Origin of the sequence: Pseudoalteromonas rubra (assembly GCF_000238295.3) — a bacterium.
In the GTDB taxonomy this organism is placed as follows: Bacteria; Pseudomonadota; Gammaproteobacteria; order Enterobacterales; family Alteromonadaceae; genus Pseudoalteromonas; species Pseudoalteromonas rubra.
The window spans coordinates 115,343-173,013 of record NZ_AHCD03000034.1; the positions used below are offsets into that span (position 1 = coordinate 115,343).

At 47.9% G+C, this 57,671-nt stretch carries 54 protein-coding genes and 1 pseudogene (2 of these 55 running past the window's edge); 16 read left to right on the forward strand and 39 right to left on the reverse strand.

The features are described from left to right. Both PRUB_RS09770 and PRUB_RS09775 read right to left on the reverse strand, forming a co-directional pair. Nucleotides 1–883: the beginning of a diguanylate cyclase gene (locus PRUB_RS09770; protein WP_010385864.1), read on the reverse strand. It extends 1,049 nt beyond the left edge of the window; the window shows 883 of its 1,932 coding nt (coding positions 1–883); the start codon lies at nucleotides 881–883; its stop codon lies off the left edge, out of view. A 205-nt stretch (nucleotides 884–1,088) separates the two neighbouring features. Next, entirely contained in the window at nucleotides 1,089–2,132 is a 1,044-nt protein-coding gene (locus PRUB_RS09775; protein WP_010385862.1) for a type III polyketide synthase, read from the reverse strand. A gap of 249 nt (nucleotides 2,133–2,381) precedes the next feature. Here PRUB_RS09775 and PRUB_RS09780 point away from each other — a divergent pair, with 249 nt between their 5' ends. Further along, nucleotides 2,382–2,543, forward strand: a complete 162-nt coding sequence (locus tag PRUB_RS09780) for a hypothetical protein (protein WP_155946282.1) — start codon at nucleotides 2,382–2,384, stop codon at nucleotides 2,541–2,543. Nucleotides 2,544–2,603: 60 nt separating this feature from the next. On the opposite strand, the gene PRUB_RS09785 is transcribed toward PRUB_RS09780, so the two are convergent. The 7 genes from PRUB_RS09785 to PRUB_RS09815 form a co-directional block, all read right to left on the reverse strand. Next, nucleotides 2,604–3,878, reverse strand: coding sequence for a S41 family peptidase (locus PRUB_RS09785; protein ID WP_010385860.1), 1,275 nt, complete (start codon nucleotides 3,876–3,878; stop codon nucleotides 2,604–2,606). After that, nucleotides 3,875–4,825 (reverse strand): GlxA family transcriptional regulator, encoded by a 951-nt coding sequence (locus tag PRUB_RS09790; RefSeq protein WP_010385858.1) that lies wholly within the window; start codon nucleotides 4,823–4,825, stop codon nucleotides 3,875–3,877. The genes PRUB_RS09785 and PRUB_RS09790 overlap by 4 nt, the downstream gene beginning before the upstream one ends. Nucleotides 4,826–4,981: 156 nt before the next feature. Next, nucleotides 4,982–5,728: a substrate-binding periplasmic protein gene (locus PRUB_RS09795; RefSeq protein ID WP_010385856.1), complete on the reverse strand. Its 747-nt coding sequence runs from the start codon at nucleotides 5,726–5,728 to the stop codon at nucleotides 4,982–4,984. 187 nt (nucleotides 5,729–5,915) lie between these two features. Beyond that, entirely contained in the window at nucleotides 5,916–6,278 is a 363-nt protein-coding gene (locus PRUB_RS09800; protein WP_010385854.1) for a hypothetical protein, read from the reverse strand. A gap of 390 nt (nucleotides 6,279–6,668) precedes the next feature. Next, the gene (locus PRUB_RS09805; RefSeq protein ID WP_010385851.1) at nucleotides 6,669–6,890 is read right to left on the reverse strand and encodes a hypothetical protein; all 222 of its coding nucleotides are present in this window, start codon (nucleotides 6,888–6,890) and stop codon (nucleotides 6,669–6,671) included. Between the two features lie 192 nt (nucleotides 6,891–7,082). Next, nucleotides 7,083–9,524 carry a YbcC family protein gene (locus PRUB_RS09810; RefSeq protein ID WP_010385849.1) on the reverse strand — a complete coding sequence of 814 codons (2,442 nt, stop codon included), beginning with the start codon at nucleotides 9,522–9,524 and terminating at the stop codon, nucleotides 7,083–7,085. 1 nt (nucleotide 9,525) lies between these two features. Then, complete coding sequence (locus PRUB_RS09815; protein WP_010385847.1) at nucleotides 9,526–11,100, reverse strand: NADH-quinone oxidoreductase subunit L; 1,575 nt, start codon at nucleotides 11,098–11,100, stop codon at nucleotides 9,526–9,528. Nucleotides 11,101–11,202: 102 nt separating this feature from the next. Here PRUB_RS09815 and PRUB_RS09820 point away from each other — a divergent pair, with 102 nt between their 5' ends. The 4 genes from PRUB_RS09820 (at nucleotide 11,203) to PRUB_RS09835 (ending at nucleotide 15,401) form a co-directional block, all read left to right on the forward strand. Further along, nucleotides 11,203–12,078 (forward strand): LysR family transcriptional regulator, encoded by an 876-nt coding sequence (locus tag PRUB_RS09820; RefSeq protein WP_010385845.1) that lies wholly within the window; start codon nucleotides 11,203–11,205, stop codon nucleotides 12,076–12,078. A 69-nt stretch (nucleotides 12,079–12,147) separates the two neighbouring features. Next, nucleotides 12,148–13,620 carry a dGTPase gene (gene dgt, locus PRUB_RS09825; RefSeq protein WP_010385843.1) on the forward strand — a complete coding sequence of 491 codons (1,473 nt, stop codon included), beginning with the start codon at nucleotides 12,148–12,150 and terminating at the stop codon, nucleotides 13,618–13,620. Nucleotides 13,621–13,898: 278 nt separating this feature from the next. Next, the gene (locus tag PRUB_RS09830) at nucleotides 13,899–14,108 is read left to right on the forward strand and encodes a cold-shock protein (protein ID WP_010385841.1); all 210 of its coding nucleotides are present in this window, start codon (nucleotides 13,899–13,901) and stop codon (nucleotides 14,106–14,108) included. 156 nt (nucleotides 14,109–14,264) lie between these two features. Then, nucleotides 14,265–15,401, forward strand: coding sequence for a hypothetical protein (locus PRUB_RS09835; protein WP_010385839.1), 1,137 nt, complete (start codon nucleotides 14,265–14,267; stop codon nucleotides 15,399–15,401). Nucleotides 15,402–15,587: 186 nt separating this feature from the next. Here PRUB_RS09835 and PRUB_RS09840 read toward each other — a convergent pair whose 3' ends face one another. From PRUB_RS09840 to PRUB_RS09870, 7 genes are all read right to left on the reverse strand, one after another. After that, entirely contained in the window at nucleotides 15,588–16,085 is a 498-nt protein-coding gene (locus PRUB_RS09840) for a GNAT family N-acetyltransferase (protein ID WP_010385837.1), read from the reverse strand. A gap of 145 nt (nucleotides 16,086–16,230) precedes the next feature. Continuing rightward, nucleotides 16,231–17,589 (reverse strand): DUF3526 domain-containing protein, encoded by a 1,359-nt coding sequence (locus tag PRUB_RS09845; protein WP_010385835.1) that lies wholly within the window; start codon nucleotides 17,587–17,589, stop codon nucleotides 16,231–16,233. Then, nucleotides 17,576–19,015 (reverse strand): ABC transporter permease, encoded by a 1,440-nt coding sequence (locus PRUB_RS09850; RefSeq protein ID WP_010385833.1) that lies wholly within the window; start codon nucleotides 19,013–19,015, stop codon nucleotides 17,576–17,578. The genes PRUB_RS09845 and PRUB_RS09850 overlap by 14 nt, the downstream gene beginning before the upstream one ends. 39 nt (nucleotides 19,016–19,054) lie before the next feature. Further along, a complete protein-coding gene (locus PRUB_RS09855; protein WP_010385832.1) occupies nucleotides 19,055–19,777 on the reverse strand; it encodes an ABC transporter ATP-binding protein in 723 nt (240 codons plus the stop codon). A gap of 163 nt (nucleotides 19,778–19,940) precedes the next feature. Then, nucleotides 19,941–20,393, reverse strand: coding sequence for a hypothetical protein (locus tag PRUB_RS09860; RefSeq protein ID WP_010385831.1), 453 nt, complete (start codon nucleotides 20,391–20,393; stop codon nucleotides 19,941–19,943). A 9-nt stretch (nucleotides 20,394–20,402) separates the two neighbouring features. After that, nucleotides 20,403–21,668, reverse strand: a complete 1,266-nt coding sequence (locus PRUB_RS09865) for an MFS transporter (protein WP_155946283.1) — start codon at nucleotides 21,666–21,668, stop codon at nucleotides 20,403–20,405. 5 nt (nucleotides 21,669–21,673) lie between these two features. Beyond that, nucleotides 21,674–22,495, reverse strand: coding sequence for a nicotianamine synthase family protein (locus PRUB_RS09870; protein ID WP_010385829.1), 822 nt, complete (start codon nucleotides 22,493–22,495; stop codon nucleotides 21,674–21,676). A 166-nt stretch (nucleotides 22,496–22,661) separates the two neighbouring features. Between PRUB_RS09870 and PRUB_RS09875 the strand changes: the two genes are divergently transcribed. Both PRUB_RS09875 and PRUB_RS09880 read left to right on the forward strand, forming a co-directional pair. Then, complete coding sequence (locus PRUB_RS09875; protein WP_010385828.1) at nucleotides 22,662–23,834, forward strand: efflux RND transporter periplasmic adaptor subunit; 1,173 nt, start codon at nucleotides 22,662–22,664, stop codon at nucleotides 23,832–23,834. After that, entirely contained in the window at nucleotides 23,831–26,935 is a 3,105-nt protein-coding gene (locus PRUB_RS09880; protein WP_010385827.1) for an efflux RND transporter permease subunit, read from the forward strand. Before PRUB_RS09875 ends, PRUB_RS09880 begins: the two co-directional genes overlap by 4 nt. 135 nt (nucleotides 26,936–27,070) lie before the next feature. Here the strand turns inward: PRUB_RS09880 and PRUB_RS09885 are convergent, their stop codons facing one another. From PRUB_RS09885 to PRUB_RS09905, 5 genes are all read right to left on the reverse strand, one after another. After that, nucleotides 27,071–29,194, reverse strand: coding sequence for a TonB-dependent siderophore receptor (locus tag PRUB_RS09885; protein ID WP_010385825.1), 2,124 nt, complete (start codon nucleotides 29,192–29,194; stop codon nucleotides 27,071–27,073). Between the two features lie 194 nt (nucleotides 29,195–29,388). Further along, nucleotides 29,389–30,615 carry an NAD(P)/FAD-dependent oxidoreductase gene (locus tag PRUB_RS09890; protein WP_010385823.1) on the reverse strand — a complete coding sequence of 409 codons (1,227 nt, stop codon included), beginning with the start codon at nucleotides 30,613–30,615 and terminating at the stop codon, nucleotides 29,389–29,391. A 5-nt stretch (nucleotides 30,616–30,620) separates the two neighbouring features. Next, complete coding sequence (locus PRUB_RS09895; protein WP_010385821.1) at nucleotides 30,621–32,009, reverse strand: FAD/NAD(P)-dependent oxidoreductase; 1,389 nt, start codon at nucleotides 32,007–32,009, stop codon at nucleotides 30,621–30,623. After that, nucleotides 32,002–32,322, reverse strand: coding sequence for a 2Fe-2S iron-sulfur cluster-binding protein (locus PRUB_RS09900; protein ID WP_010385820.1), 321 nt, complete (start codon nucleotides 32,320–32,322; stop codon nucleotides 32,002–32,004). The genes PRUB_RS09895 and PRUB_RS09900 overlap by 8 nt, the downstream gene beginning before the upstream one ends. Nucleotides 32,323–32,660: 338 nt before the next feature. After that, nucleotides 32,661–33,020, reverse strand: a complete 360-nt coding sequence (locus tag PRUB_RS09905; protein WP_010385819.1) for a winged helix-turn-helix transcriptional regulator — start codon at nucleotides 33,018–33,020, stop codon at nucleotides 32,661–32,663. A gap of 108 nt (nucleotides 33,021–33,128) precedes the next feature. Between PRUB_RS09905 and PRUB_RS09910 the strand changes: the two genes are divergently transcribed. From PRUB_RS09910 to PRUB_RS09925, 4 genes are read left to right on the forward strand one after another with little or no spacing between them, the layout of a single operon-like run. After that, nucleotides 33,129–33,710 carry an NAD(P)H-dependent oxidoreductase gene (locus PRUB_RS09910; RefSeq protein WP_010385818.1) on the forward strand — a complete coding sequence of 194 codons (582 nt, stop codon included), beginning with the start codon at nucleotides 33,129–33,131 and terminating at the stop codon, nucleotides 33,708–33,710. A gap of 9 nt (nucleotides 33,711–33,719) precedes the next feature. Further along, on the forward strand, nucleotides 33,720–34,268 hold the full coding sequence (locus PRUB_RS09915; RefSeq protein WP_010385817.1) for a redoxin domain-containing protein: 549 nt from the start codon (nucleotides 33,720–33,722) through the stop codon (nucleotides 34,266–34,268). Between the two features lie 24 nt (nucleotides 34,269–34,292). Beyond that, on the forward strand, nucleotides 34,293–34,850 hold the full coding sequence (locus PRUB_RS09920) for a carboxymuconolactone decarboxylase family protein (RefSeq protein ID WP_010385816.1): 558 nt from the start codon (nucleotides 34,293–34,295) through the stop codon (nucleotides 34,848–34,850). A 15-nt stretch (nucleotides 34,851–34,865) separates the two neighbouring features. Further along, nucleotides 34,866–35,741, forward strand: coding sequence for a phosphotransferase family protein (locus PRUB_RS09925; protein ID WP_010385815.1), 876 nt, complete (start codon nucleotides 34,866–34,868; stop codon nucleotides 35,739–35,741). 28 nt (nucleotides 35,742–35,769) lie between these two features. Here PRUB_RS09925 and PRUB_RS09930 read toward each other — a convergent pair whose 3' ends face one another. The 9 genes from PRUB_RS09930 to PRUB_RS09970 all read right to left on the reverse strand — a co-directional run bounded on the left by PRUB_RS09930 (nucleotide 35,770) and on the right by PRUB_RS09970 (nucleotide 44,508). Further along, entirely contained in the window at nucleotides 35,770–36,174 is a 405-nt protein-coding gene (locus tag PRUB_RS09930; protein WP_021032789.1) for a GFA family protein, read from the reverse strand. A gap of 145 nt (nucleotides 36,175–36,319) precedes the next feature. Next, nucleotides 36,320–36,673: a DUF1428 domain-containing protein gene (locus PRUB_RS09935; protein WP_010385811.1), complete on the reverse strand. Its 354-nt coding sequence runs from the start codon at nucleotides 36,671–36,673 to the stop codon at nucleotides 36,320–36,322. A 172-nt stretch (nucleotides 36,674–36,845) separates the two neighbouring features. Next, a complete protein-coding gene (locus PRUB_RS09940) occupies nucleotides 36,846–37,295 on the reverse strand; it encodes a biotin/lipoyl-containing protein (protein WP_010385809.1) in 450 nt (149 codons plus the stop codon). Between the two features lie 42 nt (nucleotides 37,296–37,337). Next, on the reverse strand, nucleotides 37,338–37,976 hold the full coding sequence (locus PRUB_RS09945) for a hypothetical protein (protein WP_155946284.1): 639 nt from the start codon (nucleotides 37,974–37,976) through the stop codon (nucleotides 37,338–37,340). 365 nt (nucleotides 37,977–38,341) lie between these two features. Further along, a complete protein-coding gene (locus PRUB_RS09950; RefSeq protein WP_010385807.1) occupies nucleotides 38,342–38,899 on the reverse strand; it encodes a hypothetical protein in 558 nt (185 codons plus the stop codon). A 9-nt stretch (nucleotides 38,900–38,908) separates the two neighbouring features. Then, nucleotides 38,909–40,975, reverse strand: coding sequence for an LruC domain-containing protein (locus PRUB_RS09955; RefSeq protein ID WP_010385806.1), 2,067 nt, complete (start codon nucleotides 40,973–40,975; stop codon nucleotides 38,909–38,911). A 237-nt stretch (nucleotides 40,976–41,212) separates the two neighbouring features. Continuing rightward, a complete protein-coding gene (locus PRUB_RS09960; RefSeq protein ID WP_010385805.1) occupies nucleotides 41,213–41,938 on the reverse strand; it encodes a sterol desaturase family protein in 726 nt (241 codons plus the stop codon). Nucleotides 41,939–42,054: 116 nt separating this feature from the next. After that, complete coding sequence (locus tag PRUB_RS09965) at nucleotides 42,055–42,504, reverse strand: hypothetical protein (protein ID WP_010385804.1); 450 nt, start codon at nucleotides 42,502–42,504, stop codon at nucleotides 42,055–42,057. 201 nt (nucleotides 42,505–42,705) lie between these two features. After that, entirely contained in the window at nucleotides 42,706–44,508 is a 1,803-nt protein-coding gene (locus tag PRUB_RS09970) for a haloalkane dehalogenase (RefSeq protein WP_052026414.1), read from the reverse strand. Nucleotides 44,509–44,748: 240 nt separating this feature from the next. Here PRUB_RS09970 and PRUB_RS09975 point away from each other — a divergent pair, with 240 nt between their 5' ends. Further along, complete coding sequence (locus PRUB_RS09975) at nucleotides 44,749–45,795, forward strand: sensor histidine kinase (RefSeq protein WP_010385802.1); 1,047 nt, start codon at nucleotides 44,749–44,751, stop codon at nucleotides 45,793–45,795. Between the two features lie 16 nt (nucleotides 45,796–45,811). Next, nucleotides 45,812–46,564: a LytR/AlgR family response regulator transcription factor gene (locus PRUB_RS09980; RefSeq protein ID WP_040644758.1), complete on the forward strand. Its 753-nt coding sequence runs from the start codon at nucleotides 45,812–45,814 to the stop codon at nucleotides 46,562–46,564. A gap of 197 nt (nucleotides 46,565–46,761) precedes the next feature. On the opposite strand, the gene PRUB_RS09985 is transcribed toward PRUB_RS09980, so the two are convergent. The 4 genes from PRUB_RS09985 to PRUB_RS10000 all read right to left on the reverse strand — a co-directional run bounded on the left by PRUB_RS09985 (nucleotide 46,762) and on the right by PRUB_RS10000 (nucleotide 48,865). After that, nucleotides 46,762–47,127, reverse strand: coding sequence for a hypothetical protein (locus PRUB_RS09985; protein WP_010385800.1), 366 nt, complete (start codon nucleotides 47,125–47,127; stop codon nucleotides 46,762–46,764). 202 nt (nucleotides 47,128–47,329) lie between these two features. After that, the gene (locus PRUB_RS09990; protein ID WP_155946285.1) at nucleotides 47,330–47,572 is read right to left on the reverse strand and encodes a hypothetical protein; all 243 of its coding nucleotides are present in this window, start codon (nucleotides 47,570–47,572) and stop codon (nucleotides 47,330–47,332) included. A 78-nt stretch (nucleotides 47,573–47,650) separates the two neighbouring features. Continuing rightward, nucleotides 47,651–48,139 (reverse strand): hypothetical protein, encoded by a 489-nt coding sequence (locus PRUB_RS09995; RefSeq protein ID WP_010385798.1) that lies wholly within the window; start codon nucleotides 48,137–48,139, stop codon nucleotides 47,651–47,653. Nucleotides 48,140–48,430: 291 nt separating this feature from the next. Next, nucleotides 48,431–48,865, reverse strand: coding sequence for a hypothetical protein (locus tag PRUB_RS10000; protein WP_010385797.1), 435 nt, complete (start codon nucleotides 48,863–48,865; stop codon nucleotides 48,431–48,433). Between the two features lie 350 nt (nucleotides 48,866–49,215). Here PRUB_RS10000 and PRUB_RS10005 point away from each other — a divergent pair. After that, a pseudogene (locus PRUB_RS10005) lies at nucleotides 49,216–49,485 on the forward strand (transposase); the annotation flags it as partial. 88 nt (nucleotides 49,486–49,573) lie between these two features. Continuing rightward, nucleotides 49,574–50,545, forward strand: a complete 972-nt coding sequence (locus tag PRUB_RS10010) for a transposase (RefSeq protein WP_198452343.1) — start codon at nucleotides 49,574–49,576, stop codon at nucleotides 50,543–50,545. A gap of 741 nt (nucleotides 50,546–51,286) precedes the next feature. Here the strand turns inward: PRUB_RS10010 and PRUB_RS10015 are convergent. Next, nucleotides 51,287–51,796 carry a hypothetical protein gene (locus tag PRUB_RS10015; protein WP_010385791.1) on the reverse strand — a complete coding sequence of 170 codons (510 nt, stop codon included), beginning with the start codon at nucleotides 51,794–51,796 and terminating at the stop codon, nucleotides 51,287–51,289. 154 nt (nucleotides 51,797–51,950) lie between these two features. Continuing rightward, nucleotides 51,951–52,862 carry a sphingomyelin phosphodiesterase gene (locus tag PRUB_RS10020; RefSeq protein ID WP_010385790.1) on the reverse strand — a complete coding sequence of 304 codons (912 nt, stop codon included), beginning with the start codon at nucleotides 52,860–52,862 and terminating at the stop codon, nucleotides 51,951–51,953. Nucleotides 52,863–53,214: 352 nt separating this feature from the next. Here PRUB_RS10020 and PRUB_RS10025 point away from each other — a divergent pair, with 352 nt between their 5' ends. Then, entirely contained in the window at nucleotides 53,215–54,111 is an 897-nt protein-coding gene (locus tag PRUB_RS10025; protein ID WP_010385789.1) for a hypothetical protein, read from the forward strand. Between the two features lie 239 nt (nucleotides 54,112–54,350). Here the strand turns inward: PRUB_RS10025 and PRUB_RS10030 are convergent, their stop codons facing one another. The 3 genes in view from PRUB_RS10030 to PRUB_RS10040 are tightly spaced (each overlapping or abutting the next) and all read right to left on the reverse strand, a layout consistent with a single transcriptional unit that may run on beyond the window. Further along, entirely contained in the window at nucleotides 54,351–56,075 is a 1,725-nt protein-coding gene (locus PRUB_RS10030; RefSeq protein ID WP_010385785.1) for a two-component system response regulator, read from the reverse strand. Further along, the gene (locus tag PRUB_RS10035) at nucleotides 56,072–56,503 is read right to left on the reverse strand and encodes a response regulator (RefSeq protein ID WP_010385783.1); all 432 of its coding nucleotides are present in this window, start codon (nucleotides 56,501–56,503) and stop codon (nucleotides 56,072–56,074) included. The genes PRUB_RS10030 and PRUB_RS10035 overlap by 4 nt, the downstream gene beginning before the upstream one ends. Then, a protein-coding gene (locus PRUB_RS10040) for a response regulator (protein ID WP_010385781.1) crosses the window boundary here: on the reverse strand, nucleotides 56,500–57,671 show its 3' portion. The gene runs 748 nt beyond the window's last position; the window shows 1,172 of its 1,920 coding nt (coding positions 749–1,920); the start codon falls outside the window, past its right edge; the stop codon is at nucleotides 56,500–56,502. The genes PRUB_RS10035 and PRUB_RS10040 overlap by 4 nt, the downstream gene beginning before the upstream one ends.

A 57,671-nucleotide genomic window follows, 5' to 3' on the forward strand; every position in this document is an offset into this window, starting at 1 on the left:
TCTTAAACGCGACAACGCGATAAAAATCGCTCACATCCTCATCCAGATAACTGAGTGCCTGCTCGAATTTTTCCCTGGACTGGACGGCTTGATCTGCACGGTTATGGGCAAAAGATTGGTTAAATAAAATTAGCGACATGTACTCTGGCGTAGCATCGGCATACTGGCGGTAGAGCGTTTCAGCCTGGCTCAGATATTTTAACGCGTTGTCCCACTGCTCCAGATGCACGTACAGCAGACCGAGGTTATTGTGCAACAGCGCACGCAGCCGGTGTTCGGGTAACGGTTCAAGCTGTTTAATCCCTTTAAGAAAGTACTGCTGCGCTTTGACCAGTTCATTGGTCGAGTTAAACACCACGCCAGCGGTATTATAGACCTCCTTTAACAGGAACCCGATCTGGTGTTGCTGAGCAACCACCACAGCCCTCAAGATAGCAGAACGCGCGGCTGTAAGATCACCGATACGCAAGGCCGTTTTTGCCTGCGCCTGGGCCACCCAGGCTTCCAGCCAATAGAGCTGATGCTGGTTCGCCAGATCTGTCAGTTGCTGGTTTAATCTGTCCCGCTCGGGATCATCACGGGTTGCACGTCTATGGATCCACAACACATACACGTGCTCAATGGGCGCCAGGTCTCGCGCATTTTGGTGCCAGCGCGTCAGTTGTGTTAAAGCCGCTTGCGGGGAGTCTGAAGCCAGCTCATAAATGTCGAGCAGCGGGTGTGCAGATTGCACTTGCTTTAGCTGAGCCTCGGGGGGTAATACTGACGGCATCAGGGCTGGTCGTTTTGTGGCGGCACTGTGAAACCAAAACGTGTCCAGTGTTGCCACGATTAACACCGAAATAAAGAAAACGCTCAGCGCAAGAAAGGCTTTTTTGTACATGACCCGGGTCATTAAAGGATAATTGCTAAATTATACAATAAAGTCACAGTCTTGCCTGAAATTGTGCATACCCAACTTGTCACAGTTCAGCATCAAAATCATCGCCCAGGGTAGCAATGAATGATGAAAGTTGACTCGCGCTGATGCGTCAATTCGATCAGCGGCAAGTCAATTCTTTTAAATTAAGTTAAACCCGAATCGCGTTTTAATGCCATACACCAATGCTCATTTCCGAGGTAAAACCTGGGCCAAACGCAGCAAGCAGACTGGCATCACCACACCTGGCTGAATCAAAGGTACGCTTTAGTACATCAATCACCGCAACACTCGAGGTGTTACCCGTTTCAGCCAGACAATCGCGAGAGCGTGATACCATATCGGGTTCAAGCGACAAACACCTTACCAGCTCATCAAGAATACGCTTACCACCGGTGTGAAAAATCGTGCTGTCTACCTGGTTTGCATTACGCGATAAACTGCGCTGACAAAACGATTGCAAATATGGCGCAACGTGTGGGATCGAATGCATCACCTCTTTATCTAAAGAAAATTTAAAGCCCTGATGCGTGATGTCATATTCAATATAAGGGATGGTATCTTTAATCGTCACACTCTGGTTGTTAATAAGCTTAAGGCCAGATACCAGGCTGTCGCCCCGCATTACCACCGCGGCTGCACCATCGGCAAATAAAGCGTCACTGATAAAGTCCTGCAACCGATTGGCTTCTTTATGAAAGCACAATGAGGATGTTTCAACACAGACGATCAGCACATTGCTGTTTTTTCGGCTCTGACAATATTCGAACGCCCGCCCGATTGCCGACGCACCAGCCACACACCCCAATTGTGCAACCGGGATTTGTTTGGTTTCGTTACGTAAACCCAGCCGGTTGATCAGGTGGGCTGTTAAAGAGGGCATCATAAAACCGGTGCAGGAAGTGGCAATCACCATATCTATATCCTCAGGTGCAACCTGAGCATTTTCCATCGCCTCAATAGCTACCGTTTCAGCCATTTCAATGGCGGCCTCTTTATAGCGTGCAGCTCGCGCGCCAAAATCCTGAAGTTTCACAATCTCTGTCAGGGGCAAAATCAAATGTCGATTCTTTACCTCTGTATTTTGGATCATCTCAAAAGCCCGTTGCTTATATGGGCTGTCTGGGTGGCAAATCTCAATTACGGTCATGATGTCATCTGCATTGACAAGGTGTTCAGGGTAAAAAGTCGCAGGTTTGCATAATGTGGTCATGTTGTATCTCCTTTTGAATTCTTACAAAAAGACCTGACCACCGCGAAAAACTTTCACAAAAATAAAAAATAAAATTAACAACGGGGAGTTTGAAACATTTATTTATCTTACATAAAATCAGTACACTAGAGCAAAAACCGCAACAAAAGGTTAATTAAGAATTAATAAAAAGGAAGTGTATTCAGATCGGTAACACTGTACATTAACTGCGCGTTCAATCTGGTGAACGTAACAACTAAAGGAATGAACATGAAACTGACGCTAAAAAAGACATCAATCAAACATCTCTCGACAAACGCCAGACAAATACATCAGGCAGACACACCGCAAGTCGCCGGTGGCACCTGGAGTCCAACAGTGCTGTATGCCTGTGCGACATCTTTATGTTACAGCCGCTTCGTATGCTCATAATCAAGTAACACGTTGAGCAAATGTGCTCTGCCGCACCTGAGTACGCGACAGAGCTTTGCTTTATTCAGCTGAGGCTGAAACGGTGTTACCCGTAATCTGCATGCCACTCAATCGAACCAGCAACTTACTCAGTACCGTATCCTTACCGCGCCGATAATCATCCCAGCTCGGTTCAATATGAATATCAGGATACACAGCGTCACTTTGTTCTGCGATAAATGGATAGTAGCGCTTAGATAAGGTGAAACGACGGCCAGAGTTAGGCATTAAAAACTGACTATTTTCCGCAAAATGATTTGGATCGCCTCCGGTTGGGGTACCAACTACCTGAGCGTTCAAAATTTGTCTGAACTGGGCCGTATTCGACATTGCAGCAGAAAATGTCACACTATCCGTCAGCACATAAACACCCCGCATCCAGTCAACCTGGTCCAGAGGCAGTAAACAGGCAGACAGTGCCAGACCCGAGTAAAAATTCCCGCCACTGTTGCCCCTGAAATCAATGATCAGATACCGTGAGCCAGCCGACTCAAGTGTTGATTGCAGTGCATCACAACGCGACATCACTTGCTCAGGAGTCGGGTAAGACGAAAAGTCAAAATACGCCGCTTTTTGATTCTCTAACAGACTCAATGTGATCCCTGGCATCCCGATATCTTGCACAGTCAACTTAGGTTCCACACGTGAATAAGCAGAGCCAAGCTTGCCAAACTCCCGCATACTGACCGGAGAAATCTGTAAGGTTTTTTCGTTCGTGCCAGCGATAAAGTGAAAAGAGGTTGGTAAACCCTGCTTAACTATACCAAGACCCAGCAACAGCTTATGTAAAGACAGGTAATATGCAAAACTGCTTTGCTCGCTGAACCGATTGTCCACACCAGGGAGCACAGGTGCAAGTTGAGTGTACAGCTCAGCAACGCTCAGACCATTGATTGAATGAAGCTGAGTACCGATTAACTCACGATACTCAGAAGTCGCATCTACCACTTTCAAAGTATCGCCAAAAAACTTAAAGCGAAACGGAAAGTGTTGATGCGGCCCCGACATCATCAAATAGTTACTGTGACCATCCCCTATCGCCCGGCTTATTGCCATTAAACGGGTTTCAACCTGGGCTTCGCTCAGTTCGGGCAGAGCCGTTTTAAGCGTTTCGACCTTGTGCTTAAAATCCACCTCCGTGAGCGTATGAAATGGATGAATATGCCGGGCTCTTACCTGATGTGCATAAAAATCAATGTCAGTGATCCAGGCCTGTTGCTCTGCCTCATTAAGCGGAGTCGCAGCAACATGCGTCACACAGCAACCCAGCAATAGTGCTTTAACCGTGTCATTCATCGATTAATTCCCTTAGTGTATTGCGACGGAGATACGCCAAACTGTCTGATAAATGCGCGTCTGAAGCTGTCATAGTTATTAAACCCCAGCTTACCGGCCACATGCCGCAGACTGATGTTTTCTTCTGATAACAGATCACGGGCATGGTTGAGCTTAAGCACTTTAAAATAATGACTCGGTGTGCAGTTCAGGTGCTGCTTAAACAAACGGGTAAGCTGTCGCTCGCTGAGATGACAAAACTCCGCCATCCTTGCAACAGAAACGGATTGGTTAAGCTGCGTCGTCAACCATTCCATAAGCGGAGAGAGCTTCAAACTGTCACCCGATTGCAATGCCAGCGCATCTGAATACTGGCGCTGATTCCCTGAGCGCTGCAAATACACCACCAGGTCTTTGGCAACTTGTGCAGCAACACTGTTACCGTGATCCTCACGAACAATGGCAAGTGCTAAATCGACCCCGGACAACACACCGGCTGATGACCAGATGTGTTTATCCTGTATGTAGAGTGGCTCTGGTGAAATGGTACAGTGACTATGCAGCCGGGCCAGGCTATCACAATGCCGCCAGTGCGTGGTTAACGTTAAGGCCTTTTGCGGAAAAAGCCGGGCGAGCACAAATGCACCGGTACATATACTGAAAACGCGCTGAGCTCTGCCCGCCAGTTCAGACAGTCTCTCAACCTGCCTGGCATTGAGCGATAACGTGCGCATGCCATTGCCCCCACATATGATCAAGTCGTCTACTGCAAACTCGTCTTCCAGACCATAATCAGCCTGAACTTGCTGACCATAAACCGTTGTTACAGGTCCAGCCTCTAAACTCAATAACTTACACTCATACGCATGAGACACATGGGAATTGGTCTCCATAAACGCATCTAAAGGCCCAAATAAATCCAGTGCCTGAAATCCGTCAGCGATAAAATATACTTGTTTTCTTGTCATGCTTTACTCCTTCGGCACATATCATAGCTCACCCTGACACGTCGCTTATTGCATTTTAACGACAAAAAAAGACATCTTGAATGGTGAAATCGCAAGATAAGACCCGGTGTGGCTTTATCTGGCAGCTGCGTTCATAGAAAAAGGGGGTTTGGAGGTTTACTGAAGAAATTCGTACTTGTTCAACAACGTTTGATAAGCAGCGCTACGTTTAAACTGCACCATTTTAAGATTAAAGGCCTCTTTAAGATCTGAGTCCCGAAAAGCGATACGATACGGCGATGCAGGAAACAGATGATGAACCGATACATTGGGCATCTGATCCTGACCAACAACCGCTTTGCTGAGGTGATTGAATATATTGACATCCATAACCACGACATCCACTTTCCCCTGCAACAGCAATTCTACCTGTTTTTGCTGATCGGGTAGCTCAATGTACAAAGGACTGCTGGCGGTCGCCAGTCGATACTCCATGCCCAGTACCAAAGAAGCATTCTGAAAGCCAATCACAGCGTAATTTTCTAAAGCGCTGATATTGGGTATTATTAACTTCCGGCTTTTTAAACTGATGGCAGTATTGTGGTAGGTGATATAAGGCTCGGATAATACCGCACCGGCCAGGTCCATGCGCCGGTTCATGGTCAGTGCTGCGTCTACTTTGTGTGTTTTCAACAGTGAATCTGAGCGACCAAAGGGAACATACACAAACCGCAGGTCATGACCCAGCAAGGCAAAAATGGCCTTTACCATATCCAGTTCGAAGCCAGTATCCCCCTGTTCAACCACATACGGGGGTTTAGTCCAGCCAACGGAAACATCTAATACGTCAGCTACGGCAAGTTTGCCGAACGACAGCGCGGATATCAAAATGCTACAAATAATAAACCACTGCGATGAGTTCATTGCACCTACCAACTTCCTTCTATACCTATTATTTTAGAGGGGTTTGCACACGCTGCAATACCTTATCGAAAGAAGATTTTTATTTAGGGCAAGGACGCAGAGATGACGCGGTTTGTAAGAAAGGAAGTGATGTAAAAACTCAATACAGGGCCGGCTGTGCAGCCCTGAAATACAATACGGCGCCAGTTTAGATATTATTAAACAAGCTGGTCGCCCATGCTTTTTCCCATGAACCATCCTGGAACAGGATAATAGCAGTGGCTGCGTGTACCGTGTTTGCAGAAGTTTGTACCGTACATGATGTGCTGCTAGACACACCACAGCTGGCAGCAGCGCCATCCCAAACGACATTACTTACTGCTTTGTCCGATACAATTTTATAGGTTGTGCTGGCAGTTTCTGAGCCAAACTCAACCGTATAACAGGTGTAACCGCCGTACTCACGGTTATACTGCGCTTCACCAATTTCGCAATCCATAGAGGCAGCCATCGCCTGAGCACCAATGAATGTCGAAGCAACTACAAGTCCTGCTTTAATTAATTTGTTCATTTTAAAACCTTATCCTTAGATTATTAATAAAATCCCGTGTTGGGAACACTGCGGCAGTGACCTATACCCACCTGAAACCCACTTTATTCTGACATAATAACGTCGTTCATAGAGGAGATCGCAAGTGCCTTTTATAGGCACAACTCAGCCGCACACACAATACGATATTTCTTGGCTACGCTTCTGTTAAATAAATGATAATTGAAGTGACAAAATGTTTCGATTGAATAAGGGTCACTGTAGTTTGAATGAGTAGGGCTGTCTTTCTGGCCAGCGCCTGGTGAGATAACTGAGGACGGTTAAATGGTGGATTCAAGGCTGAACAGAGAAACCCTGTCAGCCTTATCCGAGCTTAAATAAGATGCTTAATTCCTGCACTTCTATCGCAGCTTACACCTCACTGGTTGGTGTGCCTTTAGATAACACGGCTTTTAATTGTTGTGCCAATGCCCGACGTTTCTCTATATCAAGGGTCTGGTTGTCAGAACTAAGTTGCTCAGCAGCTTCAAGTACCAAAGGCTCCAGTTCAGCCATTTTATCGCTAAGCGCTTTGAGTTTTAGCTGTGTTTCTGACCAGTGCCCGGCCTGAATTTTAACGATATCTCCCGACATGCTCACTCCCAAATTATGTGCTGATGACGCTCGCATTCATTCCCTCAGCCCATGCTGAAATTAACACAGGTACTCTTAACTCTGGCAGACTCAGGCAAATATACCAAGGCGATTGACAATAAAAAAAGCGGCAACCCGGAGGTTGCCGCTTCGTGCCCCACAGCTTTGTTCTGGTATCATGCATACCAGAAATCAAAGACACTGTACTATTTTCTGTTCTTCACTTTGCCTGTCTGCGGGTGCAGGCACAGGCCACCAGCGCTGCTGGTAAAAACGACTTATCTCGCCCGACGGTTGCCACTGAAATACGTACAACCACTCGTTATCGATCAACTGCTGCACCACTTCATGACATGAAGCAATGTCTTTAATTGCCGATTTAGGCGCCGCCACATAGACGGACAATCGCTGAACCTGATGCATCCAGTCGTGCCCGTTATGTAACGACTGCATTGCAAGGCCTGTCCTGAGATCTCCGCCATTCCCCTCAAAGACACCAATATTACCGCCAACCGCGTTATGTAATACCTTATTGCCACTACCAAAATGCAAATTATCTGTGGTCGAGGCGTTGTACTGCATGTTGATCCAATGGGTCACCAGCATAGGTGCGGTCATGATGGTTTCGAGCACCTTAAAATCAGTATCATGCTGCCATTGATAATCATGTAAGAAACTGCGCCCCTGCAGATCTAATCCCCGGGTCCAGTCGCGTGGGGCGACAATAAATGCTGCATTATTGGCCAGTCCCCACTCCGGGCGCGTCTGAGACCAATCCAGACTACGGGCTATCAAAGCCTGATCCAGAGCTTCCCGATCAAAATCAGCCAGCTGTGCATCAAGCTTTGCCGCGCGCTCTTTTTGTGCCACAGCCGTTGCGCGCGACAGCCAGGACTCTATCTGAGCATCGGGTTTTTCGCCATAACAGCGAATGTGATCTGTGGTGGTATTGTGCAGCGCTGCCACAAACCGGGTCTGCGTAGGGATCTCAACCCCAAGTTCAGTTAATTCAGCCCGTACCGCCTTATCATTCAGCAACCAGGCCAGTACTTTGACGTTGACTTCACCACTTTGACCACCACATGCGCCACACCCAAGTCCCGCTTCTTGCAAGTTGTTGGTCGACTGACTACCATGACCAACTAACAGCACGGTTGGTGCGAAGTGTTCAAATCCCATCGCATGCAATACACCGGCGGCCAGCCCGGCCTTTTGCTGCGCGCTTAACTCCTCGCCATTTTGCGTCAACGACCAGCTCTGACTGTTTGATAACTTATCGACAGGATGCACTTGCTCAGAGGCAAAAAACGCTTTTTTCAGTAATTTAAATGTATCTATCCACCCAGCCGACTCCACCATAGAAAATGACGCGGTGGCCGACTTCGAAAATGCCTGCCAACGGGCGCCGGCGTTTAGAGCGGCGGCACCATGCTTGTCGGTTTGCGCATGAGAGGCCACCAGACTGGGCATTAATAAGCCCGGGCACTGAGGACGGCTCACATCAGCCTGTTGCGGCTGGTATGAAATTGGCAAGCCAAAAAAGCCCGCAAACCCCATAGTCTGTATGGTATCGCTTTGCGCTTCCAATGCCCGACGATAGATTTCCGAGCGTACATCAATACAGAATGCGACCTGGCACTGGATGGCTTGAGCCGATAAATTGCCCGGGCGGCTCAACACGCCATGTAGCTGCTGCTGGTAACTCAGCTCAGCCGCCCTGGCCCAGATCCACAGCGGTTTTTGCTGTGTTTGATGTTGCGCTGGCAAATCCGTCAGCCGGGCAATAGATTGCTTCCATGCATGCGCTAAAGTCGCAAAAAAACCAGGAAATTGTGTCTTTTGATAACGCCACAACACCAGCTCCCAGGCCATCCGAATTGCCAGCAGCGCCAGGGTCTGATCTTGTGGCGCATTGCTGAGTTCACCTTGCCAACGTAAGTAGGCGACCCAGGCTCCCCATCCACTGATATCCAGCAACATGGCATGGGCATACAATTCGACCTGATCGTCTTCTATGCCAAAGGTGTCCAGCGCCTGGGCTATCAGCGTCTGCGGGTCATCTGGTAGCTGCGCAAAATAGCGGTGCAGGTCGGGCTCATCCAGCACAATGCTGAGTCCCCTATCACGCTGACTCACCGCCAGCCAGTGGGCATAAAGTTCAGGCTGCGCGCCGCTATGCAGCATCGGCTGTGCCTGCTGAAAATGTGCAGCACAAAACTGGCTGATCTGATGTATGATTTCGTCACGCCAGGCCATTTTATGACGCGCTCTGTGTTCGTCCAGCAGCGCTGACAAAGGCTGCCACGGCGCATGCTCCGGTGTGCGCTCTAGCGTCTGGACCAGCTCACCCAGACTGATCCCAAGTCCGGACTCCGCCAGTGCCGTTTGCAGGGCCTGCTCAGTGATCAGGCCACGTCGATACCAATCCAGATAGTCACTGGCTGGCATCAACATCGAAATACCGCCCAGCGCACTGAGCCGCGCACTGACCTGCTCAATTGGCTCATCACGCATTGGCCAGTATGGACTGACCGCAATCATCTGGTCCAGCGGCCAGCTGGGTGCAAGCTTCAGACAAGCGGTTTGAATCGCGCTAAGTTGTGGTTGGGTGAGTGTGCGAATATCTCTTGCCATCTTAAGACTCCTGAATTAATCCATACGGGCGCTTGGCCGCGCGCTGCACTTTAACCGGTGCAGGTAACTTCACAGGCCAGATTTTTAGTGTCAGACGGGTCCACCACTCATCCAGATATAAACCGGCAAACAGCACCACTGATACCCTTTGCACCCGAGGATCCGCTGCTCTGTAGGTCAACAACCAGTTCAACGCAAACAAGCTGACAAACAACATCATCACCACACTATCGGCTGCACTCATGGGAGCTTCGTGTAGAAAGACCTCAGCAAACACAGTGTGAGCCAACAGAGTTTTCATTGCAGCATAGCTGGCCAACAGCACGACACAGACTGCCAGCACACCTGCCCAGGGAAGGCTATGATGCGCACTGCTGCGCTGCGCCAGAAGCAGCGTAAATGACATTGCCAGCAGGGCCCACATACTCAGCGCCGTACCCTGCCCCACGAACCAATATGTCACGGCAACCAAGCTCACGCTCAGCAGCGCCGCACCCAGCCAGCGTGTGCGCGACGGCGTAACAGGGGCCGCCAGACGGGCTTGCAGGTTATCCCGAACCGCATGCCCGGAGTTAAGAAAAGCATGCGCTTTGTACACTGAATGAGCTAATAAATGTAGCAATGCCAATTCATATAACCCCAGCGCACATTCAACCAACATCAAACCCATTTGTGCACTGGTCGACCAGGCAAGCCGCACTTTAACGCTTACCCGGGTTGTCATGATCAGCGCCGCCAGCACCGTTGTCAGACCGCCTGTCAGTAACAGCAACCACTGGGCGGCTGCAACCTGCATCACCACAGGCGCAAACACTATCATTAAAAAACCACCCAGATTGATAACACCCGCATGTAATAAAGCACTGACTGGCGTAGGGGCTTCTACCACCTGCATGAGCCAGCCGTGCACCGGCAGCTGCGCACATTTCATCAGTGCGACTATTACCAGCATGACTGCGGCAATCTGGGTGTAAACACTGACTTCAGGGTTGGGACCCTGATAATGTGCCAGAATCTCGGTCAGCAAAAAGGTACCGTGCGCCTGGTACAAGCACAGCACGGCAATCAGCAACGCCAGCTCAGCCAGACGGGCCAGAATGAACTTTTTATGTGCTCCCAGTGCAGCTCGGGGGCGCTCGGGATAGAAAAGTAATAACTGGTGAAGCGCCAGACTAATCACAGTCCAGCCCAGCAGCAGCAAGAGTAGATGATTACTCATCACCACCAGAGAGACAGCCGCAAGCGTGCCCAGTAGCCAACGCCAGTAAACGCCCAGACGCGGCTCACCGGCCATGTAATTGAGAGAAAAGCGCATCAGAATAATGGCCATAAACACCACCAGGGCAGACATGATCAGGCCCAGCGGCGTCACATACACCCACTGTGTAAACCTACTTTCAGGGAGAAAAGGGGTCTCAACACCCTGCCCGGCAATGGCCATAATCAATAAAACCAGTAACCAACCAGACAATACATTGACAAACGGCCTGCTGATGCGAATAGCACGGCCGCAATACCAGGCACTGAGCGCAAAACTGAGCGTGATGGCGAGCATCATCATTAACGATATTGACATAATTATCCCACTCCATTCAGAACAGGCACAGTATGTCAGGCGTTGAAAGATATAAAAAATATATATATTCTAACTAAACCATATATTTTATATAACATTCATATGAGCCGGCTTAACTATCATCACCTCTATTATTTCTGGCGTGTTGCCAAAGCAGGTAGCCTGACGCAGGTCGCTCAGGATGTGCACATCTCGCAATCCGCCCTGTCAATTCAGATCAAACGGCTTGAGCATACGATGGGTGTCTCATTATTTGAAAAACAAGGACGTAAGCTGATCCTGACTGATGCCGGGAAGCAGGTGTTGGTTTATGCCGACGATATCTTTTACAAAGGTGAAGAGCTCGAATCCTTTTTACTCAAAGGTGTGGCCACCGAGCGGCAACACCTGTCGATTGGCGTGCAAACTACCCTGTCGCGAAATTTCATTGAAAGCTTTATCAGCCCTTTGCTGTATGACCCGTATATCAGCTTTACCCTCACCACCCGCGACATGGATACCCTGTTACAAGGATTAAGCAACCATGAACTGGATCTGGTGCTGACCAACCGTCTCGCCAGCCAGAATGAAACCCGCTGGCATACGCAACTGGTGTCGCGCCAGCAGGTTGCCATTGTCGGCCCGAAGGGCGCCGGCATTAAAAGTGACTTTCCACAAGGCTATGACAAAGTGCGCTGGGTACTGCCCGGGCCAACCACAGAGATCCGCTCTGCCTTCAATGCCTTATGCGCCGCTCATCAATACACGCCGGATATTCAGGCCGAGGTAGATGATATGGCGATGTTGCGCCTGCTGGCCAGAGACAGTGGCGCGCTTGCAGTGTTGCCCCCCGTAGTCGTGAAAGATGAAATAGCCCAGGGGGTGCTGGAGCAGTATCACAGTCAGCTGCCCATTTTTGAGCACTTTTACGCCATTACGACATCCCGTAAATTTGTCCCACAGGCCCTGCTAGACTTGCTTAAGAAACCCTTAGCATAAAACTCTAAGGTGTTGCTTTGTGGATAAAAAACAGACAACATAGGGATATGAATTAAATCATAAGGAAACATGGTGACGACCTTCAACTGTAAGATCCGCGCGGATCGCCCCTACGAGTTTTCAAGCAAGCTAAGCAAACAATTTGAAAGTGACCGAAACCGCATTATTACGTCGGCTGCAATCCGCCGGTTACAACAAAAAACCCAGGTTTTTCCGCTAGAGCGGAACGCTGCGGTACGCTCCAGATTGACGCACTCATTAGAAGTACAGCAGGCCGGGCGCTACATCTGTCAGCTGATCTGTGAGCTGCTCAATAAGCAAGATAGCAGTCTGCTTCCTGATAGCGATCATGAGCGCATGCTGGAGTCCATTGTCGAAATGGCCTGCCTGATGCACGACATAGGTAACCCACCGTTTGGTCACTTTGGCGAGGCAGCGCTGAGCGACTGGCTGGGACAGCATATTGCCGGTATCTACAAAAAACTCAGTGGTAAGGCAATGAGCCCCGACGTACTCAGAGACTTAACTCACTTTGAGGGCAACGCGCAAGGGATCCGCCTGGTGCACACACTGTTGAACCTGAACCTGACCTATTCACAAGCTTCAGGGATCATGAAATACACCCGTTGCGGCACTGAAGTCGCCCCGGGAGAGGGTGACACACTCAGTTACCTGAAAAAGAAAGTGGGCTTTTATCTCAGTGAGCAGGAGTATGTTGGCAAACTCAGACATGCACTGGATATCGCACCGGGCTGTCGTTCTCCCTTTTCTTACATCATGGAAGCCGCGGACGACATCTCTTATGGCATGGCCGATCTGGAAGACGCCGTTGAAAAAAACATACTGAGCTATCAGCAACTAAAAACCGCCCTGCAGGATACCTATCAGGCGCTCAGTGCCAGTTTGCCCGCTTCAGAACAAACACTGATGGCCGACATCATTAAAAAAGCCACAGACAGAACAGAAAAAATTGCGGGCAACCACAGCCAGTTCTTTGTGTTCTTGCGGGTTCAGGTTAACCAGAAACTGCCACAACATGCCGCAAGGCAATTCGTCGATAATTTTGATGCTGTGATGCGTGGCCAATTTAATCAGGCCCTGATTGAAGATGGCAGTGACTGCCACCTGCTTATTAAAACCTTTAAAGAGGTCGCCAGAGAGCTGGCCTTTGCCCACCCAGAGGTCGAAGGGCGAGAGTTACAGGGCTATCGGGTTATCAGTGGGCTGCTGAGCGTGTATGAACCACTCCTGCATCTGGGTAAAAATCAATTTGCTACACTCATGAACATCGAGATACCGGCAACGACTTATGTTTCCAGGATCCCGATATACTCCGCCAGACTCTTCAAAAAGTTACCCGAGAAACACAAGCAGGCCTATCGGAGCGCACTCAACAGTGACACAATGAACGCCATTATACCTGACCCTCAGGAACAGGAGTTTTACCTCAGAGTCAGATTAATCATTGACTACATCAGCGGTATGACTGATCAATTTGCCTTTGATGAGTATCGTGCGTTTCAGGTTATTGACGAAATATAATCAACGACCTGATGTTCTGCGGGTTTTTCTGGGGTACTGTGGGCAACTTTGTTCACAGTACCCAGGGCGATAAATTTAAAATTTGTACAAATAGTACTAGACAGGCCCGGTTAGTCTCTGTAGAGTAAAGGCCGCTAGAAAGAAAGTCGATATTTACATCCTACAATTCGTTGTCTTACACTTCGTAACGCAACCTGCAGTATTTAAGTTTCACCTCTACTTTTGATGCATTCACACCTATCGAAGGTTAATTTTTATTTATATTACAGGTTAATACTATGTCTAACACAGTTACTGGTACAGTTAAGTGGTTCAACGAGTCTAAAGGTTTTGGTTTCATTTCTCAGGAAAATGGCCCTGACGTATTCGCTCACTTCAGCGCTATCCAAGGCGACGGCTTCAAAACTTTGGTTGAAGGCCAGAGCGTAGAATTCACAGTGTCTCAGGGTCAAAAAGGTCCTCAGGCTGACAAAATCGTAGTTCTTTAATTACTACGCATTTTGCAAGAAAAGCGAGCTAAGGCTCGCTTTTTTCGTTTCTGTTCCTTCACTCCAATTCCAATGCATGAAAAATATGCATCTTCATAAATTTGTCACATCCCCCTGAACTGCTAGCCTTGAGAGAACCACTCAAGGAGAGTCACCATGAAAGCACGGATTGCGCTGTTAAGCGCAGCACTGGGTTTGTGCAGCCCCACTTTTGCACACACACTAAACACCCCCACCTTTGCCAGTCAGTTTTACTATGATGGCCTGATCATGACGCCAGACGGTAAAGGCTACTTTGGCCAGCAGTGGCTTGAAAATGCCACGGAAGTTACCCTCTTCCCTAAAAATGGCAATACTGCCTTGTGGACGCTCACATTAACGAATGCTCAGGGTCAGCCTATTGTGGGTGAGCCAGTCGAAATCAGCACGGAACCGCTTACCCTGACTGCACCACTGTGGCGCGAACCCACTGACATGGCTGCGCGATTTAGCAGCAGCGTACGGGCTAAAGTACTTACCCGCATTGAGCAAGGTCTGTTTCGTCTGAAAGCACCGTTTGAGATATCAAGCCCGGTCACGGATGCGCGCGGACAAATCAGCGTCTCGATAAACAATTTTCACAGTTGTGGTAACGACAGCATACCGGGCTCAGATCAGTTTGTTGCCCGGGCAGGCACGCAGCAACTCACCCTAACCGTTAAATGTGCCGTAACCGGGCTGGTTGCTATCCCGGATACGCCCGCTCAGGGGCTCACTACTGCTGGGTTAGTTGGTCGTCATTTGCACCCGGACTTATTGTCGGCACTGCAAAGCCTCGGCCGCGCCTGGCACGCCAAACCAAATAAACCCGCGGGCATGCCAGACCACTTAACCATTACCGGTGCGACCATGCGCTGGGGCGGCATAAATCCTCCCCACTTTACTCATAAGTTTGGCGGCACCGTCGACATTCGCCCGCTTGGCACGCATGCTGGTCCCATTAGCGTTGGCGATGCGGCGTATGATCGTCAGGCGACACAAAGCCTGGTTGATGCACTGGTACAACTTGGCGCAACCCAAATCATCTTTGCCGATAACCTGACCGGGGTGACTCAGGTCAAAGACAATCACAAAAATCATTTGCATGTGAGCTTTTTGAGTGACCCCCTGGAGCCCTGGCACAGCGGGGCTTCAGACACAGATGATGAAGGCCTGCACTGGCATCATTACGACGACATTTACGATATTCGGTATTTTATTCCAAAGGTAAAGCAGCTCAGTCCTAAAGCCTTCCGGTTTAACCTTGGCCAATAAAAAGCGATGCACTGACGGGCTGCGGGGCCTGCAGTCCGTCTTTGGTAGGAAACTCGTAGTGAAGCGATAACCCTACTATTTATTTGAGTTCTGTGAAGTACACCGCTTCAAGTGAGTTAGGTCAGCTCAGCAAAGTGACGGACAAAACGCTGGCTGAAAAGCCGCGCTCTATACGTAAGCTGATTGCTAATTTTGTTCAAATACCTTGCCAAACAAACGCGCATCAAACAACTCGCCATCTTTATAAATTGCTTTGCGGCGTACGCCCTCAAATTCAAACCCCGCTTTTTCCAATACCCGGGATGAACGGGTATTTTGCTCGAAAACAACCGCTTCCAGCCGGACCATCTCTGTTGTTGCTTCAACCTCGGTCATCAACAAATCAAGTGCCCGGCCAGTAATGCCCAGCCCCCAATACTCCTCAGCCAGCCAATAGCCGATTTCTGCACTACGGCAATACTCGAACGTACCTGGCCGCGCGCCGATACACCCGATCAGCACACCGTCCAGAATTATGGCACGCGTTATCCCTTCTTTGCTCCCTGTATTGATCCACCATTGTGCATCAGCCACAGTGTAAGGAAACGGCACTTTAGGCGACAAATACTGTACCGTAACAGGATTGTTTAAATAGCGAACCAGGCTTTGTTCATCTGAAGGTTCAAATAATCTGAGTGATAACATGCACATCCCTTAGCGAATTGGATAAATGTTGGAAACAATCATCCTACTGTGCGTGAGCTAATTCGACAACACCCTTTTTCGCCAATTATTCATGTTACCTGGATAGTACATACGGGCGAATACCGCCCGTATGATGTGAGGAAGGTTAAAGCGGTTTTAGCTGCCGGATCCTGACGACCGACAGCGCAGTGATGGCCAGTACAAATAAAGCACTGACCAGCAATTTCCACAGCCCACTGGCCGCTTCCATCGCCTGCGCTTTAAACAGTGGAAAATCTTCCACATCCTGACGTGTCACTGGCTTATCAAAAAACATAAAGTCATAGAAGAAATGACGCATGGCACGGTGGTAATCAGCGACTTGTTGCTGGTATTTCAACTGATAACCGCTACTGGTATGGGCCAGTTCATTCAGCGAAAGCTGAAAGAATAAAGCCGGAGACAACACACTCAGTGTTTGCAACCGGGCCTGGCGAGCCTGATTGTTCTGTATATGCGCTTCAACAAGAGTTTGCACCGCCAGATCGCTCATATGCTGCTGCGCATAATACCATTTCCAGTCGAATGCCTCGCCCAGAGGCGCGGTATTCTGCCACGGTGTTTCGTGCGTCAGAAATTCGTCCAGCGTGGCTTGCTTGTCCTTGTCCCAGCCATCGTTGAGTGTCATGCGCTGTTGAAGTGTGATCTCAAGCGGCGCATCGCTTTGGTATTGACCAGACAAATACAAGTGCACAGCCCCGGGGATCAGCAGTGCCAGTACCACCCAGCTACTCAGATAAGCCAGACTATTCACCACACTGTTTTTACCAAAACTCATGATTAAAGTTGCCAGTGCAAACCAGAACATCATATACAAACTGGTCGCCCCCAGCACTATCCAGAATAGGCCATCAAACGGCAAAGACAATATCAGTGCAGCGCTGAGTAACAAGGTAACCACCAGCAACCAGATGACCATAAAGCGCAGCGCAATCTGCTTGGCAAGTAGCCCAAATGCGCTGTTAGGCAGCGCGTTAAGCAATCGCCAGCGGCCCGCATGTTGCTCGTCTGAAATCAAAGTCACTGTCAGTATACCTATCACCAGAGGCAGAAAATAAACCAGCACAAAACCCAGATCCAGGCCACCTGCCCGTTGCTGAGCCGGATTAACAATCTCACGATTGAAAATCTGGCTTTGCAATGCCGTTGCGCGAATTTTCGTGGCCACCATAGACGACGGAGTCTCGCCCACAAACAAAGCGGCCCAGGGGCTCAACTTCCACTCAGTCGGGGCACTGGCATAGTACGCCAGAGATCCCGGAGCGGGCAGCGTTTCACGGCTATTGACATGTTCCCGCTCTTTTTGAAACACCACCATAGATTTATACTGGTCGATGCGTACCGACTTGTAACCAAGCGCGCCCTGGTAGATGGCAAACACCCCCGAGATGATAAATAACACCAAAACCAGCTTGTTAATGGTGCCGGCAAACAAACGCTTGCATTCGAGTTTAAACAGCAGCATAGATCCTCCTCTGCATCCCGTTTGAGTTCAGGAAAATAAACAGGGCAATAACCGCCAACAGCGGCAAAGCCCAGGCCAGAGAAAACGCGCTCAATGACCAGCTCAGCTTCGGCAAGGTGTAATGAAACGCATCAAACTCCTGCCAATAGGATTTATCAACCCGCTGTGCTCTATCATCGTGATGGTGGATCTCATGAGTGTGTAACTGATTCAATTTCTGGATCCGCGCGTATCGGTGCGCTTCAGCTTGCTGCTCAAAATCCAAAAAGTGTCGGGTATCTGTCCGGGTTAATGCCATTGAAAAATCGCGCACAAACAAATAGGGATTGATCCAGTAGAACTGACTGACAAACTGGCGCTGCGCGTCAAATTGTGCGACTTGCTGCTGATAATGCTTCTTGTAAATCTCGGCATTGAGCTTTTCACCTTCCTGCATCACCAACCCTTTATAGTTAACCGGCAATTCCTCGACTGAAGATACGCCATATTTTTTCAGGGTTTCTTCGCGGAATTTACTGAAGTAGGGATCGTCTGGATTATGACTGTCTCCGACTTTACGGTTATCCAGCTTGATTGCCAGCTCAAAGTCATTGCGTTTTTGGTGTGGATACTGATGATGGGCAAATTCCGCCAGCATACGTGGCATCAGAATGGTCAGAATAAACCAGATAGACGTCAGCAGTACAAGCGCTTGTTTCGGGGCTTTCACCAGGCTTGAAATTAAGAGTGTTACTGCGATCCAGAACAGACAATATAGCAGGTAAGCCCCAAATAACAGCAACAGCCTGAGCGGTGCTTCTGCGGAAAACTGTGCACCGGTACCTGCTGCAAGACCCAGTGCCAGTACAAACACTGGCAAGATAAACATAACAGATACAAGCAGGTAGCTAAGACTTTTGCCAGTGATTAACTCACGGAACGACACGCCCATAGACATAAGCTGTCTGAGCGTGCCACTCTTTTGCTCTCCACTGACGCTGGCAAACCCCAACGCAATAATCAGCAATGGCCAGATGATCAGCAAAATATTGGCACTACTGAGCTCAGAAAACCGTAACAAGGTGCCGCCATCCTGATCGTTGGCAAAATTGGCGCTGTTTTGTTTATGCGCCTCCAAAAAGATACTGTCACCCACCCAGGCATTCACACCCAGGTCAAAGAAACTGAGCGCACTGGGAGGACGGAACGCAAAGTGACCAAAATGCGCCACCCGATGAGGGTGCCTGTCTGGTTGTGCATTCCATTGTTGCTCAACAATTTCCTGCGCTTTGGTCTGGGTATGTACGCTGTGTTGGTACTGCTGCCAGCCGGTAAATAAAGCAATTGCCAGTAATAACTGGATCATAAAGAAGAGCAGCCACAGGCTGGGACTTTTGCGTTTACTGGCCAATTCATGGCGACAGATCTGCATTATTTTATTATTCATAGATAAGACAATTCCTGTTTAAACATCGACGTTACAGCATTAGCTGGCTGCACGTATCGCCGTTTTCCCTGAAATAAGTTCGTGGTAGGTAGTTTCCAGACTACTCAACGGCAGCTTGTTGTTATCCAGCAGGGTCAGCAGTTTGCCTTTATCCATAATGCCGATTTTGTCGGCCAGTGTATGCGCGCAGTAAAAATCGTGCGTCACCATCAAGATAGCTGCGCCCTTTTTTGCCAGTCGCTCGATAATGCGGATAAATTCCAGCGTCGCACTGGGATCCAGTCCGGATGTCGGCTCATCCAGCAATAACACTTTGGCCTGGCGCATAATCGCAAAGGCGATACCAACCTTTTGTCGCATGCCTTTTGAGTAGTTTTTCAACGACTGTTTACGGGCATTTTGTTCCAGACCGGTTTCATCGAGCGCCGCATGGATCTGTGCCTCACTCACGGATAATCCCGACAGGCTCGCCAGATATTTCAGGTTATCAATGGCATTGAATTCCTGATACAAATTAACCTGCTCGGGCAAATACACCAGCTTATCTTTACAACTGGGGCCCTGGTGCACATCCACTGAATCGATCAACGCCTGACCACTGTCGGGCTGTAAAAAATTTAGAAAGATATTCAGCGTGGTGCTTTTCCCCGCGCCATTGGCACCCAGCAGACACATTATCTCGCCCTGCTCGACTTTAAAGCTCAGCTCGCTGATCACCTGTTTATCTGCAAATGATTTGGTTAACTGTATGGCTTCTAACACAAATAGTACTCCCTGATACAATAAAAACCGCGCACGCCGTGTTGTCTCGATAGAGACCTGAACACTAAGCATGGGCGGTTTGGTAAGACGTAATCAACATCACGTTTGGTTATAACATAACACCAAATAACTAAATAGGAACAGTTTTTATTTCCCTGAGGTATTAACCTATTGGTACCAAAAAGCTCGCAGTCCCTGTAAAAGCGCCGCCTTCAACGTGGATCTGACCATTCTTGTAATACACAAGATTATCCGACAAACGCTTTTTACAGTGCTTAGGGAAGAAGCCTTCAAAGCGAACCTCTTCGGTTGTATTGATAGTGCGCTTGAACTTAATGTCCAGATCTCTGAGGTAAACTTCTCCCACTTTCTCGGTCAGCTGGTTGTCCCAGCAGCCGTAGATAATACCAAGCTGAGAGATCCAGATCATGGCACTTTGCGCACTGAAATGAAAACGGCCATCTCCGGGCATTTGAAAATGCTCAACATTAATGCGACCGTCGATATAACCGGGCTCTAAAGAGACGGAACTAAAAGACATACGCTCCTCACGCCAGCCATTTTCGAGATAGTCTGACATATAGGCTCGTTGCTGCGCTTGAGTAAGTTGAATCATGGTTAATCCTTACTTTGATGTGTTTGGGCTGGTTGTTTGAATTTGGGTATGAACATCGTGTGTTGACATAAACAGTGTATTGCATATGGCAGTACCTAAGCCGATCACGACCAGACAATACCAGGCCAGATCGTCACTTACGCTGGCATAATCGAATGCCACTCCCACCACGGCGCTGCCTGCTATCAACCCGATTCCGGCAAATAAATAGAAAAATCCGTAGTGTGTGGCCACCGACTTATCCTTTGCCAGCACAGAAATCTGGCTCATGATAAAAGGGAAACTCACCATAGTGCCAAGCGTAAACAGGACGGCAAGCAAGCTCATTGGCAGGTAATACAATACACCGCTCTGATAAGGCCAGACCGGTATTAAGGTGGCAAAAGACAGCCCCATTAGTGCTATACCTATGCTGATCCACTGATCAGGAGAAAGATAACGCTCGCACAACCGCGTGACCGGAAATTGAAAACAAATAGAGATAAGTGCACACAAAGTTAGCACCCAGGCGACATCTCCCGGGGTGCCTGACTGATTGACGATATGTAGCGGAATAGCAAATGAGATCTGATTAATCAGCATAAAGTAGCCCGACATGATCAGCGAAAAGGTGATGAATGTGCGGTTCCCCAGCACACCAGCAATCATGGCTGATACGCCGCCTTCTTTTGAGGTTTCCTTTGCTGGCGCGTTGCTCGTTTTAGCCTGTTTACCTGGCAACAGCACGGTAAACAGTAACGCAAACATTGCAAAGGGTAACGCTGAGACCACACATAACACGTCAAAGCTGACACTCAGAAGCAACAAACCACACACCGGGCCCAATAGCTCTCCGCCATTTCTGGCCACGCCTACCAGCGCAAACATTTGCGCACGACTCAGCTCGGTTTGTTTGGAAAAATAAGACTGTGCAGCAGGCGTGAACAAGGCACCAGCAAACCCGGTCAGAAAAGCAGCTAAAAACAGCACCTCTGTGATCTGAGAGAACAAAAACAGGCAAAACCCAAGTGCCCGAAGTAAACACCCAATCACTATCAGCTTCTTCACGCCAAACAAGTCGGCCAGCAGACCGCCAACCAAAAACAATCCTTGCTGGCAAAAAGAGCGCACACCCAAAACCAGTCCAACCAGGGTGGCGCTCAGCAGCAAGTCTTGTTTGAGGTAACCCGCTAAAAACGGGATCAGCATATAAAAACCAAGATTAAACACAAAGGCTGCGATGAGCATCCAGCGATATTCCGCGCTGAGCCTCAGATAAGAGGTAACAATCGACATGACAACTAAACCGGCTTGTGAGCAATCAAAATAGAATGAAAGTTATCAGCATAGGTCTGGATCTTCAGTTTCAACTGAAATGGTGCCAGTCCGGCCTCATCAACACTTGGATATAACAGGGTACGCAGATTAAAGGCAGTGCGAACCACCAGTTGCGCGCCCGGACGCATTTGCTCATACAAGTGCGCAATAATTTTATCTTTGAGCTGCGCATCTCCAACCAGGGCGGCGAGCCAGATCACATCGTACTGGGCCAGTTCGGCCTGTTCACAGATATCATTGTGGATAAAGCCCATCTGATTGTCAGCCGACAAAGCACCGCAGACTTGCTTGCCAAGCAGCAGGTCATCCTGCTGAATATCAAGGTTATCAACCTGCAACCCGGCGTTATACAGCGCCATAGAAGTCAGCGGTAAAGCACCAGAGCCGACCATCAGGACCCGCTTTACCGGCTCAATCGCGAGCGAATTAATGGCATTAATTTCAAGTCCCGTGGCACGTTGATAGTGTTTGAAGTACGGATACTCTTCACGCAGTACCTGCTCAGGCGTATCGCTGTTAACAAGACGCTCCGCCCAGTGTCGCTCGTACATACTGGAAGCCAGGCTAAACAAGTGCTGGATCTGAGGTTTAATAGCCTTAATTTTGGCTTGTGCCAGAACCTGCTCAGCAAACTCACTGCCGTGTTCATTGGATAGTAAACCCAGAAAACGATCAAAGACGGCCATGGTTTGGGCGTTGATGGTCAGCGTTTCCATGCTATGAATTTGTTCATAAACGTCCACAATTTGCGAGGCGTGGATCCCTACGTGATTCGCGATAGTCATAAGTAAGTCACTGCTGTACTGTTCCGATTTTATGTTATAACATAACTTACTGGTTATTTATGTGTAAACCACTTTATTCAACAATTTTTAGTTAAGTGAGTCACTTAATAAAATTAAAAAACAAATAATTTACGATGAAAGTTAAGTGACAAGCAGGGAAATTACCATGGACACAAATAAAAATAAGTCTTTTTATCATCTACTTAAGCATCGTTCTGTTGCCCTGCTCCTGGTCCTGTTTATGGGCAGTTCAGCCTGTGTTGCTTTAGTTACGCTCGCTAAATCCCCTAAAGAGGATCAGGTTCAGCAAGCCGTGCTGCCAAAAGTATCGAGTACAGCCTTGATACCCACAGATCATCAAACCACGTTAAACTTGTCAGGGGTCTTAAAACCAGCCGAGCAAACAGACATTGCCTTTGAACTCCCGGGCAAAATTGCCTGGCTCAACGCCGGATTCATTGAAGGTGGGATTATAAAAAAAGGGGACGTGCTGGCCAGACTTGACCCATTTGATTATCAAACTCAGTTACTCAATAAACAGGCAGAGCTTGCACTGGCGCAGACTCGTTTGTCTGAGCAAATTGCATTGGCTGATGTGGCAAAGAAAGAATGGGCTGCCAGTGCACATGTCACCGATCTTGCACTCAGAAAACCTCAGGTTGCCAGCGCCCGGGCGCACCTAAAAGCAGCGGAAGCAGAATTGGCACAGGCCCAAAAGAACCTGGCACGTACTCACTACTACGCCCCTTACGATGCATTGGTTGCAAAACGCGATACCGGCCTTGGTCAGGTTATTCAGGCAGGTCAGCCACTTGGCCTGCTGGTCAACCTAAGTTATGGTGAACTGCATGTGCCCGTCGCTCAGTTTGACCAGCCTTTTTTGCCACCCCTGCCAATAGCAGATGTCAGGATAGCAGATGGAAACAACCAGCGCACCGGCACACTCACGCGCCATACCGGCCTGCTCAGCGATACCACCCGAATGGCCTACTATGTGATCAGAATAGACGATCCTTATGCACTGCACAGCACTTTGCCAGCCGTACACTTTGGGCAGTTTTTACAGGCTGAAATAGCCGGTATCACACTCAAAAACGTCCTGAAAGTACCTCAGGAATGGGTTAAAAACGACACACTTTGGTTACTGAGCCCAGAGCAAAAGCTACTGAAATATTCCGCTAAGGTGCTGCGCAGAGAACACAGCAGTGTACTGATCAGTGCCCCCCCCCACTCAGATTATCAGCTGGTCACTCAACTACCTGATTATCCGCAAACGGGTATGCAAGTGCGCGCCCCTGCCCCACATACCCAGCTGGCTGTTAAAGGAGACAAGCAATGAGCCAGCCAAGTAAACTGATCGGCTATTTTGTTCATCACCCGGTCGCCGCGAACCTGCTGATGCTGTTTATCGTTTGCATGGGTTTGCTGAGCTATCAGGGGATCCAGAGACAAACCTTCCCTGTCTCCGACAACAATAAAATTATTGTCACTGCCACCGAGCTGGGCGCATCGGTCAAAGAAGTCGAAGAAAATATACTGCTTAAGATTGAACAGGCACTCAAACCTCAGGTCGGCATTAAACGCCTCACCAGCCAGGCAACGCCGTCGCGTGGGCGAGTTGAAATAGAGCTGGAACACGACCAGGTTTTAGCCCATCGTCTTGATGAAATCAAAATGAAGCTGGATGCCATTGCCACCTTTCCACCCGCCATGGAGCCACTGCAAATTGTTGAGCGCGCACAGCGTCAGCGCGCGCTGAGCGTTGTGTTATCCGGTCCGGATAACCCACTCGAACTGAGAAAGCTCGGAAATGAATTAAAAGAAGAGTTACTGCAACTTGACGGGATTGCACACGTCGATCTCTCGGCCATTCCCGATTATGAAGTCGCGATTGAGCTGTCACCACTTCGATTACGAGAATACAATCTCAGCCTGTCAGATGTAGTGCGTGCAATTCAGACACAGGCCGATAATGTGTCAGCTGGTGAAATAAAAACCGCGCGCGGTAACATCTACCTCAGACTGGCACAACGAGGCTATCAGGGCTCAGCACTGGCCAGCACACCCATTATCACCGGCCCTTTAGGTGAAACTGTACAACTACGCGATATCGCAACCATCAAAGATGGATTCCGTGAAACTCTGGATGCCGGGCGCTTTAATGGTGAGCAGGCCGTGTACATCATGGTCCTGGCGGCCAAAGAGCAGTCGCTCACCGATGTGGTTGCTCAGGTTAAAGCTTATGTTGACTACAAACGTGAGGTACTGCCTGAACACATCAACATCTACGAGTTTGTTGATGTGACCTTCTACTTGCAGGGTCGCCTCAATATGATGCTGGAAAACCTCGCTCAGGGGGCCATTCTGGTGTTTATCGTGCTCGCCGTATTTTTGCGTACCCGGCTTGCTATCTGGGTGATGCTGGGTCTGCCTGTTTCCATGCTGGGCGCTTTCTGGCTGATGCCGCTATTCGGGATCACCATGAATCTGGTGTCCTTATTCGCTTTTATCATGGTGCTGGGTATTGTTGTGGACGACGCCATAGTAATAGGCGAAAGCGTCTGCGAGGAAGTTGAGTCAAATGGCCACTCTCCACAGCAGGTGATAAAAGGAGCACAAAAAGTGGCTATGCCGGCCACCTTCGGCGTACTGACCACCATCGCCGTCTTTATGCCCTTTATGTTCAGTAGCGGTCCTAATTCAGGACAGTTCATAGCCATCGCTGGTGTGTGTATTTTATGTCTGTTTTTCAGCTTGATTGAATCCAAGCTCATCCTGCCTGCACACCTGGCAGCAACCCGTTTACCGCCCAAGCCAGCTGATCACTGGCGCAACCGCTTTAACAGCAAACTTCAACAACTGCTGAACAACCATTATGCCCCGTTACTCAAGCACTGTATTCACTATCGCTATGCGGTCATCGTTGGATTTATGTGTTTGTTGGTTCTGGCAATTTGTCTCATCATCAGTGGCTTATTGCGCTTTACGCCCGTTCCAAAAGTGCCTCATGATTATCCGTCAATTAATATTCAGATGGATCACAGTGTGTCCGAAGCACACACCCTGGCCGCCGTTGAGCAAATAGAAACCCTGATTAATCGTGTTGAGCAAGATATCCGAACCCAGACTGGTAAGCCAATGATGGATGTGATGTATACCCGCATCGATCACCTGACCGAGGCCGAAGTAGTCGTTCCTCTGGTGCCAGAAGCAGAGCGCCCGTTTGATACTTTTGAACTAGCCAGACGTTGGCGGGAACAATTACCAGATATACCTGGTGTAAAAAAGCTGACTATAGAATCCGATGTGATCGACATTACTGAGAAAACGGATCTGGAGTACCGCCTGTTTGCCAGCGATGCTGAAACCCTTTATCAGGCCAGCCGGGCAATGGTCGACAAACTGAATAGGATCAGCGGTGTTCACAGCGTCTACTCCTCACTTGATAGTACGCAGACTGAATATCAGATCCAACTTAAACCACTGGCGCATCAGCTAAACCTGAGCGCAAAAGACGTTACCCGACAAGTGGGGGCGCGATTCTATGGGCTTGAAGTGCAGCGCGTCATGCGTGAAGGTCAGGAGGTCGTGTTCAAAGTGCGAGGTGCACAGGCCGACCGTCAGCAATTGAGCGCTCTCGACCACACGCTGATCACTTTGCCAAATGGCGAACAGGTGTTCTTTGGCGATGTGGCAAGCACCGTTGAAGTACCTGGCTTTTCGAGCATCAGTCGCGAGCAGGGCTATCAGGTCGCTACCATCAGTGCCAATGTGGACGAACAATACACAAGTATCGCCCACGTAACCGAACACATAGAGTCACAGCTGCTGAGCGAACTGACTCAGGCCCACCCGGGACTGACTACTCAGCCCGGCGTCACACTGCAAGCACAGCGACAAGAGCAAAGTGAGGTACTGGTATTTGGTCTGGTTGGGTTACTGGTCGTCTATTGTTTGCTTGCACTACCGCTGAAAAGCTACCTGCAACCTGTCCTGGTTATGTCTGTGATCCCCTTTTCCGTGGTCGGCGCACTGTGGGGACATTACCTGCTTGGCTATAGCCTCAGCATGATGTCAGTCTTTGGTATTGTTGCGGCGGCAGGAGTGGTGATCAATGACTCTCTGGTCATGACAGATGTGATCAACCGCCACAGATCAGCAGGCCTGGATATTAAAACTTCGGTTATCCGCGCTGGAATTGGCCGTTTCCGGGCCATCTTGCTCACCTCACTCACCACCTTTTTGGGACTGGTGCCGATTATGTTTGAGTCGAGCCTGCAGGCACAGTTTGTGATCCCAACAGCCATATCACTGAGCTTCTCGGTGTTGTTTGCAACCGGGGTAACATTGATCATGGTGCCTTGTATGTATGTGATGCTCGAAGATATCAAAGGGGTGTCTGGCTCCTTACTGAGACCAATCAGGCGTCTGTTGGCCTAGCATCAAAAAGCCCGGCAATCAGTGCCGGGCTGTTTCTATTCAGGCTTTAAAAGAAGCTGAATTTTAAACAAAAAAATGTGCCCAGGCAGGGAGCACCAGGGCACATTAAACGACTCAAAAGGTCTGTGGGCTAAATTAGAACTGATATGAGGTCGACACTAATACCTTACGCGGCTCACCCGGCTGTACCCACATCTGAGAGTATGAGTTGGTGAAGTGCTTGCGATCAAAGGCGTTATGTACCTGCGCCTTTACTGACCAGCGGTCGCTGATCGCATACTCTGCAAACAAGTTCACAGTAACGTAGGAAGGCAGGTAGAAGTCAGTACCACGCTGGCCCAGTCGCTCATCCACATACTGAGCCCCTACACCCGCTGACAAGGCATTACCAAATACCGAATATTGCTGGCTCAGCTGAATACTGGCTGCGTTCTCTGGGATATTCAGCAGGTCGTCGCCTTTTTTAATGGCCACACCCAGACCGGTATCAATGGAATCTTTATCAACCTGTGCATCCAGGTGAGTAAATGAGAACTGGATCTGCGCATCTGCCGGTAACTGACCCACCACGTCCAGCTCAATGCCCTGGCTTGTAGCCTGGCCAATGGCAGCACTAAAGCCGGGGTTATTGATATCAGCAACGATGATGTTGGTCTGCTCACTGTCAAAATAGGCCAGCGTGATGTCCAGGTTATTGTCGAGCAAAGACCACTTACTGCCGAACTCAATTGACTCACTCTGGTTCGGATCAAAGCCGTCTCCTTTGTAGTCAGTACCAAAGTTCAGACGGTAACCTTCGCCATAAGTTGAGTACAGTGACCAGTTATCACTGAACTGATATACCAGACCCAGCTGCGGGCTAAAGTGTTGCTCAGACTGATCTGCGCTCTGCATTCTGATCTTGTCGTCTGTAGTTTGTTTCAGCCAGTCAAAACGACCGCCAATACGCACCTGGAATGCGTCTGTCAGGGCTATCTGATCCTGGATATAGAAGCCGGTTGCCCATTGGTTTTGCTGGCGCACAATCACCGGGGTTGGCGTTGGCGGTGTATGCTGACCATACACTGGCTGATGAATATTAATGGCATAAAGCTGTGCATCGGTTGGGTTGGTGCTTAGTGCTGGTGCGCGGGCAACCCGATAGTCTCTGTCAAACTCAAAACGGTCATAGTCAACACCCACAATGATGTGGTGTTTGATTGAGCCTGTCGTGACATCCCCAGCCAATTCAAAACGTGCCACATACTGATCGGTATCATAAGCGCGCTGTCTGTGCTGACGCGTCAGGGTCTGAAAATCTAAGTAAAGCTTTTGTCTGGACGGCGCAATATCAGCGTCGCTAGACAGGCTGTCCAGCTCAGTTTGTCTGTATGCCAGTGCTGAGCTAAGCTGCCAGTCACTGTTCAGGTCGTACACCCAGTTAAGCTGGTGACCATGTACCATAGTCGTTGTCGGGCCATCGCCCGGCTCGCCCAGGAAACGTTCGATAGGCATAAAGTCAAAGTTGCCATTTGGCGCGATAATACCGCGGTCAAACGGGATTTCCTGCTCGGCATACTCAAAGTCATAATGCCAGGTTGAGTCGGCACTTTGGTCGAACACGAATGATGCCATCACACCATGCTTTTGCGTTTCTATGGTGTCACGGAAGCTGTCTTCTTCCTGATAAAAGCCAATAAAGCGACCAGCGACCGACTCAGACAACACCGCATTCACGTCACCTTCCAGGCGGCGGTGGGCGCGGCTGCCCGCTGTCAGTTCAAATTCGCTGGAAGACTGGAAAGTCGGCTTTTTGGTCACCAGGTTAATTGAACCACCCGGCTCACCACGGCCAAATAAGGCCGCTTTTGGACCCTTAAGCACTTCAACCCGCTCAATACCCGAAATATCACGAGGGCCAGAGAATCCACGCCCCGCATTAAATCCATTAACCAGATAACCACTGGGCACATTCTCATCACCGAAGAAGCCGCGGATCGCAAAGCTATCCCACAGGCCACCCAGGCTATTTTGGCGACTGACCGACGCCGACATATCCAATACCTGAGTTAATCCTGTCACACCGGTTTGTTCAATTAATTCAGAGTCAAATTCGAACAACGATTCTGGTGATTGCAAATGCGTAAAGTCACCACGGTAGGCCTGGCGCTCGCCGGTTACTTCAATTTTTTCAATAGTACTGTCAGCAGACACAGAAAATGCCGCAGCGAGAGACAAAGAGAGTACACTTAAACGACACGCAGAGTGTAAGGGTTTCATTATCAGTCCTTCATTATGATATATTATAACAACTTAAGCGCGAGGACTGTACCACGAATGCAGCCAGGTGTTAAGGAGTAATCAATGAAGTTTTTATACTGATTATTACTTTCATTTTTATTAATTAAATTGCAATAAATAGCGTAAATTCAGGTACATCCTTGCACCCAGTGCGTCCTCCCTGTTTATGAGTTTTAACCAGCCTTTTGCTCAGCCTCTTCAAAACGCTCAACACTAAACGGAGTCAGATCCAATGACGGTGTTTTGCCCATAATCAGTTCGGTCATCAGCTGACCCGTGATAGCCGATGTCAAAATGCCGGTACGGAAATGACCACAAGCATTGAGGTAACCTTCTACCCCCTCGACCGGACCCAGGATTGGCAACTCATCCGGAGTGCCCGGACGTAACCCAGCCCAGCAACGCTTAATGCTCGACTCTTTTAATATCGGCAAACACTTCATCGCTCCCTGCGACAGCTCCTGAATTTTGTCCAGGCTATTGGTGGTGTCAAAGCCTTTCTCTTCTGTCGATGAACCAATCAGGATTTCACCGTTGTCCTTTTGTGCAATGTAACAGTCACTGGTACTGATACAGCCGTTCATGATCTTTGGCATGCGCTCCGACAGCACGATTTGTCCTTTCACCGGATACACCGGCATAGTACGACCAGTGGCTTGCTGATATAACTCGTTAGCCCAGGCACCGGAGGCATTGATCAGGGTATCGCAGAAAAAGACTTCATCGCTCGTTTTCACTCCTTCCACAACATTGCCGTTGCGGATCACCGAGGTGACTTCAGTATTCAGATACAAAGACACCCCATTTTGACGTGCGCCTTCCAGATAGGCGTCGACCAGTCGATACGGGTTTACCTGGTGATCACAAATAAAATCAATGGCACCGATGGCATCGTCGGTCACATAGGGCTCTTCTTTTTTGAGTTGCTCAGCGTCCAGCCAACGTACCTGATCAGCCAGGTGAGGGATCCCCTGAGTGATCTGCTCTGCATACAGTCTGTCTTCTTCGTTATACATGATAAATTTCAGCCCAGTGCGCTCAAATTTAAAGTCAACACCGTGCTTCTCCAGCATCTCCTGGTGCAATGCCGGATACATGTTGTTAGACGTTAATGCAAACTCAAAAAAGCAATCCGGCAACTGGTGCGGACGCATTACCGGCACTTCCTTACCTTGTGCCTCACTGTGCAATTTAGACAGAGTTTTAAAGAAAATGACTCCGCATCCAAGACCAACCGACTCACCAATGGCCCACAATCCCCCGGCTGACGCGCGCGACGCATTGCCAGGCTTCTTTAAATCAATTAATGCGATTTTTAAATCTGTATCGCGACTCAAAAAGTATGCGCACGCCGCACCCACTGCACCGCCACCAGCGATGACAACATCATATTTTTTCATTGTGTTCATTCCATTAAGGTAAAGGGGATAGGATCAAGAGGAAAACGTGGCTTGATCACGCCAATGTTCTCTGTCAGACCTGCCTGATGCAGGTAATCCAGCGCGTAGGAACTACAGGTTTTCCCCTGGCAGTCTCCCATACCAATGCGGGTTCGCATCTTCAGGCTGGTGATGTCTTTAACGCCTTGCGCAATGGCCTCATCCAACTGCTCCTTGCGCACTTGCTCACAGCGACAAACCACGGTCTGTGGCTGCGCCAGAGACAATAAGCCGGGTTGACGATCTGAGAACCGGTCAAAGCCAAAACGGAATTTTTTAATCCGCGCCAGCTTGTTGTTAACTTTTGTAGCCCGCGAGAACAGCTCAGATTCTGTGATCTTTCCGCACTGCCAGGCCAGACGTAATGCCGCCAATTGACCTTCACAAATGGCGGCATCAGCCCCCAGCAAGCCATTACTGTCACCCACTACAAAAGCACTGTGATTCTGGCTCTGATGCCACTCATCCAGTGCAGGCACATAACCACTGACTTTACTGTAGGTGTGTTCCAGGCCCAGTAACATAGCAAGCTGGGTCCGTGCCACGAATCCGTACCCCACCCCAATGGCATCGACTGCCACCTGCTCAGCCAGGTCACGTTGAGGTCGCCACTGACTATCGTATGGCGCAACATGAATACTGCTAAGCTGTTCCTCGCCCTGCGCACTGACAATGCCCCAACCATATTTGAACGGGATTTTGTGTTTTTTGAGGTAACTCATCATGCTCATGCCCGACAGCGTTAACTTGGGCTTATTCAGCAAGGCAACGGCCTCTTTCGCCAGCTTGGCAAATGGGCTGGCTTCATATACACCCACCACATCGACACCCGCTTTATGCAACTGACAGGCAACCAGAGGCAATAAAGGTCCGGTGCCCACCAACGCCATACGCTGTCCCGGCCTGACCAAACCACTTTTCAGCTGCAATTGCACTCCGCCCAGTAACATAACGCCGGGTAACTGCCAGCCAGGAAAAGGGATACTGCGCTCGTGACAACCGGTTGCCAGGATCAGATGAGCATAGGGCTGACGACTCAACCCCGAGTCATCACTGAGTAAAAGTTGATTACTGCCTTCCGGACCAAGCACCCGGGTCTGCGTTTTGACTTCAATGGACTCTCGGTGCGCCTGATAGCGGGTTTGCAATGCCGTCATGGCGCGCTTCAGGTTGTCATCCAGGTGCGGCAATGAGTCAGTCTTGCGCAGTGGACCGCGATATATCACCCCACCCAGCTTAGGTGCTTCGTCAATGATCACTGACTTTAATCCATGACGTGCTAATTCAGCTGCCGCAGCAGTCCCCGCAGGACCGCCACCAACGATCACCACCTTGTCGTGCGTCTGGCTAGTCATGTTTGATCCCCTCTTCTTTGAAACGGTTGGTCAGGGTTTCAACCGACATGTGTGGCTTAACTAAAGTCTGGCAGGCACGTTGCTTGTGCTTAGCATTGATCTTCACCTGGCAACAATGGCATACCCCCATGCCACAGTAGGCACCTGATGCAACATTGCGGTCGTTTTCCATCACTTTGGCATAGTTGGCGGCAAGTAAAACCGACAACACGGTTTCCCCTTCACAGGCCTCAACAGATTGATCATCGACGGTAATTTTAAAATTGCGCGAAGGCAGAGGCGTAATGTCTCGGGTGCGCTTAAGTGGTTTCATAACTTGTCTCTCTCATGTAGTGATACATCATCGAGCGCAGCATGTACGCTTGATATACAGGACAGGTAAGAGCCAGTGACGTTGAGGGTAACTTGAAATGATAATTAAAAGTTAACTACTAAAAAGTGTACAACCGTTTTCCCGGTTCCTTTCGCTCGTCTATGCCCTATTTCAGGCACATTCAGCTCATTTCCTGTGAACGAAAGAAGATTAACCCGGAATAAACAATTAAGCTATATTTATTTACATTGAATAAACAAAAATTGATCTGGATCCGGGCATGTCGCTTTTTTACGCACTCACTGGTGACTTGCTCATCGCCAGTTCATGCTTTTCTCTTAGTCGAGTTGATGAGACTCGGACCAGACTCGCAGCTGCTCCAGAATATGCAGTGCTGAGCGACCAAACTCGGTCAACTCATACGTGACAGCCACTGGCCGTTCATTAACGACCGTACGTAATACCATGCCCTGGGATTCCAGCTCCTTGAGGCGCTGATCGATCATCTTTTTACTGGCACCGCCGAGCATTCTGGCCAGATCGTTAAACCTCACCGGTTCATCTTTAAGGTGATAAATGATAGATCCCGTCCATTTGCCGCCGATGAGGCGCATGCCCTTTTCGATGGCACAGGGTTCGAGACACGCATTTAAAACTTTTTTTCTTCCCTTACTATCTGTTTTAACGACACTTTCCACAGTCAGGACTCCAAAATCAGGGTGGTTACCAAAAGTAAACTAATTGAATAAAGGTCACAGGTTACTATTATAAACCACGATAGCAATTAAGCCTACCGGAGAATCAACATGAACAAAGCCCTGATCATTAACGCACATCAGTATTACCCCTTTTCTGAAGGGAAACTCAATGCCACGCTGGTTAATAGTATGGTCTCTCACCTGACTACCAGGGGGTTCGAGACCCGGGTGGTAACAATGGCTGAACCACTCGACATTGAGCACCAACTGGATCTGCACCGCTGGGCTGATGTCGTGATCCTGCAATCTCCAATTAACTGGATGGGTCTGCCATGGTCATTTAAAAAGTATATGGACGAGGTGTATACCGCAGGTATGGGGGGTGCCCTGTGCAATGGCGACGGACGCTCAGCCGACCAGCCTAAAGCCAATTATGGGCGAGGTGGCACGCTTGGCGATACGCGTTACATGCTCTCAGTCACTTTTAATGCCCCGGCGGAATCGTTTAATGACGTAAATGAGTTTTTTGAGGGTAAAAGCGTGGACGATTTGCTGCTCCCGGCACATATGAACTTTAAGTTCTTTGGTATGCAGTCTATACCTACGTTTAGCTGCTTCGATGTGATGAAAAATGCAGACATAGAGGGCGACCTTGCGCGCCTCAACACCCATTTAAACACCTACTTTTAAGGACGCACCATGAGCCACACTAACCAGTACACTCAAAAACTGCACCCCGGCAGCCCATTTCCGGACATCCAGGTTAATCTGGCCGATGGGAGTACACGTCAACTGGCACAGGCCAACAATGCTGGCAGGTGGCAGCTGGTGCTGGTTTATCGGGGTCGCCACTGCCCGTTATGCACCCGTTACCTGAATAAGCTGGAACAATTCAAGGATCAGCTGGCTGATATCAAAGTCGACATAGTTGCGGTATCCGGAGACAGCCTGGCACAACTGCAAAGCCACAGCGAGCAGCTTAACGTGTCGTTTGCGCTGGGATATGGTCTGCGCCTTGCAGACATGAAAACCCTGGGCCTGTTTATTTCTGACCCCCGATCAGCACAGGAAACAGATCACCCCTTTGCCGAGCCCGGGCTCTTTGTCGTCAATGAAGCCGGAAACATTCAGGTGACAGATATTTCTAACAACCCCTTCGTTCGCCCGGATCTGACTTCCTTGGTAAATGGTCTTGGCTGGATCCGGGACCCGGACAACAACTACCCCATTCGCGGTATGCATAACTAACCGCCTTTTAACAGGAGCAAACACATGTTTACCTATTATGAGCCCGACACTGCACCACAAGACTCTAAACCGCTCATGGCGCAATCACTGGCCGGTTTTGGCATGCTGCCCAACCTGCATAAAGTGCTGGCAGAGTCGGCCGTGACCTACAAAGCCTATAACGATACCTTTAGCGCTTTTATGCAAGACACCAGTTTGTCGGCCGTTGAACAGCAGGTGGTGTTTATGACCGCCAACTACGAAAATAACTGTCACTATTGTGTTCCCGGTCATACCTGGATGATGAAATCTGCCGGCATGCCCGATGCTCTGATCACCGCACTGCGCGAAGGCACCCCCTTGCCAGACAGTAAACTTCAGGCACTGCAGGATTTTGTAAAAGCACTGCTGGCCAAACAGGGGCATATTGGCGATGACGCGCTGGCAGCCTTTTTGAATGCCGGATACAGCAAACAGCAGGCACTGGAAGTACTAACCGGCCTGGCTGCTAAACTCATCTCCAACTTTACCAATGCGCTGGCCAAAACCGAACTGGACCCACCGATGCAAGCCTATCAGTGGACCCATCCGGATTCACGATAATCGTCCGCCTCGACTATGCAATTAGATTCACCAGGCACATTAAAACAGTGTCTCATAAGTCAAAGGCCACTCCAGGGTGGCCTGACCCACGACAATACCTTACTGATCTGCGCCGACGGCAGCCAATGGGTATGTAAACGCTCACTTGGCCGACATCAAAGTGGACTCGCCACCGAAGCAAACGTTTATTCGTTGCTCGTAAACACGCGTTTTGCACTACCAATCAAGCTAGTACACTTAGATATCGCCAGCCAGATGCTGCTTCGCCCCTATATCGAAGGGACAACCACAACGAGCTGGGCACAACTCAGTATTGAGCAGGCAATCCTCTTGCTCAAAGCTATCCATCAGATCACAGCAACACACCATGGTAAAGTAAGCTCCCCCACCAGCCTCACTCTGAACCCGGCCAACCAACTTAGGGTCATCTGGCGATATTTCCGCAGCCGCACCTCTCAACGCGCCAAAATGATGGATATCTATGGCAAGCTGAGCACAATTTTGCAAAATCGCCAGAGTCTCTTTAATACCCTCAGCACTTTTACACTCAACCATGGCGACTTCCACCCGGGCAACCTGATTGCGACACCCGCTCAGCAGCTTGTTCCGATTGACTGGGAGCGTGCACATTTCGGCGACCCGGCTTTTGACTTAGCCCTGATCAACTGGCATGGCCAGGATCCCATTGTTAACTCTGCCCTGCAAGCCCGTGCAATTGCGCTCTACACTCAGTGTCCGGCGGAACAAGTCGCGTTACAAAAACGCGTGGTATGTTGGAGTTTAGTGCGCCTGTTCAACGATTATTTATATCTCACCAGCAACGGGCTGAAGGTTGATAAACTGGCGCACTTTGAAGAGACCACAGCAATGCTTCTGAATGCGGCCAGCTGAAATCACATGGCCGGTTTTACACACAGAATCACGTTCGGGCGTTTTTAAAGGTTGGAATATCTGCCTGTAGCGAACACCAGTTCGCTTTGCTGCTGGTAAATATCTGTGCATCCACTTTCACTGGAATATCTGTGTCGAATGTGGATATGGCGATTTCTATGTCTTCTGGTGGCACGCCTTTACTTCGAAAACCAAGACTGGCGCCACAGATATGACAAAAAGTACGCGTGGTGCCATTGGGCGCTGTGAACTCTTTTAAACATGCTTTGCCCGATAACCAGTTTAAATCAGTCACGGACACTAAAGTACCAAAAGCAGCGCCGTGAAATTTACGGCACATAGTACAGTGGCAATTGGCCACTCTGGTGCTGAAACCGGAGACAGAGAAGGTAACTTGTCCGCACAAGCACGAGCCATGATATTGATTTTTCATACGTTTCAGTTTCCCCCAACCAATCACAAATTTAAGCTCAGACAATACCACAACACTCAAGGTTACACTGCGAAACAGTCAGTTAGCTTAGTTAGTGCAGAGGGTTCACAGTGTAAGTGCTTTGCATGCTCTGTTTGCCTGACAACTAAGCGGTAAGTATCGTATTAAACCCACCATAGATTAGGCGCTTGCCATCAAATGGCATAGGGTTATTTTCCGCAGACATTCTTGGATCTTCCATAATGGCACTCCAACCTGCGTCACGTGCCTCTTTAGATGGCCAGACTACCCACGAAAAGATCACCGTCTCGTTGTCCTGAGCTTTAACCGCCAGAGGCAGAGAAGTCACTTCTCCTTGCGGTACATCATCACCCCAATTTTCTACAATTTCCAATGCACCGTGCTCTTTAAACACCAATGCAGATACTTCTGCGTGCTCAATGTATTTTTCTTTATTGTCATTCGGTACTGCTGCGACAAAACAATCTACATATGACATCTTCTTCTCCTTTACCTTGGTCTTTCATATACCGTGAGCCTAATCCAGATCTGACGCCAAGTTAAAGCTCGCACAACGCGACTGCACAGCCACACCCAGCCTATCAAGCATAACAGGCCAGAATGAATGGCAGAGGAAATCCGTTCGTCATTCGCCGACTGAGATGATTAACTCACGCTCCCATCAACACATAAGTACCAACCACACCAACTAATACACCAAATACACAACCAATGGCGCCACATATAAGCCCGCGTTTATCAAACAAACGCTCTCCTATCACTTGCTCCAGGAGGATCCTGCCCGAATCATCTTTGACGGCTTTCTCAATTACGACCTCGCGATAACTGACCTCTTTACTCTCAGTAAGCGTTTCTCCGGGCACTGGGCTTCTCAAATACATGGTGATTTGCTCTGGCTCTGCGTGAGACCCCAGACTGATATTCAAACCCTCGACAACACCACTGTGTGGCGCTTCAACTTCTAATATCACTTTGTCGGTCTCCACCTCAAAAAGTGCCTGCCCTGCCTCAACCCTCTGACCTTCGTTCACATTTATGTGTGAGATTTTCGCCAGCGATGAGTCCTCGGGTAATTGCGGTATCTCTATTGCGGTTTTCAAGGTGCCTCCTTTGCTATACATTCAATTTACGAAACATCAGTCTCAGTCTAAGCGCGAAGCCTCAACCCGACTTAATGACTGGTTACGTGCTTCTAACTCTAACAACAAGCGCTTAAAATAGGCCGGATGAGTACTTCTGTTGTTTGCAACTATCAGTCTGATAAGTTCAAGCCCTGTGCGCCCACCATGCGAATGAAAGTCAGCATGTTTAATGGGCAGATTAACATCAGCACCAAGCTCAATCAGTCGCATCAGATAGTCATGATCTAAATAGCCGGATAACAAGGCAGAATGAATGGGCGCCAATCCATTTGCGGGGTGATGCACGTTTAAACTGCAACCTTGCTCTTTGAACATTAACACAAGTTGTTTAGATACAACTTTATCCAGCTCAAACGAGTCCAAACGAAAGGCATCAAATATGATGTCGACAAGGATTGACAGGTAACTGATCCTTTGCCCATCAATGTAAAAAAAGCAATCGCTCTCTAAATGTTCAATTTTAAATTTGGCTAAATCCCTTGGTACCAATGCAACCACATACTCAATAGGTGACTCAGGTTCTGGCTGCTTTTTTGTGAGCCCTTTAATTAACCACACAGAATTTGGCAAAACGGCCAGGGACACACTCCAGAATAATAAAACAACCAATATCACTGTGCCCAAAACAACTCTAAACATGATCAGCCCATAGCAGGTTATTTGAAAGCTTGCTGGTTTCACGCCACTGCTTGAGCAAGCATACACCACCACTGCAATAACGCATTGTAAGTATAAAATTCAAACTAACACCTGCTGTACCACTCTTCAAGACTGTTTTGATTTTGAGAATGCCGCTGATCTTACATTGCCACACCAGCAAGAAAGGCTTAATAGATTTAAGGTACATATAACAGAAGACCAGAAACACCAGCAGATTGCGGCGCTCAGCATAACTACATCAGGTCGCACACGTTTGACACAAAGAAAAAAGCATACCTCACTGCTGAGATATGCTTTACGTTGGACTATCGTGAGTCACCACGAATCTTGCTCATGCATACTGATTAGTTGATTGTCCACGCTTGTTGCTGCTGAGTGCCATCAAATTCCCAGCTGTACACAAGCGGCTCAACGTCAGTACTGTAATACCAAATTTCGGCTTTTAACTTTTGCTCCGAGTGCGGCAGTTCAATCTGAACCGTTAATCCGGTGCTATCAACTGGCGCTCTCAAAAAACACGTCTCTTCGTTGATGAGCGCGGCATCTTGCTGACATACATTGATGTAGGCGCGACCATTAACCACATCGGGTGCAACTGAAACAGTGACCGGCACATCCGTCTGGAAATCAAACCCGCCATCTACAACCACAGCCTCCATACCTTCACCAACCGGGGCCTCTTCCGCAGGTTGCTCCTCAGCTACCTGCTCTTCGGTACTACTCGCTTGCTGTTCGGTTACATTATCTTGCTGAACCTGATTATTCGATTGCGTTTGCGTCGTATTCGTTACACTGGCCTGGGCCGTATTGCCGGTCGACTGGCTGTTGCTGCTGCCTTCAGAACCACCACCACCACATGCTGTCAGTAAAAGTGTCATTAGCGTTACGATTAATTTGTTCATGATGCTCTCCTAGTTTTGCGCTGCGTTGCTGATGGTGTATTGATAGTCGGATACTGGATTCTCAAACCAGGTTGCGTTCTGTGCGCCTGCTGACTGGGCGAATTCCACAAATTGAGGATACGCAAGTGACATATCAACGCGCTCCATTGGGTGGTCCCACTGAGAGTTAATGATAAGTGCCCAGGGCAAACCCGTTGACGTTTGGAAGTAACCGTTGGTTGATGAAGTGTCATCGCCCTGGTCCAGGTAGCTGCTGTCAAACGCTTCGGTTGGCGCATGATTTTTAAGGTGGACTTCCCAGCCTCGACCGTTGTTCTGGTCTACGAATGGCCCATGGTAATGACCATCTACCGCGAAGATAAACGGGTCAACTTTGCTGTTGGTCGCCACATTCGCGTTGTAACTGGTCGCGAGCGGAATGCTGATTTCAAACGAATAAGGCGCTCTTTGGATGTCACTACAGCCGGTTTCAGTTCTGAAGAACTTGCAGCCTGGCTGCACTGGCACCATCTCTCTGGTATCGGCAAAGATAACGACAATGGCTTCATTTCGGTTGGCTTCCAGCGGACTGCCATCCTGTAACGTGCCGTCAACGGTCAGTTCAACCTGGGCTTCATCCACATGCTTACGGGCAATGTCTTTTAAACGAATGGCAAAGGCATTGTGATAACCGGCCCCAACTGCGATCAGCGCGCCTTCAATGTTGTAGCGCACAACCTGGTTACCAATCTGGCTGGTTGTCACACGATATCTCACTACCACGTCATTAAAGTCATAGTCACCTTTTTGCGGCCATAAATCTTCAAACGCAGCGGTTTTCCACGAGGTCGAGTTCTGGAACAGGCTGCTGGCAACAACAGAGACATTCAAATCTTCCACTTCACCGTTATCAATCCCGCCCTGTGGTGCAATATCACTGGTGTTCGAGACCCGGAATCTGGCCCAGGTGCTGCCCGCAACAGCATCAACAGGCACAGGAATGAGCACACGGTTTTCACCGGCAACCCCCTGGTACTCACTGATCACACGCTCTGACTCCTGGAACTGGCCATCACTGTTCCAGTCAATCCAGGCATTCACATATCCGGATTTCGATAGCGTGAACGAAACCAGCGTTTCATAGCCTGTTTCAAGGTTAGTTAAAAAGCTAATGCCGTTGTCGTCGTCTGTGGCTTTGGGTACGTATTCTGCGCTGATACTCTGACCAAAAAATAAGTCACCCACATTATGACGCGCGCCGTTAGCGTTAAGCGAGGTGCCATAGCTATCCGGTGCGTCGCCGTAGTCTATGGTTGGATCTTCTGTATCATCAATGATCGGGGCTGTTGCACAGCGTGCGCCGTCGTTAGTATTGGAAACCGGACCGTACGCGAAAAGCTGGGTATTATTTGTATCGTTTATATCTATTTTATAAACATGCCCATCCTGATTTCTGCTGATGTAAAAGTTGCTCTCCACATCAAAATAGACGGCACCGAAGGTCCCTGACTGGCCCACATTACCAAGATTGGTGCTGGTGCCGTTTGAAACATCAATGCGGTGCAGATTACCATTGCTGTCTACGCTGTACGCCAGGCTGGCATTTTCATTTGGTGCAAACGCCATATCAAAGATATTCAGGTTCAGCGCGCTACCATCAATGATGCGCTCTGCCTGCAAATAATCATCGCTGTTTTCATCGAGCGATACACGATACAGGCCTAAGCTACTACCTTTCTTGTAAACATAAAATGCATTCTCGTGAATAGCGACATCACCCACGTAAAAATTGGTATCGGGGAATCCCGACGTCATGATGGGCTCGAGAACGTAATCTTTTCCCACCCGACCGATGTCTTTGTTGCTGTAATCCCAGCCGTAAATGTAACGGTCGTGAACACTAAACCCGATGCCATTAAGCTTGTTGTTAGTACCCACATTTTCAGCAAACGTAGTGTACGAACCCGAAACCAGGTTAACCCCATACATAGTTGCTGTGTTGCCCTGCACCAAAAAGGCTTTTGACGGGCATGTGTCGAATGGGGCGGCTGATAGTCCTGCGGAAAATACGCAGGCTCCGAACAATATCTTTTTCATGTGACTCTCCAACGCTTTGATTTTCTGTTAGAGAGATTGCAAGCATGAGGCCAATTTTATAACACTGATTTTAAAGGGGTTTTGTTTTTCACAATTGCGTTATTGCAATACGCAATGCAGGATGAAAATCACAATAAGAAAAACGAAACTAAATAGCACGCTCTGCGCGTGCTCAATCAACCGCCATGAATCACTGAGTGCATTATCACTGAGTGCATTGACACTGTCGATCACAAGTCATGACTTATAGACATCTTTGGTCTTGAGCATGTCGTAAACTCTGTTTTCACGTGTTTCATCAAAACCAACCTGCCGGATATACGCTTTTGGATTAGAAAAAGTGCCGAACAACAGATCCCAGATAGCTAACCCGTAATTTTGCTTATGATGCATATATTTATGATGAACTCTGTGCATTTCAGGGCGTTGCAACACAAAACCCAGCCAGTATGGCGTTTTCAGATCTGCATGTATGTAAATGTTGTACAAAGCCGCAATGATCAGGCTTACAGCAGTCCCATAGGCATCCAGGCCCAGAATAAAATAACAACACAAGGCATTCAAAAACGTGGCAGCAACGCCATCAAAAGGATGCATATAAAAAGACGTGAGGGCTTCAATACGTCTGGGGCTGTGATGCAGCTGGTGAAAGACACGCCACAACAAGTCAAACTTGTGCATAGCTCTGTGCCACCAATAGGCAACAAAACTGGTGAGTAAGAAACCAAGCAAACCCTGCAGGAACATGTTTTCGCTGCTAAAACTCAGTAAAGACACAGTGCTGAATAAATCAACAAAAATCAGGCCTGCACCGACCGTACTGATCGATTGAAATAAACTGATACCCGAGGCAAGGATCATCCAACGACGATCACAGCTGTTTTTAGACGCGGGAGCAATGACCTCAAGAGTAAAAATACAGATAAATGCGGTAATAACTATGGCTAAAGTAAGTAGTTCCATCCTGACCTGACTCTTTAATTTTTACCTGAACAACGAAAACCCAATGACTGGTCCAAACTAGCCAATCTCAATTAAAATAATACAAGCAGCCAGCCAGGCCGAGCGCTTTACGCATCTCAACTCAGTTTGGCTTGTCGTTCGCGCTTATAGCACGCTGCCCATGCACCAAGTACAATCGCTCCCCAGCCAACCGCGAAAAAGACCATATCTTGCCAGAGGGGATAGACGATATCGTCGGCTGGTAAAACATACATGACAAGCACATCAATCACTTCGACCACAATAATTATCAACACCGCAGACTTTACGAAATTGCCTTTCAAATAGCCTGCCACTAGATAAGCGGTGAGCATATTGAAAAAGCCAACAATGAACAGAAGGACACCAATGATCAAAGGAGAGCTAATGATTGCCTCATCCATTTCAGCGTCTGTAAAGTTATTGGTGTACATAAAGTCATATGCCGCTATCCAGAAGAATACCTCAGCAATGGCACAAGTGAAGTAAACAAGGAGCGGTATAAAGATCAGCACTTTAAGCTCTGTGAAATCAATAAAACGGTTCATATGGCCCTTGTAAACATCAGTACTCAGCTGGCTGTTTTATATCTGTGCGTTTGGCAAACATGCGCAGCATAATCGTTCCAAAATTAGCCACATCATTATGTGGAACTTTACCCTAAACTACAACCGCGCTAATGCGCGAGAAGCAATTCAGACACGTTAGAAGAGCAGTCACCTCCGCGTGCGAAGAGGTGACCGGGGTGACTACTGCACCAGCTGATAACTATTGCCTAATTCATCCTGCAATACATAAGCAATGCCCTCTGCGGGCGTCATATCCAGCGGTTCCGTCAGGATACGACTGGAAAACGTCCAGCCTTCAGGCAGCGTGAGCCGATCTCCCAGGTTTGCCAAGTCATCCATTTGCAATGAAGCGTCCGAAATGCGGCTGAACGACTGCATCACAAAAACCTGACCTGTGTTATCGGTCAGCTCATAAATGCGTCTGCCTTTATAGAAGTGCCAGGTATTGCTTCTCGACACCTCACCGGCAACGTAAGGAAGTTGCTCGCCCTGCGCAGCGCTCAGATCAGCGGTGGTTAATAAACGCATGTTTATCTCACCGAACTGACGAATTTGCGTTTCAGCCTCTTGCGCTATCACCTCCGCGCCGCGACTTTCGTCCACCACAAAAAAACGTGGACCGTTAGGGATCGCAGTCAGTGCGCCGTATTCTGCGACAACGTCTTCAAAGTCAATGGCATCCCACTGAGCCTGACGACACATATCCACGCCCGGCGTACCCCACACCTGAGCAACTATTTTGTCATCTTGCAGATAAGGCAATAAGATCTCACAATACCGCATGTTGTAGCTTGGCCCACCCGTGACCAGCGGTGCCTGTGGCGCAGTCGTTTGCAGAAAATCTAACACATGCAGCGCCAGGTCCTCACCTACATCATCCTGGATAAAGTGCCCGGCCTGAAAGCGTCTGTGATCTACCCCGTCAGAACCTGGTACATGACCCACCCACTTGCGCTGATTGGCTTCGCTACCGAGTCCTGTGTCATATTCGCCTGCATTGAACATGAACGGGTTATGATAAGCGCCCAGCGTTTGCCATGCCGGTAAAGTTTGCATTTCTATGCCGGAGAGCATGGAAGGAAACGCCCGGATAGCCGCTTTGTACTGCACATTGGGATAAGGCGCATTGTATGCGGTGACTTCGGCCTCAGTCAGTTCAATTGCAGAGAGCTTTTGCACCACATCCCCCGCCATCAGCTCCGGCACACTGGCGGCATAATCGATCCATTGCTGAAACCCTTCGACGCGATCGCTTGAACGGTTATCAAAAAAGGTGCTGGCATCTGCTGGTTGAGACTCATCTATCTCAAAGCTAGGCACGTGATAAGGGTTAGTACCAGTCGGAATTATGGGCATATCCCCATTTGCGACGACGATTCTGGCAAAGCGCTCAGACATATTCCCTGCCACTCTCAACCCGATCAGGCTGCCCCAGTCTTGTACAAACAAATTGATATCGGTGAGTTGTAGCTGATTAATAAACGCCTTGGTCCAGGCGACGTGATGTTCGTACTGATGCACCGCCACATTAAGAGGCTTATCTGACTTACCCATACCCATATTATCAAGCGCAATCACACGATAGCCGGCCTCAGCCAGTATCGGGATTATTTTCCGATATAAGTACGACCAGCTCGGCTGGCCGTGCAGCATGAGTACCACTTCACCGTCTTTTGGTCCCTCGTCAACGTAATGCAGCCTCAGCCCTTCAATATCCAGATAATTCGCTGCAAAGTCATAACCAGGTAACGCATCAAAACACGCATCCGGAGTGCGGATAAACTCCACGCCTTTGCTGGTGGTTGAAGGCACCATTTCTGCCTCCAGACAGGCCTCGCTGAGCGGTCCGCTTGCCGGCCGCGTTTCTGCCGGAGTGTCTGCGCTGACCGTTTCTTCAACACTGGCCGTGTCATCATCGTTGTCACTACAGGCCACCAGTATGCTACTGAACAGGCATACGCCAATGACCTTACGCAAAGTCATAACTGACTGCTTTAATTTGAATTGTGATGATCGGATGTTGTAAACCATGTTTGTTTTCCTTATGTATCAGATGACAATGACTTGTCTTACCGGGACATAGGAATAACACCGCACAATTGGCCGCCCCAGCCTGTTGCGTGCAGATGGTGTAAAAGTCTGCGCCAATGGTGTCGTGGCAACGTTTCATCCAGGCAAATTTGCTTGTACCATTTACCCTATCAACAACGAGTGGATCATCGAGTGAATACAGCACCTACCACAGCGAGCCAGACCGGGCTTTATAACAAAAGCACCACCCAGGCCTGGATATTTTTACTGATCTGGCCCTGGTTCAATATCTTGCTGCTGTCCTGTGTGTTGTTGCTGCTCGATATATTTACGCTGACCCTGTTTGCTCAGGTGATAGTGAAAATATGGAGCGGGTTTTGTGCAGGCTACCTGCTGTTTAACCTGTGTGAGTCAATCTGTGCGCGGTTTTTGCCCGCCCAGTTTTTACCTGCGTGGTGTCGTCATAACATCTGGCTGCTCAGGCCGTTTTCCATCATTCTGCTGTACATCCTGATTGGCCCTATCGTCAGCTTGCCCACCAGCAATGCAGTGACCCAGGTGACCTTTTTGCCCATAGTGATTATGTTACTTGAGACCCTGGTCTACATTGCGGTCATGCTAATGCTCAAGCAGCAAATCTATCACTTTCAGTCGCAGCTACAGGCACAACAAGCTGAACTACAAATGCTAAAAATGCAGTCGAATCCACACTTTTTGTTCAACACGCTTAACCTGATCGCCAGTGAAGTTACTCAAGACCCGCACAAGGCAAAAGCGCTGATTTACGATTTGAGTGATCTGCTACGCCACACAGTTGAACTGGCCAAGCAGCAATTCGTTATGCTTGAGCAGGAACTCAAACTGGTGGAGCTTTACCTTGTGTTGCAACAAAAACGGTTCGCCGATCGACTAACATTTGATCTGGACTGCCCGGGTGAACTCGACCCGCTGCCGGTCCCCTCTTTGCTGTTGCTGCCGATTGTTGAAAACGCCGTGAAATATGGCATTGCCCCCTACGCACGCGCAGGCCATATCAGTATCATTACTGAAACGACGGAGCATAGCCTGCTGATTGAAGTGCAGGATACGGGCGCACCTTTTGATGACACCCAGCTCAGTCAGGGCGAGGGACTGCGCATTATTCGTGAAACCCTGAATCTGCATTATCGGGGCGCTGCCAGTTTCAGACTGGTTTCCTGCGATGAAGGCACCAGTGCTTTTATCCAGCTACCCCGATAACCAAACCGAGCCGTGTATGACTAAGAAAACCGTGATCATCGTCGACGACGAACAGGCAGCCAGACAACAGTTGAAAGAAGTGATCAGTGGCTTTGATGAGCTCACCCTTGTTGCCGAGGCAGCCGATGGCAAATCCGCCATTGAACAGATCATGCTTAAGCGCCCGGATATTGTGTTTCTGGATATTGAAATGCCAGAGCTCAATGGCTTTGATGTCGCCAAAGCGACGCAGGATTTACAGTATCAGCTGGTTTTTATGACCGCGTACGAACAATACGCACTGAAAGCCTTTGACACCAATGCCATCGATTACTTAGTCAAACCCGCCAGGCCGGAGCTGATTGCCAAAAGCATAGGCAAAATCATTCGTCAGCAGACTCAGATTAAGCCATCGGGCTCCACAGCGTGCCTGACGCTCAGTGATCATGCACAGCAAAAGATCATTGAATTTGACCACATAAATTACATTGAGAGTATTGGCCGCTATCGGCGGGTGCACCTGACCCAACCCGGGGCAGAGATTCACAACACCGAGACTATTATTTCTGAGCAAACGCTGGATGGCTTTTGCAGTCACTTGCCCGAGTCACAATTTTACCGGCTGCACCGCAGCTACATCATTAATGCCGCGCAGCTATTAGCGCTTAAATACCAGGCCCGCAAACACTTTGTGCTGCTTGCGGGAACAGATGTACAAATTCCTGTCTCACGTAGTTTTATCCACACTTTAAAGGAGCGGATAACCCACCGGGCAAAGCGTGGGAGATAAATCTCGAGTGTGATGTGGACAACAGCGTAGTTAAACCAACCCATGATTGGAGCAACCCCGCGTAAATCAACCAAAAATCGGTACACAGATTAATGTCAAAAAAGCGCAAACAGTTTCTAACTTAGGGATAAAATTACGAATCACTCGCTGTGCTGTGCCTCTTGAAGTCAGGCCTTTCTTTGCACGTTATAAAGAAGCTAACTTCTTTCTCTGAATTTCTTATAAATAAACCTGGTTGTTACGACCAAAGCTCCAATCAAAATAGAATACAAGGGCATCTCAAAAAAGAGCATATTCATTGCTCGTTGACCGTCATGACTCGCTTTTGAAGCCCAAAGTAACCCAGACAGGCAAAGCACTAGCCAAGGTGCAACCGCAACACTAAGGCGAAGCTTGAAACAACCGAGCGCAAACTTAAACTGAAACCAAACGGCGATTGCAGGAATAACTAGCAGCCCCCCAAACCAAAACAAAACACCACCCAGTTCGATGCAGTAAGCGCATAAGATAGCCAATGTTGAAATTACTAGATTAACGACATTATGTTTGAATATTCCGTCCATATTTCCTTTTTTATAGCATCGCTGCATCGAACCTACGTATGCCTCTAGCCATATCGGCTCTTACCTGAAAACACGTTCAGCAGGCTTACCCACACAACCGTTATATTGCACATTATTAGGCCTGGCTATTTCCTACTTATCAAGTATCCATGGTTTTAGAGCAAATGGGTTCGACACAGACTTTAACCCTTTTCTGGTTGCCTTACTTTATAAAATAATCAAAGCACTCTTGGCAGATCCAATGACCGTTTGCACTATATGCGAAGCCTGAAGCCACATCGTGAGTTTTAAAAATAGTCCAATAACAAATTGCACAGTGTTCATGGTCATTTTCTTTTCGGTATTGTTGGTAATCCCAAACCAAGGCTTTACACCAAGATACTTCTTTCTCAATATCAGAACAAAGCCATACCTGCCCATGGATCATAACTTTTTCATCAAGCATCCCACAGCCTTCTCAGTTAGAAATAACGATTATGCTCTTTTAAGCACACACTGTGCCGTATATATTGAGTTTTTCGTACTAATTTTTTATAACGTACCACTGACCAAAAAGGTGCTCTACACAGTGAGTATTGGGTAAACAAACATCTTTGGGGTTTACGTTACCAAACGCATACATACCTTCACCTATACCGTTTTCACCTTTGTATGAAAAAGCTTTCCTAACTAACCACGCCCCTCTATAATTTTGTAGCCAGAGAGCATGAATAGCTGAATCTTCAAATGGCTTGACAATTCTGCTTAAGTCCGGCTTGTCCACTTTTTTGTATTTAGGTTCTCCGGCTACCCAAGCTAGCGAACTCTCTTCTCTTAGTGAAGATTTACCCAACCATTGTATGGAAACATATCCTTTTTTCTCAACTTCCTTCATTGCATCAATATATTGATGTGAGTAAATGTAAACATAGACTAAATGTTTCACCTTAGTTTCAGGCCAATAAGAAGTAGTCTTAAAGAGTGCTGTAATAATTATTGAGAGAAGAATTAAATAAAGCAGTAGCTTTTTCATGAGTCTAGTACCATCCAGGCAGAGAAAGCGTTTGGGCAAGTTTTAACTTGGGAGCATTTGAAAATAGTGTAAAAGCTAGTCAGGAGGTAAATATTGATGCCAGCAGCTATCAACTCATCACGGCCAACAAGGCAACTATTGACCCTCCTTTTACTCAACTGATTGGGGCCCTGTAACAGGTTTTTATGTGGCTATGAGGCCAGCCATTCAATCCAACCTCGTTTTCAAAGCGTAATATGATAAACAGGTCATATTAGGAGAACCAAAAAAGCGGCCTAAGGTATGTTAGGTTCATTGATCAAAAGAGTGCTCAACAAATAAACTGTTATCTATGAGCCTTAACAATAAACCATAAGGAACACCATCGTAAATGTACTTACACATAATCACACAGTTGTCTGGATCATGGTTTTGTAAGACCTCGATATGACTCACTTTTTCCCAAGTATATAACCTGATATTAGAAAACCAATTTGGCTTGTAATATTCCGATTGGTTACACCAATACTTCTCGAAAAGTAATTGATTTGCGTCTCGAATCCTTTGCTTATGAGCTTCATCTTCTCTATCACCATTGAAATACTCCTCACACATATCTTCTACTTCACTGTGCTCTTTGAAGTAAGTATAAAGCCATTCGCCTACAATACGCTCCAGGCTGTCTACACGTGCAGACCAATTCTCTATTCTTGAAAATATTTGTTCAAACTCGGACATTTCAAACATATGTAAACCTGCAACGTCGATTCGTCTGGTTCGTCTGGAGAACACAGTCCCCCAATACTAAAGGAACCATAAGTTTAGTATTAAGTCAAAATGATAGATACACAGCACTGTTTTGTCTAATCAGTTGCACCAACAGCCAAGCTATTAAAAGCGCCGAACCCGATGCACAAGCGCCATACCGAATAGCAGACAACCGAATAGCAGACACCCAACCAAATAGCACGAATAGCAGACACGAATAGCAGACACCCAACCAAAAGCACGAATAGCAGACACCCAACCAAAAACTTGTCTGTCATCCCCCCCATCGCCTATGCTGTTAATCTGCTCCAAGGATAATGACGAACTCAATGCCAGCGGCACGGAAAAGCCAGGTCAGCTTAGTTGACACGAAATACTACCATTGCATCTCTCGCTGCGTAAGGCGTGCCTTTTTATGCGGTGAAGACCCATTAACAGGCCAATCTTATGAACATCGCCGTGAATGGGTTGAAGAAAAACTACTTCTGCTGGCACGTATTTTCTGCATTGATATCTGTGCTTACGCTGTGATGAGTAACCATACTCACATTGTTATGTATGTTGATGACACAAAAGCCAATCGACTATCTGACAAAGCACGAATAGCAGACACCCAACCAAAAACTTGTCTTTCATACCCTCCATCGCCTATGCTGTTAATCTGCTCCAAGGATAAGGACGAACTCAATGCCAGCGGCACGGAAAAGCCAGGTCAGCTTAGTTGACACGAAATACTACCATTGCATCTCTCGCTGCGTAAGGCGTGCCTTTTTATGCGGTGAAGACCCATTAACAGGCCAATCTTATGAACATCGCCGAGGGTGGGTTGAAGAAAAACTACTTCTGCTGGCACGTATTTTCTGCATTGATATCTGTGCTTACGCTGTGATGAGTAACCATACTCACATTGTTATGTATGTTGATGACACAAAAGCCAATCGACTATCCGACAAAGCAATCGCTATCCGATGGCACAAGTTGTTTAAGGGAAATCGGCTGACACACAAATTCGTGGAAGGTAACGAACTCACCCCGTCAGAACGCATTATGCTCGACGATATTATCGACAAATACCGCGAAAGACTTGCAAGCATCAGCTGGTTTATGCGCGTACTCAACGAAGACATTGCCCGCCGAGCCAATAAAGAAGATGGCTGTAAAGGTCGGTTCTGGGAAGGCCGGTTTAAGTCTCAGGCATTGCTCGATGAAGCTGCCCTTGCCGCCTGCATGGCCTATGTTGACCTCAACCCTATTCGGGCCAAAATGGCCAACACACCGGAAACTTCTGAGTTCACCAGTATCAAAAAACGCATTGAACACGCACAGCATGGCAAACAACCAAATAGCCTTCTGCGCTTTGCTGGAAACCCAAGACAAAACATGTCTAAAGGACTGCCCTTTGAACTTAAATACTACATTGAACTGGTTGAGCTCACTGGTCGATGCATTCGCGCAGACAAGCGAGGCTACATCTGCGATACCCAAGCTATCCTCGCCAGATTGCAAATAGAGCCTGAAAACTGGCTAAAGCTCACCACACGATTTACCAAAGTATTCCACGGTGCAGTCGGCAGACTGCAAGCTGTGACTGAATTTTGTGAACACCTGCAAAAAAAGCGACGACCTAATCTGGCTAATTGTGAACGCTTATTAGGTTAATATTGCCATTGTCCTGACTTCAAGTTATGACCGTCGCACTCTGGCTGCACTTATCTGTGCCCCAAAATACCAAATAACTACGGTTCGAGCTGAAACTCCTCACCTATGAGTGCCAACTCTCGTGGTTTATCACTTCTTTACTCTACATAGCACTCGCAGTCACCCACTAAAGACCCATAAAAGGAACGTATAATGCTGGGTGTCTGCGTATTTGTGCGCCTATGAGTGCCAACTCTCGTGGTTTATCACTTCTTTACTCTACATAGCACTCGCAGTCACCCACTAAAGACCCATAAAAGGAACGTATAATGCTGGGTGTCTGCGTATTTGTGCGTATTTTTGATAACTACGGTTCGAGCTGAAATTCCTCACCTATGAGTGTCAACTCTCTTGGTTTATCACTTCTTTACTCTACATAGCACTCGCAGTCACCCACTAAAGACCCATAAAAGGAACATATAACGCTGGGTGTCTGCGTATTTATTTATGCGTATTTATGCGTATTTATGTGCGGTATCACGGAGTTTTGTACAAACATTGAAGGCGCGGATCGCTGAACGGACGCACACTGAGGACTGAATCACACAGATTTAAAGGACAAAATAGCCATCCAGAATGACGCCTTCGGGATGGCTGATGTGGTTTAGGTAAAATGCGTCCCCACGAAGAGCCGCAGGCTGCATACTCTGGTCATTGTTCTTTTGGATTAACCAGCCGAATCTGGTTATCACATTGCCTAAATTACAGCAATTTTGACAAAATGGCGCCCCACTTGACTCCTAAAGTGCCAAGTGTAGATAGAGATCCCTGGCAATCACCATCTGAGTCTGAAAAGTCCGAACCATTGTAGGTTTTAATTTTAACTGCCAGATTATCACTGACGATAAACTCTGTTGAGCCATCCCCGGGCGTTCGACACTCCTTGTAAGGGGTAACAGTTGTCACGCCCGTTAACACATAATGCGTGTCATCATCTTCAAACTGAACGATTAGTCCCCAATAGTCCCCTAACTTGCCTACTTGCACCTCTACTTCTTTAGATGATTTCTGCTTGCCTACCGCCTTAAACTCGCCCACAACCATTGGTGTATCAGGCACTGCGGGCAAACTAGAGTTATATGACAACAAGGCCGACGTAATGGCTTTAGATGATTTGTTGGTTACTTTGACCTGATTTGGAGAACTCAGGATATCTGCACTGCACGCAGCAGAAAAGGCAATAGACATAGTTAAGAGCGTGAACTTATTCATTGTATACCTCGTTAGATTGAGTATTTCAAATATGGCTTTTGACTTCAACGATATCCTGACAAACAGATCAAAACTCAAAGTTAACTTGTACCGGGTAGTGATCTGATAGTTCGTTATAGTAGCCATTGTGATAGTAACGGCCGTCGCTTAAACGTCAGTTGCCACGCAGGTAGCTCCAGTACCAGTTTTGCTCTGCTTTCGGGTAACGTACCGCCATGCTTGGTGCGTTAGTTGGCTGCTTGTGGTCGCGGTGCCAGAAAACGTAGTCCAGCGTGTCGTTGTAATCCAGACTGTAATCAAAGTAGTACGCGTTGGCTTTGGTAAACCAGTTGTATTTTGCCGGAAATGAGCCAACCTCAGGCGTCTCAAAATTTAACTCAGCACGTGAGGTTGCAAGCATATCGGCCACTTCATCTTGCTTACTCCACTCAACATTCATGTCGCCGCCAATGATAACCGGCTCGCTGGCCGGAATGTTTTCGGCACTGATAAACGACTGAATTTCACTTAACTGACCCATACGCACACGGTGCTCCTGAGCGGTGTCGCCGTCGTGGGTTGCCTGCAAGTGCGTGCCGATCAGGTGATAGCGTTGACTGTCTTTCTCGATTTCGACGTAGGCAAAACCTTTGTTTGACAGATAATCCCAGCTGCCATTCAGACTGTTTTCAAACACATGGGCTTTTTGCGTAACAATCGGGTATTTAGACAAAATCACCACGCCGCCACGGATCACAAACGGACTGTTTGAGCAGTTACCGGTCAGGCCATCCCAACCGCTGCCACTACAGTCCAGACCCACATTAGGCGTCTGATAAGGGTAAAGTGCAGAAAGCTCAGCCAGTGCCTGTTCGGCATCGCTGTTAAAAGCTTCACTGATCAAAATCACATCCGGGCTATCGCTCATAGAGGCCAGTACAGAAGGCAAACGCTCCGCCCGGTTCTCCTGATCCCAGTCCTGCACATTGAGCTGCATAATATTGTATGCCATTACTTTCAGTGAATCGGCCATGCTGTGTGTACTGTTCAGCACCAGTGCACATAACAGCGCATGCTTAGCTTTCATTTTACGTCTCCGAAATCTCATTATTGTTTTTGTCTTTGTTAATGATTTTTTACACCCGGGATCCGCACAGACAGACCTGTGAGTAAAAAATTTCGCAGCACACATTAGTGATAAAAAATGACACCTGGATTTCGACAAACCTTTATTTCAATTAAGGTTTTATTGGAATGACATGACGCTTTTAAGGCTTTTTAATGACCGGGAGAGAAAAACCCAAAGCCAGACAAGCGGTTGCTAAGCTTTACACCTCAAGCGTAATTAACTTCGCATTTACTCAGGCACTTAGATTGATCCACACAGAAAAACGCAATACAATAATGATTCTCATTTGCACAAAAGGAAACATTACAAAATGAAAATACTCTCTGTCCTGTTGCTTTTGCTGTGCTCCTTGCCAGCCTTTGCTAAGAAGCCAATCCGTGTGGTTGATGTGGGTGTTATGGGGCTTGCCTCTCACGACTTATTCCAGTGGAATACCGCCACCCGCGAAAATGAAGAAAACGGCCGTTTCGACCTGAGCACGATTTTTGATTACGCCGATGGCACCCGCATTCATCAGGGCGGTAACCCTAAAAACTCGTCAAATGCCGCGGTGTATTCAATCACCCAGAACCTGGTCAGCTTCTATACGGGTAAAAAAGCGGCATTACTCATGTCCAGAACGGTCACCGAAGAACAGGCGCACATCATCGCCCGCCAGCAAACGGTTGCCTTCTTTATGGGTATGGTTAAAGAGTCTTATGAGCGTTTCACCAATGCCCGATTCCCTGACTACGCACTGGCGCAAAGCGTCACGGATGATGAGCAAGGCGTAATGCGCGCATTGCATGATATTTTGCCAGGCAAAATCCAGGTGAACCGTAATCTGACGCGGGAAGTGTTCGAAGTCACCGACTACAGACTTGCCATGACTCAGTTGTCACCAACAGAAATGATGAAAACAGTGAAGTTTTACGACGGTCAATACGATGAAGAATACCTGCATGTCGTAGTCCCCGGCTTCCCGGATCCAACTATCATCAATCTGCAAGCCATTGATCAGGGCTTTATCGCAGAGCAAACGAATTACAACCTCGACGACATGCTCGCCGAGCTGAAATTCTACGGCCAGTTCCCCTTCTTTGGCAACCTGGTCCACTTCACCAGCTTTGGCTATCATCTGGAAAACCTGTTTGCCAAAGGCATTTGTAACAAATACGTCGACGGCAGCCCAAATACCTGGAATACCGTTGCGGTCGAGTGTTATTGATCAGCAGGTCTTGCTTAGCTTATAGCTAGATAAACAGCCAATTCCTTACAAAGCGCGATTTGATTCTGGTTGAATTGCGCTTTCGTTATTGCCTGAAGGTTTTTTACCAACCCTATGCGCTCACAGGCACGACGTTGAAGAATGACAGATCCATTTTCAGAGTCGATATTTGCGAAACTTGTGACCTGTTTACCCGCCAAGTGCAGCTTCTGTGAGAAAATCTGACAACAAATTTGCCATCACTGTTCAATGGTATTGTTCAGCAACGACTGCAGCTCAACGTCACTCGCCGGGCGATAATACAAAAAGCCCTGAGCCAGCTTAATACCAAGCCGCTGGCACAAAGCGGACTGCTCTTGGGTTTCTATACCTTCAGCAATGATGCTGATGTTTAACTGACTTAATAAATACGTCAGCCCTTCCAGCATATTCTTATGCTTTGAATTTGGACAAGTAATATTCTGGATAATCGATTTATCGATTTTGACTATGTCTATCGGACAAGAGAGCAAGTGTGAAATAGAGGAAAAGCCAGTTCCAAAGTCATCTAAAGCAATTCGAATACCCAGCTCATGCAAGCTGTTCAGAGTATTCAGCGTAACAGTATCTTCACTCAGCAGCGCAGTCTCTGTAACTTCGAATACGAGCGCTGAAGCCGGCACTTTATATTGCTTTATAAGAGACTCTACATAAGAAAAAAAACTGCTTTCACACAACTGGCATGGAGATACATTAACGGAAACATACGTAGAATCACCTTCTCGTAGTCTTTTTTTAAGGTCTTTAAATGCCTGCTGAAGCACCCACTTACCAATCGCTTGTATCAGCCCTGACTCCTCAGCGACAGGAATAAACACTCCCGGATTTTTACTTGTTAACGCTTGTGGCCAGCGAATGAGCGCTTCTGCGCCCGCCACTCTCTTGCTCTGCATATCTATAATAGGCTGATAATGCAACACAAACTCATCATGCTCAATCGCGTGTCTGAGCTCTGACTCTATCTTATACTTGCTCAAAAAAGCTTCCTGCATATTGTCTTCAAAGAAGCAATACTGTAGTTGAGGCGACCTTTTAGCCCGATACATAGCGATATCAGCTAACTTGAGTAGCTCTTCACTAGATTCGCCGTTTGCCGGCGCGATAGCCACTCCTACGCTACATGAACAAAAAAGTTCATGCTTATCAACAACAAATGCTGTTTCAAATGTCTTAAGTAACCGCTTAAGGAGACCCTTTACGTGTCTGATTGAACGTAGCTGAGAACACGCAAGCACAAATTCATCACCGCCAAAGCGTGCAAACAGCGTATCTCCCCTTAGCGCTTTAAGTAGCCGATCAGCGACAGCAACAAGCAGTTTATCCCCCATCTCATGACCAAAGGTGTCGTTGATATGCTTAAACTTATCGAGGTCAAACAACATGACCGCGGTGAGTTCATCGGGATGACGTTTTTGATGTGCCAGCATTTGAACCAGTGCTTCATCAAAGTAGTAACGGTTATGCAGACCAGTGAGCTTATCCCTTTCAGCCAGGTTTTTAACCTCCTGATAGCTTTCATAAAGCTGCTGCTCCAGTTCATGACGTTGCCTGGACTGCAAAATGGTCCGGGTTAACTGACTTTCTGTCACTTCTGATTTTAATAAAAAGTCCTGGGCTCCTGCATTAATGCACTCAAGCATGAGTGCTTCATCACTGTTGTTGCTTACCATGACAATTGCCGTGTGTTTCAACGTAGGCATATTGCGCAAACGAATTACGGCCTCAATACCGCTCACTTTTGGCATATGGTAATCAATAATCACGACATCAAACGTCATGTTGTCTAAGTAAACGAACGCCTCTTCCGCTGTCGAGGTTTCGACAACGTGATACTCGCAGCGGTTAAGTGTTAGCTCTCTTTTAAGTGACTTTCTTTCAATCACATCATCGTCTACCAACAAGACTTTGATGTCTTCCATTTTCATTGCTTTTCTCCCGGCATATGGACGATGCGCCAATACCCATCAAGCAGTGAAAGCACTTCTAAAAACTCCTTTCCTACTTCATCTTTAACGAAGTAACCTGCTACATTGTGTTGATAACTATCAAAAATATCTCGTTCATCTGCTGACGTGGTCAGCACAAACACCACGGTGTCTTTTAACTGCGCACTGTGGCGTAACTTTGCAAGCAGCTCCAAACCCGACAATCTTGGCATTTGCAAATCCAGCAACATAATGAATGGCAGGCGGATCATATTTGCCTCAAGTTGTTCCAGCGCCTCCTGCCCATCTTTCGCTCTGACTAATGGGTTTACAATTTTCATTTTCTTAAAGCTGCGCTTAATGGTCATAAAATCAATATCGTCATCTTCCACAACAAACAGAGTGACTTGATTGGCGTCTATCGTCATACGGTTACCCCAACCTGTTTACAGAGATTAAAAGTATTGTCTTTAGATGGCCAAAAAAGTGCGACCTTACAACCAGCCACATAATTTGTATCAAGCGCAACTCGGCCGGAGTAATATTCCACCACCTTTTTGACCATAGCCAGCCCCATACCGCTGCCTTCCACTTCGTCTCTGGGCTGTAATGTTTGAAACATTTCAAAGACTTTGTCTGCGTATTCGGGTGCAATGCCTGGCCCATCATCAGTAACTGTGAGGTTGTACCCGCCGGGACAAGGAAGGATGTCAATTTCAATCTGCCCAGTTGACTTGTCATGGTGCTTAATGGAATTACCAATCAGATTCATCATAACAAGCTGCAATGCAACCCTCGGAAGCTGTACCTCAACCTCAGGCACCTTCAAAACAAAATCGTCATTAAACTCATTCAACCCATGTAGGTAGTGACAAATCTCATGAAAATTAACAGACTCGTTATCAGAGAGTTTGGTATTGACCCTCGCATATTCCAGTAAATCCGTCAGAAGCCGGCTCATACGGTCAACTCTGCTCTTTATCATCGTAAAGTGCTGTAAGGCTTCTTTAGATAGCTCGTCATGATGATCTTCTTCAATCCAGCTCACCAGCTTTTTAATGCCATTGAGCGGTGACTTCAAATCATGAGATGCAACATAGGCAAACTGTTCAAGGTCATAATTGGACTTTTGTAATGCCCTTAATGTGGTTTCTCGCTCTGTTACATCATTTGCAACCCCGAGTATAAACACTTCCCCTGATGCGTTTTCAAATCGCTTTTTCTGGGTAGAAAGAATATGTACTTCTCCGTTGGGAAAAGTAATGGTTTCGAGTGTTTCGCTGAAACCCACATCAAAGGCCTCCCGATCTTTTGCCAAAAAAGCGTCAGCCTCATCCTCTGGGTAATCTTCTACTGTTGTGTAACCAATAACCTTACTTTTATCAGGGTATAAATCCAGAAACGGCTGATTTGCCCGCACAATCCTAAATTCATGATCTTTGACAAAAACATAGTCAGGTAATGAGTCAAATACGAGGTCCTGAAATGCATAGGCATCATTGAGTTCTTGCTGCTTTTTTGTCAAAACCCGTTCTTTTTTTGATAATTCATGCTCCAGCTGTTTCTTGCGGACTGCCGCTGTGATGTTTTTATCTA

Excerpts from the sequence above, each read along its gene's own strand:
- PRUB_RS09920 (WP_010385816.1), top strand. The coding sequence starts at position 34,293 with ATGTTTACCTATTATGAGCCCGACACTGCACCACAAGACTCTAAACCG.
- PRUB_RS09945 (WP_155946284.1), bottom strand. The coding sequence starts at position 37,976 with ATGTTTAGAGTTGTTTTGGGCACAGTGATATTGGTTGTTTTATTATTC.
- PRUB_RS09950 (WP_010385807.1), bottom strand. The coding sequence starts at position 38,899 with ATGAACAAATTAATCGTAACGCTAATGACACTTTTACTGACAGCATGT.
- PRUB_RS09900 (WP_010385820.1), bottom strand. The coding sequence starts at position 32,322 with ATGAAACCACTTAAGCGCACCCGAGACATTACGCCTCTGCCTTCGCGC.
- PRUB_RS09850 (WP_010385833.1), bottom strand. The coding sequence starts at position 19,015 with ATGAATAATAAAATAATGCAGATCTGTCGCCATGAATTGGCCAGTAAA.
- PRUB_RS09795 (WP_010385856.1), bottom strand. The coding sequence starts at position 5,728 with ATGAACTCATCGCAGTGGTTTATTATTTGTAGCATTTTGATATCCGCG.
- PRUB_RS09955 (WP_010385806.1), bottom strand. The coding sequence starts at position 40,975 with ATGAAAAAGATATTGTTCGGAGCCTGCGTATTTTCCGCAGGACTATCA.
- PRUB_RS09970 (WP_052026414.1), bottom strand. The coding sequence starts at position 44,508 with ATGACTTTGCGTAAGGTCATTGGCGTATGCCTGTTCAGTAGCATACTG.
- PRUB_RS09835 (WP_010385839.1), top strand. The coding sequence starts at position 14,265 with ATGAAAGCACGGATTGCGCTGTTAAGCGCAGCACTGGGTTTGTGCAGC.
- PRUB_RS09890 (WP_010385823.1), bottom strand. The coding sequence starts at position 30,615 with ATGAAAAAATATGATGTTGTCATCGCTGGTGGCGGTGCAGTGGGTGCG.
- PRUB_RS09960 (WP_010385805.1), bottom strand. The coding sequence starts at position 41,938 with ATGGAACTACTTACTTTAGCCATAGTTATTACCGCATTTATCTGTATT.
- PRUB_RS09845 (WP_010385835.1), bottom strand. The coding sequence starts at position 17,589 with ATGCTGCTGTTTAAACTCGAATGCAAGCGTTTGTTTGCCGGCACCATT.
- PRUB_RS09875 (WP_010385828.1), top strand. The coding sequence starts at position 22,662 with ATGGACACAAATAAAAATAAGTCTTTTTATCATCTACTTAAGCATCGT.
- PRUB_RS09790 (WP_010385858.1), bottom strand. The coding sequence starts at position 4,825 with ATGACAAGAAAACAAGTATATTTTATCGCTGACGGATTTCAGGCACTG.
- PRUB_RS09925 (WP_010385815.1), top strand. The coding sequence starts at position 34,866 with ATGCAATTAGATTCACCAGGCACATTAAAACAGTGTCTCATAAGTCAA.
- PRUB_RS09815 (WP_010385847.1), bottom strand. The coding sequence starts at position 11,100 with ATGTCAATATCGTTAATGATGATGCTCGCCATCACGCTCAGTTTTGCG.
- dgt (WP_010385843.1), top strand. The coding sequence starts at position 12,148 with ATGGTGACGACCTTCAACTGTAAGATCCGCGCGGATCGCCCCTACGAG.
- PRUB_RS09985 (WP_010385800.1), bottom strand. The coding sequence starts at position 47,127 with ATGGACGGAATATTCAAACATAATGTCGTTAATCTAGTAATTTCAACA.
- PRUB_RS09910 (WP_010385818.1), top strand. The coding sequence starts at position 33,129 with ATGAACAAAGCCCTGATCATTAACGCACATCAGTATTACCCCTTTTCT.
- PRUB_RS09780 (WP_155946282.1), top strand. The coding sequence starts at position 2,382 with ATGAAACTGACGCTAAAAAAGACATCAATCAAACATCTCTCGACAAAC.
- PRUB_RS09995 (WP_010385798.1), bottom strand. The coding sequence starts at position 48,139 with ATGAAAAAGCTACTGCTTTATTTAATTCTTCTCTCAATAATTATTACA.
- PRUB_RS09830 (WP_010385841.1), top strand. The coding sequence starts at position 13,899 with ATGTCTAACACAGTTACTGGTACAGTTAAGTGGTTCAACGAGTCTAAA.
- PRUB_RS09895 (WP_010385821.1), bottom strand. The coding sequence starts at position 32,009 with ATGACTAGCCAGACGCACGACAAGGTGGTGATCGTTGGTGGCGGTCCT.
- PRUB_RS09840 (WP_010385837.1), bottom strand. The coding sequence starts at position 16,085 with ATGTTATCACTCAGATTATTTGAACCTTCAGATGAACAAAGCCTGGTT.
- PRUB_RS09965 (WP_010385804.1), bottom strand. The coding sequence starts at position 42,504 with ATGAACCGTTTTATTGATTTCACAGAGCTTAAAGTGCTGATCTTTATA.
- PRUB_RS09870 (WP_010385829.1), bottom strand. The coding sequence starts at position 22,495 with ATGACTATCGCGAATCACGTAGGGATCCACGCCTCGCAAATTGTGGAC.
- PRUB_RS10010 (WP_198452343.1), top strand. The coding sequence starts at position 49,574 with ATGCCAGCGGCACGGAAAAGCCAGGTCAGCTTAGTTGACACGAAATAC.
- PRUB_RS09935 (WP_010385811.1), bottom strand. The coding sequence starts at position 36,673 with ATGTCATATGTAGATTGTTTTGTCGCAGCAGTACCGAATGACAATAAA.
- PRUB_RS10035 (WP_010385783.1), bottom strand. The coding sequence starts at position 56,503 with ATGACGATAGACGCCAATCAAGTCACTCTGTTTGTTGTGGAAGATGAC.
- PRUB_RS10025 (WP_010385789.1), top strand. The coding sequence starts at position 53,215 with ATGAAAATACTCTCTGTCCTGTTGCTTTTGCTGTGCTCCTTGCCAGCC.
- PRUB_RS09980 (WP_040644758.1), top strand. The coding sequence starts at position 45,812 with ATGACTAAGAAAACCGTGATCATCGTCGACGACGAACAGGCAGCCAGA.
- PRUB_RS09990 (WP_155946285.1), bottom strand. The coding sequence starts at position 47,572 with ATGCTTGATGAAAAAGTTATGATCCATGGGCAGGTATGGCTTTGTTCT.
- PRUB_RS09880 (WP_010385827.1), top strand. The coding sequence starts at position 23,831 with ATGAGCCAGCCAAGTAAACTGATCGGCTATTTTGTTCATCACCCGGTC.
- PRUB_RS09810 (WP_010385849.1), bottom strand. The coding sequence starts at position 9,524 with ATGGCAAGAGATATTCGCACACTCACCCAACCACAACTTAGCGCGATT.
- PRUB_RS09915 (WP_010385817.1), top strand. The coding sequence starts at position 33,720 with ATGAGCCACACTAACCAGTACACTCAAAAACTGCACCCCGGCAGCCCA.
- PRUB_RS09930 (WP_021032789.1), bottom strand. The coding sequence starts at position 36,174 with ATGAAAAATCAATATCATGGCTCGTGCTTGTGCGGACAAGTTACCTTC.
- PRUB_RS09775 (WP_010385862.1), bottom strand. The coding sequence starts at position 2,132 with ATGACCACATTATGCAAACCTGCGACTTTTTACCCTGAACACCTTGTC.
- PRUB_RS10015 (WP_010385791.1), bottom strand. The coding sequence starts at position 51,796 with ATGAATAAGTTCACGCTCTTAACTATGTCTATTGCCTTTTCTGCTGCG.
- PRUB_RS09785 (WP_010385860.1), bottom strand. The coding sequence starts at position 3,878 with ATGAATGACACGGTTAAAGCACTATTGCTGGGTTGCTGTGTGACGCAT.
- PRUB_RS09860 (WP_010385831.1), bottom strand. The coding sequence starts at position 20,393 with ATGATTCAACTTACTCAAGCGCAGCAACGAGCCTATATGTCAGACTAT.
- PRUB_RS09805 (WP_010385851.1), bottom strand. The coding sequence starts at position 6,890 with ATGTCGGGAGATATCGTTAAAATTCAGGCCGGGCACTGGTCAGAAACA.
- PRUB_RS09885 (WP_010385825.1), bottom strand. The coding sequence starts at position 29,194 with ATGAAACCCTTACACTCTGCGTGTCGTTTAAGTGTACTCTCTTTGTCT.
- PRUB_RS10020 (WP_010385790.1), bottom strand. The coding sequence starts at position 52,862 with ATGAAAGCTAAGCATGCGCTGTTATGTGCACTGGTGCTGAACAGTACA.
- PRUB_RS09820 (WP_010385845.1), top strand. The coding sequence starts at position 11,203 with ATGAGCCGGCTTAACTATCATCACCTCTATTATTTCTGGCGTGTTGCC.
- PRUB_RS09800 (WP_010385854.1), bottom strand. The coding sequence starts at position 6,278 with ATGAACAAATTAATTAAAGCAGGACTTGTAGTTGCTTCGACATTCATT.
- PRUB_RS09865 (WP_155946283.1), bottom strand. The coding sequence starts at position 21,668 with ATGTCGATTGTTACCTCTTATCTGAGGCTCAGCGCGGAATATCGCTGG.
- PRUB_RS10000 (WP_010385797.1), bottom strand. The coding sequence starts at position 48,865 with ATGTTTGAAATGTCCGAGTTTGAACAAATATTTTCAAGAATAGAGAAT.
- PRUB_RS10030 (WP_010385785.1), bottom strand. The coding sequence starts at position 56,075 with ATGAAAATGGAAGACATCAAAGTCTTGTTGGTAGACGATGATGTGATT.